Origin of the sequence: Halomonas sp. BC1, from assembly GCF_002078135.1 — a bacterium.
Classification (GTDB): Bacteria; Pseudomonadota; Gammaproteobacteria; order Pseudomonadales; family Halomonadaceae; genus Vreelandella; species Vreelandella stevensii.
Map to the genome: position 1 here is coordinate 7,249 of NZ_LFGS01000019.1, position 43,416 is coordinate 50,664.

General features: G+C 61.2%; 44 protein-coding genes and 1 pseudogene. 30 read left to right on the top strand and 15 right to left on the bottom strand.

Annotation, left to right across the window (positions count from 1 at the left end):
• Nucleotides 1-25 precede the first annotated feature (25 nt).
• The 4 genes from B7L72_RS14065 (at nt 26) to B7L72_RS14080 (ending at nt 2,789) form a co-directional block, all read left to right on the top strand.
• Nucleotides 26-1,369, top strand: a complete 1,344-nt coding sequence (locus B7L72_RS14065; protein WP_016915075.1) for a UDP-glucose dehydrogenase family protein — start codon at nt 26-28, stop codon at nt 1,367-1,369.
• A gap of 111 nt (nt 1,370-1,480) precedes the next feature.
• Nucleotides 1,481-1,834 (top strand): hypothetical protein, encoded by a 354-nt coding sequence (locus B7L72_RS14070; protein WP_016915074.1) that lies wholly within the window; start codon nt 1,481-1,483, stop codon nt 1,832-1,834.
• Nucleotides 1,835-1,840: 6 nt separating this feature from the next.
• On the top strand, nt 1,841-2,050 hold the full coding sequence (locus B7L72_RS14075; protein WP_016915073.1) for a hypothetical protein: 210 nt from the start codon (nt 1,841-1,843) through the stop codon (nt 2,048-2,050).
• Nucleotides 2,051-2,192: 142 nt separating this feature from the next.
• Nucleotides 2,193-2,789: a hypothetical protein gene (locus B7L72_RS14080; protein WP_016915072.1), complete on the top strand. Its 597-nt coding sequence runs from the start codon at nt 2,193-2,195 to the stop codon at nt 2,787-2,789.
• Between the two features lie 135 nt (nt 2,790-2,924).
• Here B7L72_RS14080 and slmA read toward each other — a convergent pair whose 3' ends face one another.
• From slmA to coaBC, 5 genes are all read right to left on the bottom strand, one after another.
• Complete coding sequence (gene slmA / locus B7L72_RS14085; RefSeq protein WP_016915071.1) at nt 2,925-3,533, bottom strand: nucleoid occlusion factor SlmA; 609 nt, start codon at nt 3,531-3,533, stop codon at nt 2,925-2,927.
• Nucleotides 3,534-3,554: 21 nt separating this feature from the next.
• Nucleotides 3,555-4,454, bottom strand: coding sequence for an acetylglutamate kinase (argB, locus tag B7L72_RS14090; protein WP_039175214.1), 900 nt, complete (start codon nt 4,452-4,454; stop codon nt 3,555-3,557).
• 82 nt (nt 4,455-4,536) lie between these two features.
• Entirely contained in the window at nt 4,537-5,925 is a 1,389-nt protein-coding gene (locus B7L72_RS14095; RefSeq protein ID WP_081195099.1) for a phosphomannomutase/phosphoglucomutase, read from the bottom strand.
• Between the two features lie 33 nt (nt 5,926-5,958).
• On the bottom strand, nt 5,959-6,414 hold the full coding sequence (gene dut / locus B7L72_RS14100) for a dUTP diphosphatase (protein ID WP_081136753.1): 456 nt from the start codon (nt 6,412-6,414) through the stop codon (nt 5,959-5,961).
• On the bottom strand, nt 6,411-7,733 hold the full coding sequence (coaBC, locus tag B7L72_RS14105; protein ID WP_081195101.1) for a bifunctional phosphopantothenoylcysteine decarboxylase/phosphopantothenate--cysteine ligase CoaBC: 1,323 nt from the start codon (nt 7,731-7,733) through the stop codon (nt 6,411-6,413). Before coaBC ends, dut begins: the two co-directional genes overlap by 4 nt.
• Before the next feature lie 159 nt (nt 7,734-7,892).
• Between coaBC and radC the strand changes: the two genes are divergently transcribed.
• The 6 genes from radC to B7L72_RS14135 all read left to right on the top strand — a co-directional run bounded on the left by radC (nt 7,893) and on the right by B7L72_RS14135 (nt 11,965).
• Nucleotides 7,893-8,567: a RadC family protein gene (gene radC / locus B7L72_RS14110; RefSeq protein WP_016915066.1), complete on the top strand. Its 675-nt coding sequence runs from the start codon at nt 7,893-7,895 to the stop codon at nt 8,565-8,567.
• A 280-nt stretch (nt 8,568-8,847) separates the two neighbouring features.
• The gene (gene rpmB / locus B7L72_RS14115; protein ID WP_016915065.1) at nt 8,848-9,084 is read left to right on the top strand and encodes a 50S ribosomal protein L28; all 237 of its coding nucleotides are present in this window, start codon (nt 8,848-8,850) and stop codon (nt 9,082-9,084) included.
• A 38-nt stretch (nt 9,085-9,122) separates the two neighbouring features.
• A complete protein-coding gene (rpmG, locus tag B7L72_RS14120) occupies nt 9,123-9,278 on the top strand; it encodes a 50S ribosomal protein L33 (protein ID WP_009098622.1) in 156 nt (51 codons plus the stop codon).
• 140 nt (nt 9,279-9,418) lie between these two features.
• Nucleotides 9,419-10,246 carry a bifunctional DNA-formamidopyrimidine glycosylase/DNA-(apurinic or apyrimidinic site) lyase gene (gene mutM, locus B7L72_RS14125; RefSeq protein ID WP_016915064.1) on the top strand — a complete coding sequence of 276 codons (828 nt, stop codon included), beginning with the start codon at nt 9,419-9,421 and terminating at the stop codon, nt 10,244-10,246.
• A 45-nt stretch (nt 10,247-10,291) separates the two neighbouring features.
• A complete protein-coding gene (locus B7L72_RS14130; protein ID WP_016915063.1) occupies nt 10,292-11,482 on the top strand; it encodes a class I SAM-dependent rRNA methyltransferase in 1,191 nt (396 codons plus the stop codon).
• A 48-nt stretch (nt 11,483-11,530) separates the two neighbouring features.
• Nucleotides 11,531-11,965 (top strand): acyl-CoA thioesterase, encoded by a 435-nt coding sequence (locus B7L72_RS14135; RefSeq protein WP_081195103.1) that lies wholly within the window; start codon nt 11,531-11,533, stop codon nt 11,963-11,965.
• A gap of 24 nt (nt 11,966-11,989) precedes the next feature.
• On the opposite strand, the gene B7L72_RS14140 is transcribed toward B7L72_RS14135, so the two are convergent.
• Nucleotides 11,990-12,541 (bottom strand): DUF4276 family protein, encoded by a 552-nt coding sequence (locus B7L72_RS14140; protein WP_016915061.1) that lies wholly within the window; start codon nt 12,539-12,541, stop codon nt 11,990-11,992.
• A complete protein-coding gene (locus tag B7L72_RS14145) occupies nt 12,541-13,731 on the bottom strand; it encodes an AAA family ATPase (protein ID WP_016915060.1) in 1,191 nt (396 codons plus the stop codon). Before B7L72_RS14145 ends, B7L72_RS14140 begins: the two co-directional genes overlap by 1 nt.
• A gap of 214 nt (nt 13,732-13,945) precedes the next feature.
• Here B7L72_RS14145 and B7L72_RS14150 point away from each other — a divergent pair.
• Nucleotides 13,946-14,380: pseudogene (locus B7L72_RS14150) on the top strand (alanine dehydrogenase); the annotation flags it as partial.
• Between the two features lie 6 nt (nt 14,381-14,386).
• Here B7L72_RS14150 and B7L72_RS14155 read toward each other — a convergent pair.
• Nucleotides 14,387-14,635 carry a SlyX family protein gene (locus tag B7L72_RS14155; protein WP_081195105.1) on the bottom strand — a complete coding sequence of 83 codons (249 nt, stop codon included), beginning with the start codon at nt 14,633-14,635 and terminating at the stop codon, nt 14,387-14,389.
• Between the two features lie 110 nt (nt 14,636-14,745).
• Between B7L72_RS14155 and B7L72_RS19035 the strand changes: the two genes are divergently transcribed.
• A complete protein-coding gene (locus B7L72_RS19035; protein ID WP_081195107.1) occupies nt 14,746-15,273 on the top strand; it encodes a cold-shock protein in 528 nt (175 codons plus the stop codon).
• A 56-nt stretch (nt 15,274-15,329) separates the two neighbouring features.
• Here the strand turns inward: B7L72_RS19035 and B7L72_RS14165 are convergent, their stop codons facing one another.
• From B7L72_RS14165 to map, 7 genes are all read right to left on the bottom strand, one after another.
• Nucleotides 15,330-15,719, bottom strand: coding sequence for a hypothetical protein (locus B7L72_RS14165; RefSeq protein WP_039175225.1), 390 nt, complete (start codon nt 15,717-15,719; stop codon nt 15,330-15,332).
• A complete protein-coding gene (dapE, locus tag B7L72_RS14170; protein WP_081136743.1) occupies nt 15,716-16,888 on the bottom strand; it encodes a succinyl-diaminopimelate desuccinylase in 1,173 nt (390 codons plus the stop codon). Before dapE ends, B7L72_RS14165 begins: the two co-directional genes overlap by 4 nt.
• Nucleotides 16,875-17,900 carry a 2,3,4,5-tetrahydropyridine-2,6-dicarboxylate N-succinyltransferase gene (gene dapD, locus B7L72_RS14175; RefSeq protein ID WP_081136741.1) on the bottom strand — a complete coding sequence of 342 codons (1,026 nt, stop codon included), beginning with the start codon at nt 17,898-17,900 and terminating at the stop codon, nt 16,875-16,877. Before dapD ends, dapE begins: the two co-directional genes overlap by 14 nt.
• Before the next feature lie 63 nt (nt 17,901-17,963).
• On the bottom strand, nt 17,964-18,311 hold the full coding sequence (locus B7L72_RS14180; protein ID WP_081195109.1) for a Spx/MgsR family RNA polymerase-binding regulatory protein: 348 nt from the start codon (nt 18,309-18,311) through the stop codon (nt 17,964-17,966).
• Between the two features lie 33 nt (nt 18,312-18,344).
• The gene (gene dapC, locus B7L72_RS14185; protein WP_081195111.1) at nt 18,345-19,541 is read right to left on the bottom strand and encodes a succinyldiaminopimelate transaminase; all 1,197 of its coding nucleotides are present in this window, start codon (nt 19,539-19,541) and stop codon (nt 18,345-18,347) included.
• A 96-nt stretch (nt 19,542-19,637) separates the two neighbouring features.
• Nucleotides 19,638-22,313 (bottom strand): [protein-PII] uridylyltransferase, encoded by a 2,676-nt coding sequence (locus B7L72_RS14190; RefSeq protein WP_081195113.1) that lies wholly within the window; start codon nt 22,311-22,313, stop codon nt 19,638-19,640.
• Nucleotides 22,313-23,104 carry a type I methionyl aminopeptidase gene (map, locus tag B7L72_RS14195; protein ID WP_081195115.1) on the bottom strand — a complete coding sequence of 264 codons (792 nt, stop codon included), beginning with the start codon at nt 23,102-23,104 and terminating at the stop codon, nt 22,313-22,315. Before map ends, B7L72_RS14190 begins: the two co-directional genes overlap by 1 nt.
• A 323-nt stretch (nt 23,105-23,427) precedes the next feature.
• Between map and rpsB the strand changes: the two genes are divergently transcribed.
• The 18 genes from rpsB to tilS all read left to right on the top strand — a co-directional run.
• Nucleotides 23,428-24,177, top strand: a complete 750-nt coding sequence (rpsB, locus tag B7L72_RS14200) for a 30S ribosomal protein S2 (RefSeq protein ID WP_081195117.1) — start codon at nt 23,428-23,430, stop codon at nt 24,175-24,177.
• Nucleotides 24,178-24,393: 216 nt separating this feature from the next.
• The gene (gene tsf, locus B7L72_RS14205) at nt 24,394-25,263 is read left to right on the top strand and encodes a translation elongation factor Ts (protein ID WP_081195119.1); all 870 of its coding nucleotides are present in this window, start codon (nt 24,394-24,396) and stop codon (nt 25,261-25,263) included.
• Nucleotides 25,264-25,385: 122 nt separating this feature from the next.
• Nucleotides 25,386-26,153, top strand: a complete 768-nt coding sequence (gene pyrH, locus B7L72_RS14210) for a UMP kinase (RefSeq protein ID WP_016915047.1) — start codon at nt 25,386-25,388, stop codon at nt 26,151-26,153.
• 4 nt (nt 26,154-26,157) lie between these two features.
• Nucleotides 26,158-26,715 carry a ribosome recycling factor gene (gene frr, locus B7L72_RS14215; RefSeq protein ID WP_081136731.1) on the top strand — a complete coding sequence of 186 codons (558 nt, stop codon included), beginning with the start codon at nt 26,158-26,160 and terminating at the stop codon, nt 26,713-26,715.
• A 105-nt stretch (nt 26,716-26,820) separates the two neighbouring features.
• Nucleotides 26,821-27,606: a polyprenyl diphosphate synthase gene (gene uppS, locus B7L72_RS14220; RefSeq protein ID WP_081195121.1), complete on the top strand. Its 786-nt coding sequence runs from the start codon at nt 26,821-26,823 to the stop codon at nt 27,604-27,606.
• The gene (locus B7L72_RS14225) at nt 27,599-28,420 is read left to right on the top strand and encodes a phosphatidate cytidylyltransferase (protein ID WP_081136727.1); all 822 of its coding nucleotides are present in this window, start codon (nt 27,599-27,601) and stop codon (nt 28,418-28,420) included. Before uppS ends, B7L72_RS14225 begins: the two co-directional genes overlap by 8 nt.
• On the top strand, nt 28,417-29,628 hold the full coding sequence (ispC, locus tag B7L72_RS14230; protein ID WP_081195123.1) for a 1-deoxy-D-xylulose-5-phosphate reductoisomerase: 1,212 nt from the start codon (nt 28,417-28,419) through the stop codon (nt 29,626-29,628). The genes B7L72_RS14225 and ispC overlap by 4 nt, the downstream gene beginning before the upstream one ends.
• 26 nt (nt 29,629-29,654) lie before the next feature.
• Entirely contained in the window at nt 29,655-31,013 is a 1,359-nt protein-coding gene (gene rseP / locus B7L72_RS14235; RefSeq protein ID WP_081195125.1) for an RIP metalloprotease RseP, read from the top strand.
• A 98-nt stretch (nt 31,014-31,111) separates the two neighbouring features.
• A complete protein-coding gene (gene bamA / locus B7L72_RS14240) occupies nt 31,112-33,463 on the top strand; it encodes an outer membrane protein assembly factor BamA (protein ID WP_446718571.1) in 2,352 nt (783 codons plus the stop codon).
• 19 nt (nt 33,464-33,482) lie between these two features.
• Nucleotides 33,483-33,983 carry an OmpH family outer membrane protein gene (locus B7L72_RS14245; RefSeq protein ID WP_039175240.1) on the top strand — a complete coding sequence of 167 codons (501 nt, stop codon included), beginning with the start codon at nt 33,483-33,485 and terminating at the stop codon, nt 33,981-33,983.
• Between the two features lie 55 nt (nt 33,984-34,038).
• On the top strand, nt 34,039-35,070 hold the full coding sequence (gene lpxD, locus B7L72_RS14250) for a UDP-3-O-(3-hydroxymyristoyl)glucosamine N-acyltransferase (protein ID WP_081195718.1): 1,032 nt from the start codon (nt 34,039-34,041) through the stop codon (nt 35,068-35,070).
• A 142-nt stretch (nt 35,071-35,212) separates the two neighbouring features.
• Nucleotides 35,213-35,656, top strand: coding sequence for a 3-hydroxyacyl-ACP dehydratase FabZ (gene fabZ, locus B7L72_RS14255; RefSeq protein ID WP_026001844.1), 444 nt, complete (start codon nt 35,213-35,215; stop codon nt 35,654-35,656).
• Nucleotides 35,653-36,420, top strand: a complete 768-nt coding sequence (gene lpxA, locus B7L72_RS14260; protein ID WP_081195129.1) for an acyl-ACP--UDP-N-acetylglucosamine O-acyltransferase — start codon at nt 35,653-35,655, stop codon at nt 36,418-36,420. The genes fabZ and lpxA overlap by 4 nt, the downstream gene beginning before the upstream one ends.
• A gap of 27 nt (nt 36,421-36,447) precedes the next feature.
• Nucleotides 36,448-37,623, top strand: a complete 1,176-nt coding sequence (lpxB, locus tag B7L72_RS14265; RefSeq protein ID WP_081195131.1) for a lipid-A-disaccharide synthase — start codon at nt 36,448-36,450, stop codon at nt 37,621-37,623.
• Nucleotides 37,613-38,230 (top strand): ribonuclease HII, encoded by a 618-nt coding sequence (rnhB, locus tag B7L72_RS14270; protein ID WP_081136717.1) that lies wholly within the window; start codon nt 37,613-37,615, stop codon nt 38,228-38,230. Before lpxB ends, rnhB begins: the two co-directional genes overlap by 11 nt.
• A 39-nt stretch (nt 38,231-38,269) precedes the next feature.
• Nucleotides 38,270-41,773, top strand: coding sequence for a DNA polymerase III subunit alpha (gene dnaE, locus B7L72_RS14275; protein WP_081195133.1), 3,504 nt, complete (start codon nt 38,270-38,272; stop codon nt 41,771-41,773).
• A gap of 95 nt (nt 41,774-41,868) precedes the next feature.
• Nucleotides 41,869-42,825, top strand: coding sequence for an acetyl-CoA carboxylase carboxyl transferase subunit alpha (gene accA / locus B7L72_RS14280; RefSeq protein WP_016915033.1), 957 nt, complete (start codon nt 41,869-41,871; stop codon nt 42,823-42,825).
• Nucleotides 42,806-43,416, top strand: a 611-nt coding sequence (gene tilS, locus B7L72_RS14285; RefSeq protein ID WP_081195719.1) for a tRNA lysidine(34) synthetase TilS, incomplete at its 3' end; no start/stop codon positions are given. The genes accA and tilS, both read left to right, overlap by 20 nt.

Below are 43,416 nucleotides of genomic sequence, written 5' to 3' on the forward strand. Positions count from 1 at the left end.
GTGATGTTACCGGGAAGGGTTGGGTATGAAGATTTCCGTATTTGGCAGCGGCTACGTAGGCTTGGTCACGGCGGCATGCCTGGCCGATGTGGGCCACCAGGTGCTGTGTGTGGATGTGGATGCCGAGAAGGTAACTCAGCTAATGCGTGGAACCGTACCCATTTACGAGCCGGGGTTGAGCGAGCTGGTGCAGCGCAACCATGAGGCGGGCAGGCTGCGCTTCACCACCGATGCTGAGGTGGCGGTGGCGTTTGGGGTGCTGCAGTTCGTTGCTGTCGGCACCCCGCCGGATGAAGATGGCAGCGCCGATTTGCAGTATGTGCTAGCCGTGGCCAGCACGATTGGCCGCTACATGCACGATGAAAAAGTGGTGGTCACGAAGTCGACCGTACCGGTAGGTACCGCAGGCCGTGTGCACGAAGCGGTTACTCAGGCACTGGCGCAGCGTGGTGCTAGCATACCGTTTGAGGTGTGCTCCAACCCGGAGTTTTTGAAAGAAGGCTCCGCCATTGAGGATTTCAACCACGCGGCGCGTATTGTGGTAGGCACCGACAGCCAGCGGGTGCGGGTGCTCATGCGCGAGTGCTACGCACCCTACATTCGCCTGCAGGAAAAATTGGTGTTCATGAGTATTCGCTCGGCAGAGCTGACCAAATACGCCGCCAATGCCATGCTGGCCACTAAGATTAGCTTTATGAACGAGATCTCCAACCTGGCCGAGCATTTGGGGGCAGATATTGAAGAGGTGCGTAAAGGCATTGGCTCCGACCCGCGCATTGGCTATCACTTTATTTACCCCGGCTGTGGGTACGGGGGCTCGTGCTTTCCCAAGGATGTGAAAGCCCTGGCCGCCACGGCTGAGCAGGTAGGCTATACCCCGGCACTTTTGAACGCGGTGGAAACGGTGAACCAGCGCCAAAAAGAGGGTATGTTCACCAAACTACAAAAGGCCTTTGATGGCGAGTTGGCAGGTAAAACTATTGCTCTGTGGGGGCTGGCGTTCAAACCTAACACCGATGATATGCGTGAAGCCCCCAGCCGAGCCTTGATGGAGGCGCTATGGCGCGTTGGGGCAAAGGTGCAGGCGTTCGACCCCAAAGCCATGGCGGAGTGCCAGCGGTTATACAGCCAGCAGGCAGCGCTCACGTTAGCCGCCAGCCGCGAAGAGGCGCTGCAAGGCGCCGATGCGCTGGTGATCTGCACCGAATGGAAGGAGTTCCGAGCGGTCGATTTTCACTGGCTGAAAAACATCCTGCGCTACCCCATTGTGGTGGATGGGCGTAACCTATATGCGCCAGAGTTGGTCAAGCAGGCAGGCTTGATCTACTACGCCGTAGGGCGGGGCGCTTCCTTGCAAGTAGCGCATTAGCCCCAAGATGGCGCGGGAATATACCCGCTCTACCAAGGGGTAATTCAGCCTTAGATCAGGCTGAGGGGGTGGTAGGGTAGTGCTTTAATTTTGAGCACCGCTGGGAGTCTTGTGAAACCGCATTCCGCCACCATTTCTGCGCTGTACGTGGTCAATGAACTGATCCCCAAATTAAATGCCGTTGAAAAGCGCGTTGCGCTGACTATGGGGGCCATTGCCACAAGCGAGGCCGTGCCTGCAGATATCGAGCGAATGACTCGGTTACAGGCGGAGTTCCAGCTTGAACTCACCATGATCCGCTTGAACCTGGCACATTTGCTAAAGCGCTATCAGACTGTGCTGGATGCAGCGATGCAGAACCCTGCCAATGACCAGCTATTGACCCTGGATGCTTACGAAGCCACGGCCATTGCCACCGCCAAGCAGTTATATGAGCGGGTGCAGCGGCTGCAGAAAGGGGAGTGATACGTGATGACGGCGGACGAGCACGAGCGAGTGATTCTGGCCCTGGAAGCACTGATACATGATACTCGCCAAACGCTGGCAAACGTTGAAAGGCACGGCCTGGAAGAAGCGCAGCCGAAAGATTACCAGGCATTGTTGGATATTCTGGATACCGCCGTCAAGCAGCAGCGGGCCCATACGCTGGCCATGCTGAAGGTAGAAGAAGGCCTCAATTAGCCACCGCGTTCTGGTGCTGCTCTTTCCTTGAAATAAACGCCTCCCCCCTAGACCAAATGTTAGCTTGCAAACCGCCTCCCCTGAACTATGGTCTGTTTTGATAAGCAGTTTGTTGCTTGGCTAACAAAACGAGAACAGGGCGATGGATACCCAAACGTTGGTGTTGGTGGTGGCGATTGGTGCGCTTTGGTTGAGCGTGACTTGCGGGTGTGTGGCGGGGTACATGATGCTGGTACGGCGGGCAAGCGCGGTACCGGTGACGGCAGGGGCGTTGGGTGGTGCGCCGCCACCTGTCGTGGCCCCAGAAGCACCGGCCTTATTGAATGCGGAAAATGCGGCTTGGGAAGTAAAAGTGCTGTTCGAGGAGCCGTCGCCTGCGCTGAACGACCGCTTGAGTGCAGTGCTGAGTTCGGCAGGTGCGGTGTATGAACAGCGCACCAAGACCTTTGCCGTGGCGGGGGATTCTTCTCGCACGCCGATTCTGATCGAAAACGCGCTAGGGTCGGGCCAGTTGCCGCCCTTGACGGAATCCCAAGCCAGTCATCCGCCGGTGAAGGGCGTTAGCCTCAGGATCGCCAAGACCCAGCGCATGCTGGCTCCCAGCAAGCTGCAGTTGGCCAAGCTGGTGTCGCTTTCCAAAAAGCTGGCCAAGCTGGGGGGCACGGCGCTGGATGCCGAGAAGCAACCAATTACGTCCGCTGGGTTCGAGGCGGTGATTCAAGGGCGGGCGAGGGTGTAACGCTTCGTACCGATGCCTGGCCCAGTGGGCTGACAACCACCACGACACACGCCCTACCAGTGGTAGCTGATGGCGACCACTGGTGGGGCGTGTGCGTTGTATGCGTAGGTTGTACGTTTAGAAGTGTGCCCGTAGTCAGGCGAGCTGTGGGCTGGGTTGCAGCAGTTGGCTGGAAAGTAGCGCCCACTGGTCTTCCCAGTACTCGGTGGGCAGCCGTTTGAAGTCGCTGCGCACGTACTGGGCGATGCGCCCTTCGGCTTGCGCGATCAGCAGGTTGGCAGCGGCGGAGGCGGCAATGCTGGGGCGCAGCCCTTCGCGCAGCTCGGCTTCGCGGAGGATTTGTTTCAGCTGGGTTTCCAGGCGTTCGAACAGCTGGTGAACGCGCAGGCGCAGGCGTGCCGTTTCGCCGGTGAGGGCGTCGCCGCCCAGTACCCGGGCCAGGCCGGGGTTCTTTTCGGCAAAGCCCAGCAGTAGTGAGAGTATTGTGCTGCAGCGGGTGGTGGCGTCGGGGATGTCTTCCAGTATCCGGGTGATGCGCGCGAAGATGCTCTCTTCGATGAAGTCGATCAAGCCTTCGAACATGCGCGCCTTGCTGGGGAAGTGGCGGTACAGCGCCGCTTCGGAAACCCCCACCTGGCGGGCCAGGGCGGCGGTGGTGATTCGCTTGCCGCTGTCCTCTTCCAGCATGATGGCCAGGGCCTGCAGTATTTGCTCGCGACGGCGAGGCTTGCGGTCGTCACTCATGACTCTTGCCCTCCGTCACAGTTAGCCTGCGTTGGTGATCAGGGTGCCTACCCCAGCGTTGGTGAAAATTTCCAGCAGCACGGCATGCGGCACCCGGCCATCGATGATGTGGGCGCTGTTGACGCCTCCCTTGACGGCGTCCAGGGCGCAGCGAATCTTCGGCAGCATGCCGCCGTAGATGGTGCCATCGGCAATCAGGGCATCTACCTGGGCCGTGGTCAGGCCGGTCATGACCTGGCCTTCGCTGTTCATCAGGCCCGCCACGTTGGTCAGCAGCATCAGCTTTTCGGCGTTCAGCGCTTCCGCCAGCTTACCGGCCACCAGGTCGGCGTTGATGTTGTAGCTGTTGCCTTGGGCGTCCACGCCGATAGGGGCGATGACCGGAATGAAATCGCGGGCTGCGAGCATCTCGATCAGGTCGGTGGAGATCGCTTCCACTTCCCCCACGTGGCCGATGTCGATGATCTCCGGGGCGGTCATTTCCGGGCTTTGATGCTCCACCTTCAACTGGCGGGCGCGAATCTGGGCGCCATCCTTGCCGGTCAGGCCAATTGCCTTGCCGCCGCTCTGGTTGATCAGGTTGACGATGCTCTTGTTGACCAGGCCGCCCAGCACCATTTCCACCACGTCCATGGTTTGAGAGTCGGTGACCCGCATGCCGTTGACGAAGCGCGATTCGATATTGAGCTTTTCCAGCAGGCTGCCAATTTGCGGGCCGCCGCCGTGCACCACCACGGGATTGATGCCGACTTCTTTCATCAGCACGATGTTACGAGCAAAGGAGTCGATCAGCGTATCTTCGGTCATGGCGTTGCCGCCGTACTTCACGACCACGGTCTTGCCGGAAAACTGCTGAATGTAGGGAAGGGCTTCGGATAGCACCTCCACAACGACCTTGGGGTCGCGGCTAGCTGAACTCATGAGATTGTCCCTTTGCTCTAGTAATATCTGCTTTTAATGTCTGCTTCATCGTAGCGCGGGTGGTGTGCGCTTCGCGGCATGATCATGTGATGGGGGTGTCTGGTATCGTCAACGTAGGTGAAACACCTTGCAGGGCGCGTGCGAAGCGCTCGCGTATCCGTTCCAGGGCCGCGCTGTCTTCCCCCTCGAAGCGCAGCACCAGCGCGGGCGTCGTGTTGGACGCTCGGCACAACCCCCAGCCATCGGGGTAGTCAACGCGAATACCATCCAGCGTGGTTTTGATACCTTCGCCGAAGTCGCCCTCTCTGGCAAGCGTCTCGACCATGGCAAATTTGTCGGCATCCGCCACGGTGATGTTGATTTCGGGCGTGCTCACTGCCTGGGGAAACTGGTCGAAGAACGCATCCGCATCGCCTGGGTAGCGGGCCAGTATTTCCAGTAGCCGGGCGGCGGCATACAGGCCGTCATCGAAACCGTACCAGCGTTCCTTGAAGAAGATGTGACCGCTCATCTCGCCCCCCAGCAAGGCGCCGGTTTCCTTCATGCGCGCCTTGATGAGCGAGTGGCCGGTGCGCCACATCTCCGGCTCGCCGCCTGCCTCGCTCACCACCCGTGCCAGGTGCCCGGTACACTTGATGTCGAACACCACTTTGGCACCTGGGTTGCGGGAGAGCATGTCGGTGGCGAACAGCATCATCAGGTGGTCGGGAAAGATCATTCGCCCGCGCGGCGTGACCACGCCCAGGCGGTCGCCGTCGCCGTCGAAGGCCAGGCCGATGTCTGCGCCTACCTGCTGCACCTTGCGCATCAGGTCCTGCAGGTTCTCCGGTTTGCCGGGGTCGGGGTGGTGGTTGGGGAAGCGGCCATCGATCTCGGCGAACAGCGCCGTGGTGGCCACCCCCAACCGTTCGACCAGCTGAGGGCCAAGCTCGCCCGCCACGCCGTTGCCGCAATCCACCACCGCACTGAGCGGCCTTGCGAGCTGCACATCCTCGAGAATACGAGCCAGATACGTGGCCCGCAGGTCGTGGGCGCGCACACGGCCATGGCCCTCGGTGAAGTCGCCTGACTGAATGCGCTCGTACAGGGCGGTAATCGCGTCGCTGGCCAGGGTTTCTCCGGCCAGCACGATCTTGAAGCCGTTGTAGTCGGGCGGGTTGTGGCTGCCGGTCAGCATCACCCCGGAGCAGCTCTCGGGCAGGGTGTGTGTGGCAAAGTAGAGCACTGGCGTAGGCACCATGCCAAGGTCGATCACATCGCGCCCGGCGGCCTGGAGCCCTTTGATGAGCGCCGCCTGCAGGCGTGGCCCCGAGACTCTGCCGTCCCGTGCGACGATCACGGTGTGTTCACCGCGGGAGGCGGCTTCCGAGCCCACTGCCCGGCCAATCAGCTCGGCGGTGGCTTCACTGAGAGTGTCATCCACGATGCCGCGAATATCGTAGGCGCGAAAAATCGAAGCGGGTACGGTCATGGTCAATCCCTGAAAGAGCGCGCTAGTGAGTGCTTACTGGCGGCCAGTGCTGCCAAAGCCGCCACTGCCACGGGTGGAATCGGTGAAGCTGTCGACGAGGGTCAGTTCGGCCTGCACCACCGGCACCAGCACGTATTGTGCCAAGCGCTCGAACGGCGTGACCGTGAAGCTGGCCTGCCCGCGGTTCCATACCGAGACCATCAATTCGCCCTGGTAGTCGGAGTCGATCAGCCCCACCAGGTTGCCCAGCACGATGCCGTGCTTATGCCCCAGCCCCGAACGCGGCAGGATCATGCCGGCAAGGTTGGGGTCTTCGATGTAGATGGCCAGGCCGGTACGCACCAGTTGGCATTCGCCTGGCGCCAGCGTCAGCGGTTCGTCCAGCAGGGCGCGCAGGTCCATGCCCGCCGAGCCAGCGGTGGCGTAAGAGGGCAGATAGTCGCGCAAGCGCTCGTCCAATACCTTGCACTGTAGGCGAGGGCGGTTCATGAGGAAGCTCCGTGAGAAGTATGAGGCAGCAGGGAGAGCGCCTGCTGCACGATCAGGGTGGCCAGCGCGGTCTTGGGTTGGGGCGGCGCGCTGTGCTGCTGCGTGCCGCCAGGCGTACGCCAGAGCAGCAGGGCGGCGTTGTCGTCGCTGCCAAAGCCCAGCCCTTGCTGGGCCACATCGTTGGCCACGATCATGTCCAGGTCCTTGCGGTCGAGCTTGTGGCGGGCGTAGCGCTCGACCTCCTGGGTTTCGGCGGCAAAGCCGACCACGAAAGGGCGTTGCCCGTTGGGCAAGGCCGCCACGTCGGCAATGATGTCCGGATTTTTCACCAGCGTCAGGGTCAGCGTGTCCTGATCGTCGGTTTTCTTGAGTTTGTGCTCGGCGGCGCTGGCGGCGCGGTAGTCGGCCACGGCGGCACAGCCAATGAACAGCGCGGCCTGGGGGGCCAGCTGTAGCGCGGCCTGGTGCATCTCCCGGGCGGTTTCCACGTTTTGGCGCTCGACCCCGGCTGGAGTGGGCAAGTTGACCGGGCCGCTGATCAGGGTCACGCGAGCCCCTTGCGCCACGGCGGCGGCGGCCAGGGCGAAGCCCATCTTGCCCGAGCTGTGGTTGGACAGGTAGCGCACCGGGTCCAGGGCTTCACGGGTGGGGCCCGCGGTGATCACCACGTGAGGGCGCGTTGCGCCCTGAGCGGGCGGCGCAACCTTGGCTGCTTTGGCGAAGTGCTGTTGAAGGGCTGCGAAGATCTCTTCGGGTTCGCTCATTCGCCCTGGGCCAACGTCGCCACAGGCCTGCTCGCCAGCGGCAGGGCCAATCAGTTGCCAGCCGTCGGTGGCCAGCTGTGCTTGGTTACGCTGTGTGGCAGGATGGCGCCACATGGCCTGGTTCATGGCGGGGGCCATCAGCCGTGGCGCTTCTGAAGCAAGGCACAGGGTGGTCAGCAGGTCGTCGGCCATGCCGTGCGCCAGGCGTGCCATCACATCGGCCGTGGCCGGGGCCACCAGCAGGGCATCGGCCCAGCGGGCCAGTTCGATGTGCCCCATCCCGGCTTCTGCCTCGGGGTCCAGCAGCGAGGTGCGCACGGGCTCGCCAGAGAGAGCCTGCAGCGTCAGGGGGGTGATGAAGGCTTGAGCACCCTCGGTCATCACCACGCGCACCTCACAGCCTGCCTGCTTCAGCAGTCTCACGATCAGCGCGCTCTTATACGCGGCAATTCCGGCGCTGACGCCCAGCAGCACGCGCTTACCTGCGAGCAGGGCGGTCGGCGATGGTTCTGATAGTGGTCGTGGGGACTCGGACGCTTGCGAGAGTGATGCCATGGTCGGCGATTCCGTATGACGGTCGTAAGGAGGCTTACCATACCATTTGGCGGTTTATTTTGGCATGCTCGGTGGACGTGTTATAACGCCAGGTATAGTGAGGAATGGTGAAGGCGAGGGCGTGAGCCACACGCCTGGGGCATAGGCTGGGGGGCATGGATGGGTATCAATCATTGGCCAGAAGGTGAGCGACCCCGTGAAAAACTGCTGACCATGGGGGCGCAGTCGTTATCGGATGCCGAACTGCTGGCGATCTTTCTGCGGGTGGGGGTTCAGGGGCGTTCGGCAGTGGACCTGGCGCGTGACCTGCTGGCGAGCTTTGGCGGGTTGCGACAGCTGCTGGAGGCAGACAGAGAGCAGTTTTGCACCGCTCGTGGGTTGGGCGATGCCAAGTTTGCCCAGCTGCAGGCCACCCTGGAGCTGTCACGACGGCATTTGGCCAGTCAACTGGCGCGCGGCAATGCGTTGACTTCACCTGCTCTTGTGCGCCACTACCTGAGTTCGCAGCTGCGCCACCTGGGGCATGAGGAGTTTGCGGTACTTTTTTTGGATACTCAGCACCGAATCATTCGCTATGAATCCCTGTTTCGCGGTACCCTAGACAGCGCATCCGTTTACCCCCGCGAAGTTGCCAAGCGTGCGTTGGAACTCCACGCTGGCGCTGTCATCCTGGCCCACAATCACCCTTCGGGTGTGGCTGAGCCCAGCGACGCTGATCGACGTATCACCGAACGCTTGAAAGATGCCCTTGCTCTCTTTGACGTGCGAGTGCTGGATCATTTTGTGGTGGGAGACGGAGACGTGGTGTCCTTTGCCGAGCGCGGCTGGCTCTAGCGGGCAGGTCATGCGCACGCACTCCGGCAGTATCGAAAAGGCAGGCTGGTCCGCTCGATGCTGCGGCTGTCGTGACGAAAATTGTCCAAAAACGTGCTTTTTTGGCCTTTTTGGGCGGTTTCGCTTGCCGGTGGTCGGGTGCTCTGGTATAAAGTGCCACCTTTGAACTTGGGTTGAATAACGGATTTGGGTACAGCTAGGCGGTTAACTGCGTCGACTCCCTCCCTGCTCCGGTTTGCCCGACAGTTTTGAACAACTCGCCAAGCGGTTGGAGGCTCTCATGTCCAAAGTATGTCAGGTTACCGGCAAGCGTCCGGTAACTGGTAATAACGTTTCTCACTCCCAGCGCAAGACTCGTCGTCGTTTCTTGCCGAACCTGCACACCCATCGCTTCTGGGTGGAGTCTGAAAACCGCTTCGTCAAGCTGCGCGTTTCCTCTAAAGGCATGCGCATCATCGACAAGAAAGGTATCGACTCGGTTCTGGCCGACATCCGCAAACGCGGCGACGCTATCTAAGCCAGTTTCTGGCTCAGCATTTTTGGGAGAGTTAAACCATGCGCGATAAGATCAAGCTGGTGTCTAGTGCCGGTACTGGCCACTTCTACACCACTGACAAGAACAAGCGGAACACCCCGGATAAGTTCGAATTCAAGAAATACGACCCGGTCGTCCGTAAGCACGTCATCTACAAGGAAGCCAAGATCAAGTAACCTCGGTTACGATGATCGGCTTTCACCGCAGGCGAGCGCCTGTTGAAAAACCCGGCCCCAAGCCGGGTTTTTGCATGTCTAACGTTCGCGTTTCGCGTGTTAGCATCGCTGTCACTGTGCTGTCATCATAGGCTTTCATCATGCCCGAATTGCCTGAAGTGGAAACCACGCGGCGTGGTATCGCGCCTTACCTGGAAGGGCAGGAGATTACCGAAGTGCTGGTACGCCAGCCGCGCCTGCGCGTTCCCGTGCCGGATGATCTGGCCGAGCGGCTGGTCGGGGCTCGCGTGGGTGAGCTTGCCCGGCGCGCCAAATACCTGCAGATCCCGCTGGCCACGCCTACCGGCCACGCCACGCTGCTGTGGCACCTGGGCATGTCGGGTAGCCTGCGGATTGCCCGGCTGGGTGATCTGCCCAAAAAGCATGACCATGTGGATATCGTCACCGCCAGCGGTCATGTATTGCGCTATCACGACCCGCGCCGCTTTGGCTTCGTCGATTGGCAGCACGCCGATGCACAGTGCGATACGCGGCTGGCACACCTGGGCCCGGAACCCCTCGGCGATGCCTTCACGGGCCGGTGGCTCCACGCACTGTCGCGCGGCAAGCGCGTCGCCGTGAAGCCTTTTCTGATGGATAACCGCGTGGTCGTGGGGGCGGGCAACATCTATGCCGCCGAGGCGCTGTTCATGGCGGGCATCGACCCGCGCCGGGCCGCCGGACGCATTTCACTGGCGCGCTACGAAGCGCTGGCCCAGGCGGTCAAGGAAGTATTGGCGGCGGCCATTACCCAAGGTGGCACCACGCTGCGCGATTTCGTCAGCGGCCAGGGGGAGCCGGGCTACTTTGCCCAGCAATTGAATGTCTACGGTCGCCATGGCCAGCCTTGCCTGCGCTGTGGCAGCGAACTCAAGCGCATTACCCTGGGGCAGCGGGCCAGCGTATTCTGCCCCGGTTGCCAGCGCTGAGCGCCGCCCTGGGCGGCTAACTGTTTTGTTTATCTGGAGAATGTTGTGACTCAACGCCTGCGCCTGAATAAAAATGCCGATCGCCGCTTGAAGGCTGGCCATCTGTGGATCTACTCCAACGAAGTCGATATCAAGGAAACGCCGCTGAAGACCTTCGAGGCGGGCGAGCCTGCCTTGATAGAGGCCTCCAACGGCAAGACCCTGGGCGTGGCCTACGTGAACCCGCACTCGTTGATCTGTGCGCGGATCATGTCCCGCGACCCGGAAATGCGCCTGGATCGCTCGCTGTTCGTGCACCGTTTCAATCAGGCGCTGGCGCTGCGCCAGCGCCTGTTCGATCAGCCCTTCTATCGTCTGATTCATGGCGAGGGCGACCTGCTGCCAGGACTGATCATCGACCGCTTTGGCGATGTGCTGGTCGTGCAGCTCAATACCGCCGGCATGCAGGCGCTGGCCGACGAGATCGTCGATGCGCTGGAAAAGGTCATCAAGCCTGAGGTCATCGTATTCCGTAACGACACCGGGGGCCGCCGCCAGGAAGGCTTGGAAGCCCACGTGGAAGTGGTCAAGGGCACCCTGCCCGACGAAGTGCTGCTGGTGGAAAATGGCGTGACCTTTGCGGTGCCGGTACTCAACGGCCAGAAGACCGGCTGGTTCTTCGACCACCGCGTCAACCGGGCCTGGTTGAACAGTCAGGTCGCCGGAAAGCGCGTGCTGGACGTCTTCAGCTATGTGGGTGGCTGGGGCGTTCAGGCTGCCGCCAGCGGTGCCTCCGAAGTGCTGTGTGTGGATGCCTCCGGCGTTGCCCTGGAGCAAGTGGCGCGCAATGCCGAGCTGAACGGCGTGCAGGAGCAGGTGGCCGTGGGTGAAGGCGACGCCTTCGAAGCGCTGGCCGCATTGAAAGCCGATGGCGAGCAGTTCGACGTGGTGATTCTCGACCCGCCTGCGTTCATCAAGAAGCGCAAGGATATCCCCAACGGTGAGCGCGCCTATGCACGACTCAACCGCGAGGCAATGCGCCTGCTGGGTCGCGATGGCCTGCTGCTGTCGGCGTCCTGCTCCATGCATCTGGCCCACGAGCGGCTGGTGGATGTGGTGCGCGGTGCCGTGCGCCATCAGGACCGCCATGGCCAGGTGATTTTCCAGGGCCATCAAGGGCCGGATCACCCCGTGCACCCGGCGATTCCCGAAACTGCTTATTTGAAAGCGCTGGGCGTGCGGGTCTTCCGCGACTGAGCATCGTCCGCTGTCGAGCGCCGTCGTCATAGGAAAGGAGGTGGCCACATGGAGTGGGCATTGCCAGAGCCGTTCGTACTCACGCTGCAGGTCGCGCCGGAAGCCATCGACGCTTACCGGCACGTCAATAACAGCGAGTACCTGCGCTGGGTAGAGCAGATAAGCTGGGCCCACTCCGAGGCGTTGGGTCTGTCGCTGGAGCGCTATCTGACGCTGGACCGGGCGATGGTAGTCCACCGCCACGAGCTGGACTACCTCGCCCCTGCTTTTCAGGACGACACGCTCTGCCTGGCCACCTGGATCGTCGACTGCGACGGCCGCTTCAGCCTGACGCGCCGCTTTCAACTGATACGGCCAGCAGACGGCAAGACGCTGCTGAAGGCGCGCACGCGATTTGCCTGTGTCGCGCTTTCCAGCGGTCGCCCCAAACGTTTGCCGGAGGAGTACCAGCGCATTTATGGCGCTGCGGTGGTGACGGAATAAACAGCCGTGTTTTGATAGTGTTGACTATCGAATGCCGCATGCCTTTTTAATACCTGCCAATAGCTGGTTGTAACTTTGTGAGTGATTCCCCTCCAGTGCTATCGCTAAGCCTAACGCACGAGAGCCGGATAGCTTTTGGTACTTTGGAGCAATGCGCTTCAACTCTTGGGCTGCGTTATTCAGACGGTCAGGGGTGCGGTATTTGGCTTTCGTTTGCTGCTTTGCCAAGCTGGCAGGCCCAAGGGCTTGTGCAACCGCCTTGAGGTCTCCAAGATAAAAGCTTTCAAGCTCATGGCAGGCAATGCGAACGATGGCATCAGGGTGGCCTGCCTCGCTGCATAGCGTCATTAGACGCTGCTTGATTTGCAGGCAGTCACCTGAGTCCTGATCACGCATGACCAGGAAGCATGACTCTGGGTTTTGCCATGCTCGTAAACGTATCGGCAGGCGTTTTTCTAAATCCTGCTTCCCTTCAAAAACAATATAGCGAGTTTCGATGCCTGGTAAGAGGCGAGGTATTATCCCTTGCAACATTGCCTTGGCTGAGGGCTCTTCCAAAAAGAAAACTAGTTCCATTATTCTGGTCCTGCCCCTTCAAAAAAACCTTCTTTCCAAAGATAACCCATCTGATCCCCTTCCTCGATAAAGGCAACAAGCTGTCGACTGTCCTTGGCTCGACATATGTTTGTATAGCCTTTCTCTTTCACGAGCCAGTAGACTTCCTCCACCTGTACGGCATTAAGGAAATCAGGAGAGTGACTCGATACAAAAACTTGTCCTCCTCTCTCAGCGTAAGCACGAAATTCTTCTGCCAATTCCCACAGTAAGGTAGGATAAAGCTGGTTTTCCGGTTCTTCGATACAAAGCAAGGGGTGTGGCTCAGGATCGTAGAGTAGTACTAGATAAGCAAACATTTTAATGGTGCCGTCAGATACATACCGGTCGATAAATGGATCGATGAATGAGTCGTCTTGAAAGTTTAGAATCAGCCGTCCATCTTGCGTCTGGATGGGTTCTATTTTATTAATGCCTGGAACCCGATGTTTCATCGCTTCGACCATTTGGTCAAAAATGCCAGGGTGATTTTCATAAATATTTCTTGCTACTAACTGCAAGTTATCACCTGATATAGAGAGGTGCTCGAATTCTCCAATGGCTTCTTTGCTACCACGAGCCAAATTGATATGAAAATCTGAAACATGCCAGTTTTCTATTAGTTGACGAAATGCATTGGCTGCTTTAAATCGTTCGAATTGTCCTAAGCCTTTAATCGCCAATGCATCTTTGCCAACATTTTGCTGCTCCCTTTGAAGTTCTTCATCTTGCTTGTCGAAATCTTCTTCATTCGTGATGGCGTAGCCCACGCCGCCTGAAAAATCCAGGAAGTGATAAGGTGAACCATAGCGACCACGTTTGTAACGAAGCACTTCACGTCTCACTGTCACCTGTCGATTTTCCATTCCTATTTCGATCAAGTATGAGATCAATCGTTCGACGCCAGCAATATCCATACGAAACTTTATTTCCAGCTCAATGGATTCATTACTGTCTACACCACGGCTAAGTACTTCTTTAAACCCGCCACGGACCTGCAGTGCTTGCTTAACATTGAAGGTTAAGCAATCCTTGAGGAAACCAAAAACATCAAATAGGGTTGATTTTCCTGAGCCGTTAGCACCGACGACAACACAGAAGCGTGGCAAGCCTTCCATCCTTGCGTGGCGAAAACTCTTGAAATTTTTAATTCGAATCGTTTCGATATGCATTGTTCGTCTCCGTCAACACCCAGTCCATTTGGCTCGCCGGGATGACCGGTATCGAGTGAGACTGTGGCTATCATCCTAACATCAGGAAAAACACTGTGCAGCACGGCTGGATAGCACTACAACAGCCACTCGCGCTGAAGAGGCGAATCCTGATAAGCAATGCCAACAGCCAGTACCTTCAGACCGCTCAATCAGCACCCTCGTGAATAAGGCGGGGTTAGGGGCAGAGGTGACGATTCTCGATACCTCGGTGGCCCGGCTGGAAGCGTTGGATGCGCGCTACCAGGGGCGTATCAAAACCGTCTACTCCACCGCCGATGCGCTGGACCATGCGGCACGCACTGCCGACATGATCGTGGGCGCGGTGCTGATCCCCGGCGCGGCAGCTCCCAAATTGATCACCCGTACCATGCTGGCCGAAATGAAACCCGGCAGTGTGCTGGTGGACGTGGCCATCGACCAGGGCGGCTGTTTCGAAACCAGCAAGCCCACGACCCACGCCGAGCCCACCTATCTCGTGGATGGCATCGTGCACTACTGTGTGGCCAACATACCCGGCGCCGTGGCACGCACGTCTACCCTGGGGCTTACCAACGCGACGCTGCCGTTCGTGCTGGCGCTTGCCGACAAGGGGTGGCGCCAGGCGGTGGGTCCATTAGTAGTGGGGCGGGATGTCGTCTTCGGGGCGAAAGCCGCCCTGTGAGTCGCTGGCTTGCAGCGCCTGATGCTGTTCGCGGAGCCGTTCACGCATCAGGGCGCTCAGCTGTTCCAGCTTTTCGAGGCGGCGCTCCTGCTGGGCGACGGCCTGATCCAGGGTGTCCAGCCAATGTTCCTGATAAGCCAGCCGACTTTCCAACGATTCAATACGTTGAGTGAGCTCGGCAGGCGTTGAGTCGTTTGTCATGATAACATCGTCACCGTATGTAGTATGCTCGGTACTGTTAGGAAAGGGCCTGGTAGGCCGAGTATTGTCTTGCTTCTGTTACCCATACAACAAGAGAGCTTTTATCATCCATGAACCCAAAAGTTGTTTTTCGCTGTTTCTTTATCAGTATCTTACTGGCCGCCCCCACGCCGCTTCTTCTGGCGGGGATTGTTCATTTAACCAATGCACCGCTGGCTGAGCAGTGGTTGGCCGAGGCTGCTTTCAGTGTGTATGCCGCTGTGGCACTTGGCTGTTTTGCAGTGTTGTTCGTCGGTACGCTGGCGGCTGCGGCTCTGGCACCACCCATGGTGGTAAAGGCCGATGTGGCCAGGGTCAAACCTGCCCCGCGTCAGCCCCAGGCAGCACCCGTGGTGGACGATGAGGAAGAGGATATCATCGACCCCAACGATGGACGTGAAGAGGGCGAGGTCAAGTGGTTCAACACCAACAAGGGCTACGGCTTCATCACCCGGGACAATGGCGAAGATGTCTTCGTGCATTTTCGGGCGATACGCGGTCGTGGCCCACGCATGCTGGCCGAAGGTCAGATCGTGCGTTACCACGTGATCAAGAACGACCGTGGCCTTCAGGCCGATGATGTCAGCATTATCGATTGACGCTCCGGCGCGGTTGCTGACAGGAAAACCCCCGCCTTGTGCGGGGGTTTTTACGTTTAGCGACCGGAGTCTGGCCATTCGATGGCTTTTTCCTGGCCGCCGGGCAGCACTTGCCAGAAGCGGTCCGGGTCATCGCCAGGGTGCCAGCCGCCCAGCGAACAGCGGACTTCCACGTTGAGCGCTTCGGCCGCGTGCTGCGCGCACTCCTGGTCGGTGTGCCAGGGGGTGTGGGCGCTGTCGAACCACAGGCTGGCAAAGCCGTCGGCGGCGTTGTCCACCAGCAGCACCGGGACGCTTTCCCCCTGATGCTGGCCACGGGTTTTCCACTTGCCCTTGCCCGCCGGGCCCAGCGGTGGGGCGTCGAGGGTTTCGCTGAGCCAGGCGTTGAGATCGTCCAGCGACACGCGGGCCAGGTACACTTCGATATCCGGAAACCGCTCCATCATACGCATACCTCGTCAGTAGTGAGCAGCGCCTGTAGGGTGGCTTCGTAGATGCGGCTGAGCGCATCGAGGTCGCTGGCCAGCACGCGCTCGTTCACCTTGTGAATGGTGTCGTTAAGCGGGCCCAGCTCCACCACCTGTGCCCCCAGGGTGGCAATGAAGCGGCCATCGGAGGTGCCGCCGCTGGTCGACAGCTGCGGGCGCTCACCGGTGACGGCTTCCACGCCGCGAATGGCCGCATCGACCAGTTCACCTTCGGCGGTCAGGAAGGGCTCGCCGTTCAGGGTCCAGTCCACATGGTACTCGAGGCCATGGCGATCCAGAATCGCTTCGGTGCGGGCTTTCAGTGTTTCGTGGGTCACTTCCGTGGAGTAGCGGAAGTTGAACACCACTTCGATGTCGCCAGGGATCACGTTGGTCGCCCCGGTACCCGCGCGCACGTTGGAAATCTGGAAGCTGGTGGCGGGAAAGAAGTCGTTGCCCGCATCCCAATGCTCGCGTGCCAGGGCATCGAGCGCAGGCAGCGCCTGGTGAATGGGGTTGCGTGCCAGGTGGGGGTAGGCCACGTGCCCCTGCACCCCTTTGACATGCAGTACGCCGCCCAGCGAGCCGCGTCGGCCGTTCTTGATCACATCCCCCAGCCGCGCCGTGGAAGAGGGCTCGCCGACGATGCAGTAGTCCAGCCGTTCGTTGCGCTCGCGCAGGTGCTCCACCACGGCCCGGGTGCCGTCCACGGCGGGGCCTTCCTCATCGGAGGTGATCAGGAAGGCGATACGGCCGTCGTGGTCGGGGTAACGGGCCACGAAGCGCTCCACGGCGGTCAGCATGGCGGCCAGGCTGCCTTTCATGTCGGCTGCACCGCGCCCGCAGAGCATGCCCTGCTCGTCGATACATGGCTCGAAGGGCGGAAACTCCCAGCTGGTATGCGGCCCACTGGGGACCACGTCGGTATGCCCAGCGAAGGCCAGTACCGGGCCATGATGGCCGCGCACGGCCCAGAAGTTTTTCACATCGCCGAATGGCAGCTGCTCGACATGGAAACCGAGCGCCGTGAGGCGCTCGATCATCAGCTCCTGGCAGCCCTCGTCGTCCGGGGTCACCGACGCACGACCCAGCAGGTCAAAGGCCAGGGTGAGCGTCGGTGACAGGGCGGCAGACTCAGTTGTGGGCATGCAGCGCCTCGTTCAGCGCAATGGCACTCTTGTTGGTGAGGCACTCGATGCGGCCATTTTGCGAGTTGCGGCGCAGCAGCAGGTCGTCCTGGCCAGCCAGCTCACGGGCGGCCACGGTGTTGACTTCCTGACCCTGGTCGTCGAGGACGGTCACCTTGGCGCCAGCGGTGATGTACAGGCCTGCTTCCACGGTGCAGCGGTCGCCCAGCGGAATGCCGATACCGGCGTTGGCGCCGATCAGGCAGCCTTCACCCACCTTGATGATGATGTTGCCACCACCGGAGAGGGTGCCCATGGTGGAGCAGCCGCCGCCCAGGTCGGAGCCTTTGCCGACCATGACACCCGCTGAAATGCGGCCTTCGATCATGCCCGGGCCTTCGGTGCCCGCGTTGAAGTTGACGAAGCCTTCGTGCATGACCGTGGTGCCTTCGCCCAGATAGGCGCCCAGGCGTACGCGGGCGGTGTCGCCAATGCGGATGCCGGTGGGCACGACGTAGTCGGTCATCTTGGGGAACTTGTCGACGCAGTCGACGGACAGCGCGCGGCCTGCCAGGCGTGCCTTGAGGCGGCGAGCCGGCAGCTCTTCGATGTCGATGGCGCCTTCGTTGGTCCAGGCGATGTTGCGCAGCAGGCCGAACATGCCGGTCAGGTCCAGGCCGTGAGGCTTCACCAGACGGTGGGACAGCAGGTGCAGCTTGAGGTAGACCTCCGGCACGGTTTGCGGCGCCTGGTCGGTGTCCAGGAACATCGCTACCAGTGGGCGCTGGCTAGTGGCGAAAGACTCGGCCAGCGCTGCCTGCTCGGAATGACCCGCGGCTTCCAGTGCTTTGGCCAGGCGGGTGCAGTCTTCCGGCAGGAAGCTGACAGGGCTGTTCTCGGCAGCGGCGCCCAGCGCTTCCCTGGCGGCGGCCACCAGGCGCTCGTCGGGGTTCAGCAGCGGGGCCGGGTAGTAGATTTCCAGCCAGTCACCCTGGGTGTTTTGGGTACCAATTCCAAGCGCAAAGCTCAGCATAACGGGGCTTCCTTCAAGGTTGTGTGTCTAATGTGTGTCTAATGTGTGTCTAAGAGGGGGCGTTCAGCCGCTCAGTTTGTCGTAATCGCCGTCGCGGTAGCCGACCAGGATGGTGCTGTTGTCGACTTCGAGTAGCGGACGCTTGAGCAGCGTGGGTTGTTCCAGCAGTAGCCGACGGGCCGACGTGGCGTCCAGCTGATCCTTTTCCTCCTGGGGCAGGTTGCGCCAGGTGGTGCTGCGTTTATTGATGGCTTCCAGCAGCGGCACCCGTTCGAGAATATGCTCCAGCAGACTGGCCGACAGGCCATCCTTGCGCAGGTCATGGGTCTTGAAGGGAATACCGCTCGCCTCCAGCGCCTTGCGGGCTTTGCGGCAGGTGTCGCAGGTGTTGATGATATATAGCGTCAGCATGGAAAAGCCTCCTTGTCGTGGGGTGTCGCGGCGTTAGCTGTGCTCGATCAGCTGGCGCAGTCGCTTGGCTGCTTCCAGGGTCGGTTCGAGCTCTGCCACCAAGGCTAAGCGTAGGCGACCTGCGCCTGGATTATGCCCCTCCTTGCCTGGGCGGCCCATCAGGCTGCCAGGCAGCACGCTGACATGCTGTTCGCTGAACAGCCGCTGGGTAAAGGCGATATCGTCGCCCCCCGGCACGGCGGGCCACAGGTAGAAGCTGGCTTCGGGCGTCGGGAACGACATGACCGGCGCAAGAACCTCGGTGACGGCGCTGAATTTCTCGCGGTAGGCGTCACGGTTGGCGCGCACGTGGGTTTCGTCCTGCCAGGCAGCGATGGAGGCGTGCTGCAGGGGCAGTGACATCGCGCAGCCGTGGTAGGTGCGGTAGCGCTTGAACGGGGTGAGGAGGTCGGCGTCGCCCGCCACGAACCCCGAGCGCAGCCCTGGTAGGTTGGAGCGTTTGGAGAGCGAATGAAACACCACGCAGCGGCGGTAGTCATCGCGGCCCAGCTCGGCGCAAGCCTGCAGCAGCCCGGGCGGCGGAGTGGCTTCGTCCAGGTAGAGCTCGGAGTAGCACTCGTCGGAGGCGATGATGAAGTCGTGCTCGTCGGCCAGGGCAATGAGCTGCTTGAACTCGGCCAGCGGGGTCACCGCGCCGGTGGGATTGCCCGGAGAGCAGAGGAAGACGATCTGCACGTCGCGCCAGGTGTCGGCGCTGACGGCTGCGAAATTGGGGCGAAAGCCGTTGTCGGCGGTGCAGTCCAGGTAAAGTGGTTCGCCGCCTGCCAGCAGCGTGGCGCCTTCGTAGATCTGATAAAACGGGTTGGGTACCGCTACCCTGGCGGGGCGGGTGCGGTCCAGCGCCGCCTGCACAAAGGCGAAGATGGCTTCACGGGTGCCGTTCACCGGCAACACCTGATGTTCGGCGTTCAGCCCCGCCAGGCCAAAGCGCTGGGTGGCCCAGGCGGCAATGGTCTCGCGCAGGGCGGGCAGGCCGTTGGTGGCTGGGTAGCGCGCCATCTCCAACTGGTGGGCAATGAGTGCGTCCAGTGCGCCCTGGTAAGGAGCATGCTGGGGCTCGCCAATGGTCAGCGGAATATGCGCAAGCCCCGCCGGAGGCGTGAGCGTCGCCTTGAGGGCGGCCAGCTTTTCAAACGGATAGGGGTGCAGGGCATTCAGGTCTGAGTTCATGGCGAGTCCGTACCGTTTATCGAACCGCCGATTATAGGCAACCCCTGGGGCAGGCTCAAACCCAACGACCAGGGGCTGCTCGGCCAGGCACTTGAGCTAGACGCTCAACACGTCGATCAGCCGCTCACGAAGCTGCTGTTGACGGGCGGGGTCGGTGAGCGGCTCACCGGCCTTGGTGGTGATGAAAAAGACGTCCTCGACGCGCTCGCCAAGGGTGGCGATCTTGGCCGCCGACAGGGCGATATCCTGCTCCATGAAGATGCGCCCCACCCGGGCCAGCAGGCCGGGGCGGTCAGGGGCGGTCAGCTCCAGCAGCGTGCGCTCATTGGCCGGGTCTTGTTCGATGACGACCTCCGTGGGCACCTTGAAGTGCTTCAGCTGGCGCGGGGTGTGCCGGGTGACGATCTCGGGGTAGTCGTCCGGGTCGTCCAGCTCTTCCACCAGGTGGCTGCGCATCTCTTCGATGCGCTGCGGGTCACGGATCGGCTGGCTATGGCTATCCAGCACGATGAAGGTATTCAGCGTCCAGTCGTTATGAGACGTGGCGATCCGCGCATCGTGGATGGACAGCCCCAACTGCTCCATGGCGGCGGCCGTGGCGGCAAACAGATCATCCACGGAGCGGGTGTGGATGAATACCTTGGTGCCGCCTTCGGCCATGTCGGCGGTGGGGGCACTGATCAGCACCAGCGGCAGGGGGGAGGGCTGATGGGCCAGAATGCCCTGGGTCTGCCAAACGATCTCGCTGGGGGCGTACTGCAGGAAGTAGTCTTCCCCCAGGGACTCCCATAGCTGATCGATTTGCTCGCTGTCCACCCCAACGGTCTGCAGCAGTGAGCGGGCCTCGGTGCGTGTTTCTCTCACCCAGTCGTCTCTGTCCGGCGGGTTTTTCAGCCCTCGGCGCAGGGCGCGCTTGGTCTCTGCATGCAGCTGGCGCAGCAGCGAGGCCCGCCAGCCGTTCCACAGTGTGGGGTTGGTGGCATTGATGTCGGCCACGGTGAGCACGTAGAGGTAGTCCAGGCGGGTTTCGTCGCGCACGATCAGCGCAAAGTCGCGGATTACATCCGGGTCGCTGATGTCGCGCTTTTGGGCGGTCATCGACATCAGCAGGTGATGCTCGACCAGCCAACTGACCAGGTTCGTATCGTGCTGCGAGACGTGATGACGACGGCAGAACTGCTCGACGTCACGGGCGCCGATTTCCGAGTGGTCTCCGCCGCGCCCTTTGCCGATGTCGTGGAACAGCCCAGCGATCCACAGCAGGTCCAGCTTGGGCAGCTGATGGATCAGGTTGGCGGCCACCGGGAAGTCGTCTTTTGCCTCGGGCTTGCGGAAGCCGTGCAGGAATTTCAGCAGGCGCAGGGTGTGGGCGTCCACGGTGTAGATATGGAACAGATCGTGCTGCATCAGCCCCACTGCTCGGCCGAACTCCGGCAGGTACTTGCCCAGAATGCCGTAACGGTTCATGCGCCGGAGCTGACGAGGCACGTTGCCCGGCGCCCGCATGAGCGCCATGAAGAGCCGCTGGTGGCGCGGGTCTTCCCGGTAGTGGTCATCAATCTGATGGCGATGGTCACGGATCAGACGAATGGTGTCGGCGCGCACGCCTTCGATTTCCGGGTGCTTGGCCATCAGCAGAAACAGCTCCAGCATGGCCGCCGGGCGTTCACGAAACAGGTTGCGCGAGCGGGCCTGAATGTAGCCCCCTTTGATCTCGAAACGGTCGTTGAGCTTGACGGTTTCCAGCGACTCTGTGCCGCGCAGGATCACTTCATCGAAGTGCTGCAGGAGCATGTCGTTGAGGCCTGCCAGCGCCGTCACATGGCGGTAGTAGCGCTTCATGAACTGTTCGACGGCCAGCCGCTCGGGTGTGTCCTTGAAGCCGAACATCTCGGCGATGGTGCGCTGGTGGTCGAACAGCAGGCGGTCTTCGGCGCGCCCGGTGAGCATGTGCAGAGCGTAGCGAACCTGCCACAGGAACGACTGCCCCTGGCTGAGGATGCGCAGCTCGGCGTCGTTCATGAACCCGTTGGCGACGATGTCGGTATACTGCTCGGTGCCGAAGTGCCGCTTGGCGACCCAGCCGATCATCTGAATGTCTCGCAGGCCACCGGGCGAGCTTTTCAGGTTGGGCTCCAGGTGGTACTCGGAGTTGTTGTAGCGGTAGTGGCGGGAAATCTGCTCTTGCCACTTGGCCTCGAAAAAGCGGTCGGCGGGCCATACGTGGGGCGCGCTCAGGCGCTCACGCATCTGTTCACGCAGGCGCTCGGGACCTGCGATCAAGCGCGACTCCAGCAGGTTGGTGATGACCGTCACATCGGCTTCGGATTCCCGCTCGCAGTCGTTGAGCGAGCGCACGCTATGGCCGATCTCCAGGCCAATGTCCCACAGGAAGGTTACGAAGGCGCTCAGCGGCTCCCGGTAGGGGGTGTCGTCATCGTGTTCGAGCAGCAGCAGCAGGTCGATGTCCGAGTGGGGGTGCAGTTCCCCGCGCCCGTAGCCGCCCACCGCCACCAGCGCAATGCCGTCGTCGGGCCAGGCGTGGCGCTGCCAGGCAATTGCCAGCAGCTGGTCGAGATACCACGCGCGGCCGCGTACCAGATCACGTATGTCCGCACCCGCGCGAAACTGTTCGTCAAGGCGCGCCTGAATCTCCTTGAGCGCCGCCTTGAACGGGGCGATGGGTGAGCGCGCCCCGGACAGTTCGGTGCGAAACAGGTCCAGGTCGAAAAGCGACGTGTCCGGCTCGAACCGGTAGTGGTGTAGTAGCATCAGGCGTTCAAAAAGCCGAGGTCTTCGTTGCTGCGTGCGGTGAGCACTTCCACGCCGGTCTCGGTGACCAGTAGCGTGTGCTCCCACTGCGCCGACAGGCTGCGGTCCTTGGTCACCGCGGTCCAGCCGTCGCGCAACACTTTGGTCTTGTAGCCGCCCACGTTGATCATCGGCTCGATGGTGAAGCACATGCCCACATCGAGGCGAATGTCGGCATCCGGGGCGTAGCCATCGTAGTGCAGGAACTGAGGGTCTTCGTGGAACTCAGCGCCGATGCCGTGACCGCAGAAGTCGCGCACCACCGAGTAGCCGTTGGCTTCGGCGTGCTGCTGGATCACGCGGGCCAGCTCGGAAAGACGCACGCCGGGCTTGACCAGGGCGATGCTCTTGTACAGGCACTCCTGGGTGATACGGCACAGCCGCTCGCCCTGGATGGTCTCGCCGATCACGAACATCACGCTGGAGTCGCCGTGGTAACCGTCGGGGGTGCGCACGGTAATGTCCAGGTTCATGATATCGCCGTTTTTCAGCTTCTTGGCGTCATCCGGGATGCCGTGACACACCACGTGGTTGATCGAGGTGCAGGTGGCCTTGGGGAAACCGTGATAGTTCAGCGGCGCCGGGGTCGAGCCCAGTTCGTTGACGATGTACTCGTGGCACAGGCGGTCGATCTCGCCGGTGCTGATGCCTGCCTGGATGTGCGGCGTGATCATTTCGATGACGCTGGCGGCCTGGCGTCCGGCTTCGCGCATTTTCTCGATTTCAGAAGGCGTCTTGATGGGAACGTTCATGAATTCTCGATGTGGCTTCAGAGTAGGGGATGAGCGGTCATTTCGGCAGCTATAACGCAGCGGCGACTTCATCTTGGCAATGATCTATGGTATAAAGCCGCGCGCTTTCCTGCAATCGCCATCCGCAGCTTCTTTTGCTGGCGCAGGCGACAGGCAAGAGCAACAAGAGCGCAACCCGGCATGGCTGGGTTGCAAGATAGCAAGCCTTGAAAACACACATGCACCGGCACATGGTCCCGGGTGCCTTTAGCAACGCCTGGCGGTGCTACTGGTCGGATCCATGGGGTGCGTGGAGGCCTAACCCGAGTTTCAGGAGTTTTACCATGTCTCACGTCAATATGCGTGACCTGCTGAAGGCAGGCGCTCACTTCGGTCACCAGACCAAGTACTGGAATCCGAAGATGGGCAAATACATCTTCGGCGCGCGCAACAAGATTCACATCATCAACCTTGAGCACACTCTGCCGGCGCTGAACGAAGCGATCGACGTGATCGAGAAGATGGCGTCTTCCAACAACAAGATCCTGTTTGTTGGTACCAAGCGCAGCGCGAGCAAGATTATCAAGGAAGAAGCCAACCGTGTTGGCCAGCCGTTCGTCAACCATCGCTGGTTGGGCGGCATGCTGACCAACTTCAAGACCATTCGTCAGTCCATCAAGCGTCTGCGTGACTTGGAAGTCATGCGCGAAGACGGCACGTTCGAAAAGCTGACCAAGAAAGAAGTCTTGATGGCCACGCGTGAGCAAGAGAAGCTTGAGCGTTCTATCGGTGGTATCAAGAACATGGGCGGCCTGCCGGACGCACTGTTCGTGATCGACGTTGACCACGAGCGCATCGCGATCAACGAAGCCAACAAGCTGGGTATCCCGGTCATTGGCGTGGTAGATACCAACTCTAACCCGGATGGCGTTGATTACGTGATCCCGGGTAACGATGACTCCATCCGCGCGATCCAGATCTACGTGAAGGCGATTGCCGACGCGTGCGCCCGTGCGAAAGAAGGCCGTCCCGAAGAGTTTGTCGAAGTGACGGAAGAAGCCGCTTCTGCCGACGCTGACGCTGCTGCCGAGTAACGCTGGCAGTGGGTGCGGCGGGCAGTTGAGCCGCATCGTCAAGAGGGGGCCTTATGCCCCCTTTTTCCCGCTTTGGGTGCTCCCAGGCGGGCCGATCACGCCGAGCACCAGGTGCCGGCAAGCGCTCTGCACCATGATACGCAACGGTCATCTGTCGTGCGTATACTCTGTAGCGCGTTTAACTCTCAGTTAGAACCATTTCCGAGGTGAAAACTCATGGCAGCTATCAGCGCCTCTCAGGTTAAGGAACTGCGCGAACGTACCGGTCTTGGCATGATGGAGTGCAAAAAAGCACTCACCGAAGCCGGCGGCGACATTGACGTGGCGATCGAAAACCTGCGTAAAAGCTCTGGCCTAAAAGCCGCTAAGAAAGCGGGTCGTACCGCTGCAGAAGGCGCCGTGGTAACGCGTGTCGCTGAAGACGGCAGCTACGGCGTCATGGTCGAAATCAACTCTGAAACCGATTTTGTTGCCCGCGACGATAACTTCATTGCCTTCGCCGATAAGGTTGCGGATGCCTTTTTCGCTGCCAAGAGCGAAGACGTGGCGGCCGTGATGGCGGGTGATCTGGAGTCTGTGCGTGAGCAGCTGGTTCAGAAAATCGGCGAGAACATCGGCGTGCGTCGTGCCGTCGTCGTCAACGCTGTAGACGCTGGTCTGGTTGGCGAGTACGTTCACGGTGGCCGCATTGGCGTACTGACCGTGCTGAAAGGCGGTAATGCCGAGGTTGCCAAGGACGTTGCCATGCACGTAGCTGCCATCAACCCGGCAGTGGCCCACCCGGCCGACATGCCCCAGGAAGAGCTGGACAAGGAAAAAGCCATCATCCTGGCGCAGCCGGACATGGCGGGCAAGCCCGAGCAGATCGCCGAGAAGATGGTCGAAGGCCGCCTGAAGAAGTATCTGGCCGAGAACAGCTTGACCGAGCAGCCGTTCGTCAAAGACCCGAACCAGTCCGTTGCCGAGTTCGTCAAGGCAGCTGGCGGTGAAGTGGTCAGCTTCATTCGCTTTGAAGTGGGCGAAGGCATCGAGAAAGAAGAAGTCGACTTTGCCAAAGAAGTTATGGAACAGGCTGGCCGTCGCTAAGGTCAGAGGTTTCTGTAAGATGATGGCGTGCGCGCGAGCGCACGCCTTCGTGTATCCGGCCCCTGTGTAATACAGGTGCTGTCTCGCCCACCTGTGTCCAGGTCTGCCTCAGGAGAGATGCCATGTCACGTGAGATTCAAGAGTCTGCCCCCGCTGCCACGAAAATCGACAAGTCGAAGTCGAAATACAAGCGTATTTTGCTGAAGCTGTCGGGCGAAGCGCTAATGGGAGAGCATGATTTTGGTATCGACCCCAAAGTGCTGGACCGAATGGCACTGGAAATCGGCCAGCTGGTCGGGATCGGTGTGCAGGTGGGTATCGTGATTGGAGGGGGTAACTTGTTCCGTGGCGCTGCGTTGAACGAAGCGGGCATGGACCGAGTGACGGGTGACCACATGGGAATGCTGGCCACCGTGATGAATGCGCTAGCCATGCGCGATGCGCTGGAGCGCTCCAATATTCGTTCACGGGTGATGTCGGCGATTCCCATGAGCGGGGTGGTGGAGCATTATGACCGCCGCACCGCCATTCGCTATCTGACCTCCGGCGACGTGGTGCTGTTCTCTGCAGGCACCGGTAACCCTTTCTTCACCACGGACTCGGCCGCCTGCTTGCGCGGTATCGAAGTGGACGTGGACGTCGTCATCAAAGCCACCAAGGTGGACGGCGTGTACAATAAGGACCCGGTGAAGTACCCCGACGCCGTAAAATACGACCAGCTCTCCTACGACGATGCGCTGGAGCAGAAGCTGGGCGTCATGGATTTGACCGCTATCTGCCTGGTACGTGACCATGATATGCCGGTGCGGGTATTCGATATGAACAAGCCTGGTGCCCTGCTGAATCTGGTAGTAGGGGGCAAGGAAGGCACGCTGATAGACAGAGGGTAACAACGTGATCAACGACATCAAGAAAGATGCAGAATCTCGCATGAAGAAGAGCGTCGAGGCGCTGCACGTCAACTTTAACAAGATTCGCACCGGGCGTGCGCATCCCAGCATCCTGGATGCCGTGACCGTCGAGTACTACGGTGGCCAGGTGCCGCTGAATCAGGTGGCTTCGGTCAGCGTCGAAGACGCGCGCACCCTGACCGTTGCCCCCTGGGAGCAGGGCATGGTGCCGAAGATCGAAAAAGCGATCATGACCTCTGACCTGGGGCTCAACCCCTCCAGTGCCGGTAACGTGATTCGCGTGCCCATGCCGATGCTCACCGAAGAAACGCGCAAGGGCTACATCAAGCAGGCGCGTGGCGAGGCCGAGACGGCCCGTGTGGCGGTGCGTAACGTGCGTCGTGACGCCAACGGTGACTTCAAGTCGCTGTTGAAAGAGAAAGAGATCACTGAAGATGATCAGCGCCAGGGCGAAGACGAGATCCAGAAGCTGACCGACAAGTACATCGCCGAGATCGACAAGGCGTTGGCAGCAAAAGAGCAGGATCTCATGCAGGTATAACGATGTCGTCGACATCGCAGACTGCGTTCACTTCACCACGGGCAGCCTGGCTGCCCGTGGGCCATCGCTTGGCTTTAATATGATTGATCTTTGGTGCGAGACCCCATGACCTCCCCCCAGCTTCCCTCACTGCAGCCGGGCGGCACGGAGCCTTCTCGATCCGAGGAGGGGCTGCCGTCCCATGTTGCGATCATCATGGATGGTAACAATCGCTGGGCTCGGGCGCGTGGGCTGTCAGGTGCGCGAGGCCACCGAGCAGGCGTCGAGGCCGTGCGTGCGGTCATCGAGCGCGCCGCCGAGCGGGGCGTCGACACCCTCAGCCTGTTTGCGTTTTCCAGTGAGAACTGGAAGCGCCCTGCGGCCGAGGTCAACGCGCTGATGGAGCTTTTTCTGATGGCCTTGAAGCGTGAGGTCAAGAAGCTTCACGAGCGCAATATACGGCTCTCCATCATTGGCGATCAGCGTGGCTTTTCCCACGCCATCCAGAAACACATTCAGCGTGCTCAGGCACTGACTGCCGACAATACGGGCATGCACCTGGTGATTGCCGCCAACTACGGCGGCCAGTGGGATATCACTCGCGCCGCACGCCAGTTGGCCGAACAGGTGGCCGCAGGCGAGCTGAGTCCCGAGGCCATTGACGAGGCGCGAATGGACGCCGCCATGGGAGTGGCGCAGGTGCCGCCGGTGGATCTGTGCATCCGTACCAGTGGCGAGCAGCGCTTGTCCAATTTCATGCTGTGGCAACTGGCTTACGCAGAGCTGCATTTCTCTCCCTTGCTGTGGCCCGATTTCAACGGCGCGGCTTTCGACGAGGCGGTGGACGATTTCTGTATGAGACGCCGTCGCTTTGGCATGACCGACGAACAAATAGAGGCGCAAGGTGCTTAAACAGCGAATCATCACCGCTGCCTGGCTGGCACCCCTGGTGCTGGCCGGGTTGTTTGGATTACAGGGCGGCGCGTTTGCGCTGTTTACCGCCGTTGTGGTGCTTCTGGGTGCCTGGGAGTGGACCAACCTCGCAGGCGTGACGCAACCGAGCCAGCGGCTTGGTGGCGTCGTCGGGATGGCGGTGCTCATGGCGCTGCTGTGGTTTAGCGGGGCGGCCTATTCGGTGTGGCCGCTATGGCTGGCTGCTGCCGGTTGGCTGCTGAACCTGTACTGGGTGACTCAATACCCGGCGGCGGGCCAGCAGTGGCAGAGCACCACTCGGCGGCTGTTGATGGGCGTCTGGGTGCTGCTGCCTTGCTGGGTGGGGTTCAACGTCCTGCGTGATAGCGGCGCTGTGTGGCTGCTGTTCGTGCTGCTGCTGGTGTGGAGTGCCGACATCGGGGCGTACTTTGCCGGTCGCCGCTGGGGTAAGCGCAAGCTGGCCCCGCGGGTCAGCCCCGGCAAGTCCTGGGAAGGCGTGCTGGGCGGTCTTGCCGCCACGTGCCTGCTGGCGTTGCTATTCGCGCTGTGGCAGCCCTTGGGGGTTGCTGGAGGCATCGCACTGCTGTTGATCACGGCTGTTGTCACGCTGATCTCGGTGCTGGGCGACCTGCTGGAAAGCATGCTCAAGCGTTATCGTGATATCAAGGACTCCAGCCAGCTGCTGCCCGGCCATGGGGGCGTGCTGGACCGTATCGATAGTCTGACGGCCGCCATTCCGACCTTCGCCTTGTGCTATCTGCTGGTACTGCAGGCTCAGGTGAGCACGCTATGAGCACCGCGCCCGTTCAGCAAGTGACGGTGCTCGGGGCCACGGGCTCGATTGGCACCAGTACCCTGGATGTGATCGCCCGTCACCCTGACCGCTATCGCGTTTATGCGCTGACGGCCCATACCTCAAAAGAAGCCTTGCTGGCGCAGTGTCAGGTACACCGCCCTCGGTTTGCGGTGCTGAATGACGCGAACGACGCCGAGTGGCTGCAGCAGGCGCTTGGACAAATGGGCATCGAAACCCGAGTGCTCTCTGGTCCTGAGTCGCTATGCGACGTGGCTAGCGCAGCAGAGGTCGATACCGTCATGGCCGCCATCGTGGGGGCCGCTGGCCTTCTACCAGCGCTGGCGGCGGCAGAGGCAGGCAAGCGCGTGCTGCTGGCCAATAAAGAGGCGCTGGTCATGAGTGGCGCGCTGTTCATGGAGGCGGTCGAGCGCTCTGGTGCCATCCTGCTGCCGATCGATTCTGAACACAATGCCATCTATCAGTGTCTACCCAGCGAGCATCGTGGTGGGCTGGCCAGGCATGGCGTGCGTCAACTGCTGTTGACCGCGTCGGGCGGTCCGTTCCGGGGCTGGGCGGCGGCCGACATCGCCAGGGTCACCCCCGAGCAGGCCTGTGCTCACCCCAACTGGTCCATGGGGCGCAAGATCTCTGTGGATAGCGCCACGCTAATGAACAAAGGCCTGGAGCTGATCGAGGCCTGCTGGCTGTTCGACGCCGCGCCTGAGCAGGTACAGGTGGTCGTACACCCGCAAAGCGTCATTCATTCGATGGCAGCCTACGACGATGGCTCGGTCATTGCGCAGCTGGGCAACCCCGATATGCGCACCCCGATTGCTTACGGCCTGGCGTGGCCGGAGCGCATCGATGCTGGCGTCGAAGCGCTGGATCTGTTCCAGGTGGCACGGCTGGATTTCGAGGCGCCCGACGAGGCACTGTTTCCCTGTTTGCGGCTGGCGCGAGAAGCGATTCAAAAGGGTGGCGCGGCGCCGGCCATTCTCAATGCGGCCAATGAAGTCGCGGTGGATGCTTTCCTGGCCGAAACCATCGGCTTCAGCGAGATTGCCGAGGTGGTGGCAGCGGTCATGGCACGGCCTTATCAGGGCGATGCCGCGTCTCTCGAGCAAGTATTGAATGCGGATCGCTGGGCGCGTGAGCAGGCGGAAATCATCGTGCGCCAGCGAATGGCTGAGCACTCTCCACTTTAACGGCGGGTCATGTAAAGGAGCGCGGCGTGGGCCTGATACAGAATATTCTAGCGGTTATCGTGGTATTGGGCCTGCTGGTCACGTTTCACGAGTTTGGCCACTTTTGGGTGGCGCGCCGGTGCGGTGTGAAGGTGCTGAGGTTCTCGGTCGGTTTCGGCAAGCCGCTGTGGTCGACGGTGGACCGCCACGGGACCGAATTTGCGGTGGCCGCTATTCCTTTGGGTGGCTACGTGAAAATGCTCGACGAGCGCGAAGCGCCGGTCCCTGAAGAGCAGCTGGACCAGGCGTTCAATCGCAAGACCGTCTGGCAGCGTATCGCCATCGTGGCAGCGGGCCCCATCGCCAATTTCCTGCTGGCCATCGTGGCCTATTGGGCACTGTTCGTGGCCGGTACCACCACGGTGGCGCCGATTGTCGGGCCAGTCACGCCCAACTCGCCAGCGGCCGAGGCCGGCTTGCCTCAGGGCAGTGAAATCACCGCCATCCAGGGCGATGCCATGCGCTCCTGGGAAGAGATCAATTTGAAGCTGGTATCGATGATCGGCTTCAATGGCGAGCTGGAGATCGAAGCGCGTCCGGAAGGCAGCAGTGCCTCGCGGGTATATCAACTGCCGATCAGCCGCTACATGGTCCGCCAGGACCCTCCGCAACCGCTGGAAACGCTGGGCTTCGTGCCGTGGCGGCCTGATGTCCCTGCCGTGCTTGGGCAGGTGCTGGAGGGGCAGGCAGCGGCCGAGGCTGGCCTCCAGCCGGGAGATCGTATTACGTCGTTGAACGGTGAGCCGGTCCGCGACTGGATGCAGTTCGTTGAAGTCATTCGTGACAGTGCAGGCCAGACCCTCAGCGTGGGTTACCAGCGCAACGGCGAAGCCGGTACGCTGACCATGACGCCGGGGCGCAATACGCTGGAGACTGGCGTTGAGGTTGGATACATTGGAGCAGGTGCCGAGCCGGTCAACTGGCCTGACGAACTGCTGCGCGATATTCGCTATGGGCCCATCGAGGCGCTGGGCCAGGCGCTGTCACGCACCGGTGATATGGTGCTGCTCACCGTCGATGCCATTCGCAAAATGCTGGTGGGGCTGATTTCGCCCTCCAACCTGTCGGGGCCCATTACCATCGCGCAAATCTCTGGGGATTCAGCGCGTGCAGGTACCGAAGCTTTCGTTAGCTTTCTGGCCTATCTGTCGATCAGCCTGGGTGTGCTAAATTTGCTGCCTATCCCCGTGCTCGACGGTGGTCATTTGCTTTACTATTTCGTCGAGGTGCTGCGCGGGCGACCAGTATCTGAGCAGACACAGGCAATAGGCCTCCGCATTGGGCTGGCCATGGTAGGCACCCTAATGCTGATGGCGCTCTATTTCGACTTGATGCGCCTGTGGTAATAACGCGTGTAGCGCGCGGATGGCTTGTCATCTGCCTGCACAAATGTATATGGTGCCTGTCTTAACGACAGGCAGACCAACGCGAGCGAACTGACTGCATGAAAATCAAGACCCTTGGAATGGCGGCACTCTTGCTGGTAGGCGCCAGCGGCGCCCAGGCACAATCCTTTGATGTTTCGGACATTCGTGTGGAAGGACTACAGCGGGTATCCGCCGCCTCGGTCTTTAATGCGTTTCCTGTCAGTGCCAACGACCGCGTCAGTGAGCAGCAGCTGGCCGCTGCCGCGCGTGACCTGTTTGCCACTGGCCTGTTCGAAGACGTCTCGCTAGCCCGGGAAGGCGATGTTCTGGTCATTCAGGTCGTCGAAAGGCCCACCATTGCGCGTCTGAACATTACCGGCAATCGGCAGATTTCCGATGACGACCTGCGTAATGGTCTGCGTCAGTCTGGCCTGTCTGAAGGGCAAGTGCTGCAGCTCTCCACGCTCGACGATATCGAGCGTGAGCTGGAAGGGGTTTATCAGTCGCAGGGCCGCTACAGCGCCAGCATCAATGTCGGCGTGGATGAAATCGACGAAGGCCGGGTTCAGGTCAACATCGACATCAACGAAGGTGAAGTGGCCAGGATTCGCCAGATCAATATCGTGGGCAACCGTGATTTCGATGACGATACGCTGCGTGGTGTCTTCGAACTGAACGACCGTCCCGGACGTTTCTTTGGCTGGTTCTCGCGGGACGAGTACTCCCGGGAAGCGCTCTCTGGGGACATCGAGCGTCTGCGCTCTTTTTATCTGGATCGCGGCTATGTCAACTTCGACGTGACCTCCACGCAAGTCTCGATTGGGCCTGAAAAGTCCGAGATCTTCGTGACGTTGAACATCGACGAGGGTACTCAGTACCGGGTTGGTAACATTCGTTTCGCGGGCGACCTGCAAATCAGCGAAAGCGAAGCGCGCAACCTGCTGCAGATCAACAGTGGCGAGATTTTCTCCCGTGGCGACGTAAACGCATCCACGGAAGCGTTGCGTCAGCGCCTGGGGGCCGAAGGCTTCGCGTTTGCCGAAGTGCGCGGTATCCCTGAAATGGCCGACGACGGTGAGACCGTCGACCTGGTGATCGCGGTTGATCCGGGCCAGCGGACATACGTGCGTCGTATCGAATTCCTTGGCAACACCACGACTCAGGACGAGGTGTTGCGCCGTGAAATGATTCAGCTGGAGGGGGCGCCTGCCTCCACGGAGTCCATTACCCAGTCGCGTCAGCGCCTGGAGCGGCTTGGCTTCTTCAGCCAGGTGGAAGTCGACACTCAGCCCGTACCGGGGCAGCCCGACCTGCTGGATGTCACCTACAACGTGGAAGAGCAGCCTTCCGGCTCCATCTCGGCCAGTGTCGGTTTCTCGCAAAGTGCCGGGGTGATCTACGGCGTTGGCCTGGCCCAGAACAACTTCCTGGGCACCGGTAACCGAGTCAACGTCGGCGCGCAGCGCAGCGACACCTTCACCAGCGTGAACTTTGCCTTTACCGACCCCTACTGGACCCTGGACGGCATCTCCCGAGGTTATAACGTTTTCTATCGCGAGACGGACTACGCCGACTCCGATATCTCTACGTTCTCCACCGACGCCTACGGCGCGGGCATCAACTTCGGTTACCCTGTCAGTGAGCTGTCGCGGCTCAACTTCGGGGCGAGCATCGAAGACATCACCGTCAAGACCTACTTCGACACGGCCTCTGAAATTCGCCGTTACGTGGAAGACGAAGGCGACAATGCCCAGAGCTTGAAGCTGACCGCCAGCTGGACCCGTAACAACCTGAACCGCGGTATCATGCCGACGGCGGGCAACTATCAGCGTCTCTCGCTGGAAACCGGGGTGCCGGGCAGCGATGCGGAATACTACAAGGTTCAGGCCCGCGCCCAACAGCTCTTCCCGATCAACGACGATCAGACCTGGGCATTCAAGTTCAGCGGTAACCTGGGCTATGCCGATACCCTGGCCAGCAACGATCCTTACCCCTTCTATGAGAACTTCTATGCAGGGGGCCTGGGCTCGGTGCGTGGTTTCACGTCCAACACCCTGGGGCAGCGCACTACGCCCGCCCGCGAGGGTGGCCGTGATCGTACCCTTGGGGGGAACGTGCTGGTGCAAGGCAGTGCCGAAGTCCTCTTCCCGATGCCGTTCGTCGAGAACCAGCGCTCGGTACAGCCTACGCTGTTCCTGGATGCGGGGAATACCTTCCTGAGCTCCTGCTACGACGTGCTGGAAGAGGATGCTGGCCGCCAGCAGTGCAGTTCTGGCGTTGATCTGGGCGATTTACGCTACAGTGTGGGTATTGGTCTCTCCTGGCTGACGCCCGTGGGTCCCTTGACCTTCAGCATTGCAGAGCCGTTAAACGATGAGAGTGGCGATGACACGCAGTTCTTCCAGTTCTCGCTTGGCCAAACGTTCTAACTCAAGGAGTGTCATGATAATGCGTAAACTGACCGCCGCTGTGTGCCTTTTCGGAGCCATGACGCTACCTGCCTACGCGGCTGAAGTGGCCGTGCTGGATTGGCGCGCAGCGCTGATGAACACCCAGTCGGCACAATCATCGCTGAGCCAGCTCGAAAGCCAGATTGGTGGCCAGCAGCGTGAAGCGCAGTCGCTGGGTAACGAGCTGCAACAGCTGCAAACTCGCCTGCAGCAGCAGGGCGAGACCATGTCGCAATCCGAGCGCGATGCGCTGATTGCCGAGCTGCAGCAGAAGGGCAGCCGTTTCGAACAGCTTCGTCGTGAAGTGATGCAGGCGCAGCAAACCTCCGAACAGCAGTTCCTGGAAAGCGCCGAGTCCAAGCTCGAGCGGGCCGTGGAGCAGGTGCTGGAGCGTCATAACATCGACGTGTTGGTAGAGCCTCAGGGAGTGCTGCACTCCTCGACGGACCTTCCCAATGTGACCAACGAGGTCACGCAGATTTTTGATTCGCTGAACTAATTCATGACCGTGGGTGCGGCGCTCGTTGGCCGCACCGCTGCTTTCCTGGGCTCCCATGATGCACGCTTCTCAACACCTCACCCTGGCTGATATCGCTCGTCATCTGGACGTTGCTTTTGAGGGCGACGCCGACCAGCCAATCCGTGGCCTGGCCACCCTCAAGGAAGCCGCGCCCGATCAGGTAGCGTTTCTTGCCAATCGCGCGTATCTCAAGGATCTGGCCACGACGCGTGCTGCCGCCGTTCTGCTGCACCCGGAGCACGGCAAGAATTGCCCGGTGCCACGGTTGGAAATGAGCAACCCCTACCTTGGCTACGCCAAGCTATCGCAGCTGTTTGACCCTTTGGCGGCCCGCGATGTGCCGGGCATTCATCCCCGCGCTGTGGTGGCGGAAGGCGTCACACTGGGTGAGGGCGTCTCGATTCAGGCCAATGCGGTGATCGAATCGGGGGCTGTGCTGGGGGATCGGGTGATCGTTGGGGCAGGCAGCGTGGTGGGGGCCGACAGCCGTCTGGGTGACGATACTCGGCTGCACGCCAACGTGACGGTGTGTCATGGCGTCATCATCGGTAAGCGGGTCATTCTGCAAAGCGGCTGTGTAATCGGTGGCGATGGCTTCGGGTTTGCCCACGATGGCGCAGGCTGGCACAAGATCGCCCAGTTGGGCGGCGTCATCCTTGGCGATGATGTCGAGGTCGGCAGCTGTTCGAGTATCGACCGCGGCGCATTGGGCGATACGGTCATTGGTAATGATGTCAAGATCGACAGCCAGGTGCAGATTGCCCATAACGTCACGATTGGCGACCACAGCGCCCTGGCGGGCTGTGTGGGCATTGCGGGTTCTACCAAAGTGGGCAAGCACTGCATGCTGGGCGGCGGCGTTGGCTTGTCGGGCCACTTGACCTTGTGCGATGGGGTGCAGGTGACGGGTATGAGTCTGGTGACCAATTCGATTCATGAGCCAGGTGTCTACTCCTCCGGCACGGGCGCCATGAGCAACACTCAATGGCGCAAGAACGCGGTGCGCTTCAAGCAGCTGGATGATATTGCCAAACGATTGGCGCGATTGGAAAAAAGCCAGCGTTGATCGTGAAGCAAACAAGGATTTTGAGGATGCGTGGCTTGAGGCTCGATAGCAGCGCGTTATAATCCTCTGCCTTTTGGCCAGCAGGAGTGCTGGTGCCTGCCTGACGCTGTTCAGGCGCTATGTCTATTTAGAGGTCGTTACGATGGTTATGGATATCAACGAAATTCGCGAGTACTTGCCCCACCGCTATCCCTTCCTGCTGGTGGATCGAGTCACGGAACTGACCGTGGGCGAAGCCATCGTGGCGTACAAGAACGTAAGCATCAATGAGCCATTCTTCAATGGTCACTTTCCGCATCACCCCATCATGCCGGGCGTGCTGGTCGTCGAAGCACTGGCGCAAGTGTGTGGCATTCTGGGCTTCAAGACGGTCAACAAGCTTCCGGCAGATGGCTATGTCTACTATCTGGTCGGCAGCGATAACGTACGTTTCAAGCGCCCGGTCATGCCGGGTGACAAGCTGACGCTGGAAGCCAACGTCATACGTGGCAAGCGCGGCATCTGGAAATTTGCCTGCCGTGCCACGGTGGACGGCGAGCTGGCGTGTGAAGCAGAAATCATTTGTGCCGAGAGGAAGGTGGCTTGATACATCCTACTGCACTGGTCGACCCCACGGCACGACTGGCCGATGACGTTGAGGTTGGCCCTTTTAGTGTGATCGGGCCCGATGTCACCATCGGTGCCGGTTCCGTCATTGGCCCCCATGTGGTGATCAAGGGGCCCACCGTGCTGGGTGAACGCACGCGTATTTTCCAGTTTGCCTCGGTGGGGGAAGATTGCCAGGACAAGAAGTACGCCGGCGAGCCGACGCGGCTGGTCATGGGCGATGATAACGTGATCCGTGAAGGGGTGACGCTGCACCGTGGTACGGTGCAGGATCGCAGCGAAACCACCATCGGGTCGCGTAACCTGTTCATGGCATACGTGCACGTTGGCCATGACTGCGTGATTGGCAACGACTGCATCCTGGCCAACCAGGTCACCCTGGCAGGGCACGTGACGCTGGGCAACCATGCCATTCTGGGCGGGCTCTCGGCGGTGCATCAGTTCTGCCACTTTGGGGACCATGCCATGGCGGGTGGTGGCTCGATCATCACCAAGGATACCCCGGCGTTCGTCATGATCAACGGTAACCCTGCCGAAGCGCGTGGCCTGAACCTGGTCGGCCTCAAGCGCCGAGGCTTCAGCCGCGAGGCGATTGCTGCCCTGACTACCGCCTACAAACTGGTCTACCGTCAGGGGCTCACCGTCGAGCAGGCCATCAGCGATATGCGCAGCCGCTTCGACCTGCCGGAAGTCGCGCAGTTTGCCGACTCCATCGAGCGCTCCACGCGCGGTATCGTGCGCTAATACACCTCAACTGGCTGTCTTGTCTCCATGACACTGCAACGTGTATACCTTGTGGCAGGCGAACTCTCTGGCGATATTCTGGGCGCGGGGCTCATGCGTGAGTTGCGTGCCCGCTATCCTGACGTGGAGTTTCGCGGGATGGGGGGGCCCCGCATGGAAGCGCAGGGCCTGCAAAGCCGCTTTCCACTGGAAACGCTATCGGTGATGGGGCTGGTCGAGGTGCTCAAGCACCTTCCCGAGCTGATCCGCGTACGCCGTACCCTGCGGGAAGACGCGCTGGCCTGGCAGCCGGACATCATGATTGGCATCGATGCGCCTGATTTCAACACGGGGCTGGAGAAACAGCTGCGTGAAGCGGGGGTGACCACGGCCCATTACGTCAGCCCTTCGGTATGGGCCTGGCGCCAGGGGCGGGTCAAGAAAATCGCCAAGGCGGTGGATGGCATGCTGACGCTGCTACCCTTCGAGGCTGACTTCTACCGCCAGCATCGCGTGCCGGTGGCGTTCGTGGGCCACCCCCTGGCGGACGAGCTGCCCTTGGTCAACGACCGTCAGGCGGCCCGTGAAGTGTTGGGGTTAAAGCTCGACGGGCCGGTATTGGCGCTGCTGCCGGGCTCCCGTGGCAATGAAGTCCGCTTCATGGGGGCGACCTTCCTGGCGGCGGTCACGCTGCTCTGCCAGCGCCACCCTGATCTGCAGGTCGTGATCCCTGCGGCGACTGCCCAGCGGCATCGGGAGCTTACCGAGCTGCTGTCCGGCTACCCTGCGCTGCACCCATCGGTAACGCTGCTGAACGGCCAGGCAAGAGAAGCCATGGTGGCCAGCGATGCCGTACTGCTCACCTCTGGTACGGCCGCTCTCGAAGCGATGCTGTGCCACCGGGCCATGGTGGTGGCCTACAAGATGGCGCCCGCAACCCATTGGCTTGCCCAGCGGCTGGTCAAGACGGCCTGGATTTCGTTGCCCAACTTGATCGCCCAGGAGAGTGTGGTTCCCGAGCTGATTCAGCACGCCGCTTCGCCGGAGGCCATTGCCCAGCAGGTGGGCGAGCTGCTGGAGGAGGCTTCCACCCGTCAGGCGCTGGAAGAGCGCTTTGCCGCCATGCACGCCGCGCTACAGCGCAATGCCAGCCAGCGTGCTGCCCAGGCCGTGGCGGCGCTGGCGGCGGGGCAGCCGCTGGAGGCCGTCACGGATGGCCATTGATTCCAGTGATTATCCCCCGCTGGTAGTGGCCTATACCGGCCCCTACCTGGCCGGTGTGGATGAAGTGGGGCGTGGCCCGCTGATCGGCAGCGTGGTGGCGGCGGCGGTGATACTCGACCCCCAGGCGCCCATCGAAGGGTTGACCGATTCGAAGAAGCTGACGGCCCGCAAGCGGGAGCAGCTGGACGTGCAGATACGGGAGCGAGCATTGGCCTTTGCGTTGGCCGAGGCCAGCGCCGCCGAAATCGACACGCTCAACATCTATCATGCCACGCACCTGGCCATGCGGCGCGCCATCGATGCCCTGATGCCCGCTGCCGAATACCTGCTGGTGGATGGCAACCGGCTGCCGGGGCACGCCTTGCCGGGCCAGGCCGTCGTCAAAGGCGATGCGCGCCACCCTGCGATTGCCGCCGCCTCGATTCTGGCCAAGGTGGCCAGGGACGCTCAGATGGCCGCGCTGGATTTACGCTATCCTGAGTATGGTTTTGCGCGCCACAAGGGCTATCCGACCAAAGAGCACCTGGCGGCTCTGGAAGCCCATGGCCCGCTAGCCGAACACCGCAAAAGCTTTGCGCCGGTACAGCGTCAGTTAGCGCTGCTGTAGCGCTGCCTTTTTTCATTTGCGCTTTATGCTGAGAGTCTCATGACGGTTCCGTTCGTTCATCTTCGTTTGCACAGTGAATACTCCCTGGTCGATGGTCTGGTCAAGCTCAAGCCGCTGGTCAGTACCACCGCTGAACGGGGGATGCCCGCGCTGGCGCTGACGGACGAGACCAACCTGTTTGGCCTGGTGAAGTTCTACAAGGCGGCGCAAGGGGCGGGGCTCAAGCCTATCATCGGCAGCGACCTGTGGCTGGCCAATCCTCACGATGAAGCGCACCCGTACCGCATTACGCTGCTGGCCATGAACCAGGACGGCTATCGCAACCTCACCGAGCTGATCTCCAGGGGGTGGACCCACGGGCAGCGCCAGGGGCGGGCGATTCTCGACAAGCAGTGGGTACTGGCTCAGAGCGACGGACTGATTGCGCTGTCCGGCGGCCGCGATGGCGACATTGGCCGTCATTTGCTGTCGGAACACGAGCGTGAAGCGCGCCAACTGCTGGAGGAGTGGCAGCAGGCCTTTCCCGACCGTTTCTACCTGGAGCTGGTGCGCACAGGGCGGCCGCTGGAGGAAGCCTGCGTGCACGCCAGCGTCAAGCTGGCCATCGAGACCAACACGCCGGTGGTGGCCACCAACGACGTACGCTTTCTGGCCCGCGACGATTACTGGGCCCATGAAACCCGTGTTGCCATCGGGGAAGGCAAGGCGCTGGACGACCCGCGCCGCGAGCGCCGCTATACCGAAGAGCAGTACCTGAAAAGCCCGGAAGAGATGGCGGCCCTGTTTGCCGATATTCCGGAAGCGCTGGAAAACAGCGTGATGATTGCCGAGCGCTGCAGCGTGGATGTGCGCCTGGGCGAGATATTCCTGCCGGAATTCGGCATCCCTGAGGGCATGACCCAGGATGAGTTCTTCCGCAAGGTCTCCCATGACGGCCTGACCGAGCGGCTCGACTTTCTGTTTCCCGCCGAGGAGTACCCCCGCGACGGCGACGCCTTCCGTGAGATCGAGCAGCGCTACCGTGACCGCCTGGAGTTCGAGCTCAACGTCATCATCCAGATGGGGTTTCCAGGCTACTTCCTGATCGTCATGGACTTCATCCAGTGGGCCAAGGATAACGGCGTGCCCGTTGGCCCTGGGCGGGGTTCCGGCGCGGGCTCGCTGGTGGCCTACGCTCAGAAGATCACCGACCTGGACCCGATTGGCTACGACCTGCTGTTCGAGCGCTTCCTCAACCCCGAGCGTGTCTCGATGCCCGACTTCGACGTCGACTTCTGCATGGAGAAGCGCGACCGGGTCATCGACTATGTTGCCGACCGCTATGGTCGCAACGCGGTCTCCCAGATCGTCACTTTTGGCACCATGGCCGCCAAGGCCGTGGTGCGTGACGTGGCCCGTGCCCAGGGCAAGCCCTACTCGCTGGGTGACAAGCTCTCCAAGCTGATCCCGTTCGAAGTGGGCATGACGCTAGCCAAGGCCATCGAGCAGGAGCCCGCCCTCAAGGAGTTCATCGACAACGACGAAGAGGCGGAAGAGATCTGGGAAATGGCCCTGAAGCTGGAGGGCACCACCCGGGGCACCGGCAAGCACGCGGGGGGCGTGGTCATCGCACCCACCAAGCTGACCGATTTTTCGCCGCTGCTGTGTGACGAGGATGGCGCCGGGCTGGTGGTGCAGTTCGACAAGAACGACATCGAAGACGCCGGGCTGGTGAAGTTCGACTTCCTGGGGCTGCGAACCCTCACCATCATCGACTGGGCGCTGGAGATGGTGGACAAGGTACGCGATGCCGCAGGCCAGGGCCCGCTCAATATCGATGCCATCCCGCTGGACGACGGCAAGACCTTCGAGATGCTCAAGCGGGCAGAGACCACGGCGGTGTTCCAGCTCGAATCCCGCGGCATGAAGGAGCTGATCAAGCGGCTGCTGCCCGACTCCCTGGACGACATGATCGCGCTGGTAGCCCTGTTCCGTCCGGGCCCGCTGCAGTCGGGCATGGTGGATGACTTCATCAACCGTAAGCATGGCCGGGCGGAAGTCTCTTATCCACACCCGGATTACCAGCATGAGCTGTTGAAACCGGTGCTGACGCCGACCTACGGCATCATCCTGTACCAGGAACAGGTCATGCAGATTGCCCAGGTGATGGCTGGCTACACCCTGGGCCAGGCGGACATGCTGCGCCGGGCCATGGGTAAGAAAAAGCCCGAAGAGATGGCCAAGCAGCGCTCCGGTTTCATGGAAGGCTGTGCCGCCAACGGCATCGACAAGGACCTGGCGGGCAACATCTTCGACCTGGTGGAGAAATTCGCCGGTTATGGCTTCAACAAGTCGCACTCGGCGGCCTACGCGCTGGTTTCTTACCAAACCGCATGGCTGAAGGCCCACTACCCAGGCCCGTTCATGGCGGCGGTCATGTCCACCGAGATGGACAACCTGGACAAGGTGGTACCGCTGATCGAAGAGTGCCGCCATCTGAAGCTCACCGTGACACCCCCGGATGTCAACGTGGGTGGCTACAAGTTCACCGTGGATACGGAAGGCCGCGTAGTGTACGGCCTAGGAGCCATCCGGGGCGTGGGCGAAGGCCCGATTGGTGCCATCGTCGAGGCGCGCAATGCCGATGGCCCCTTCAAGGACCTGTTCGATTTCTGCCGCCGTATCGACCCCAAGCGCATGAACAAGCGCACCCTCGAAGCGCTGATTCGCTCCGGGGCGCTGGACACCCTGGGGCCCAACCGTGCCGTGCTGGCTGCCGCCATGGAAGACGCCCTCAAGGCCGCCGCCCAGAACCATGCCAACCAGAATCTGGGCATGCTGGACATGTTCGGTGACGCGTTTGCTGCCGAAGAAGAGGCCGGCGATGTGTACGCCGAGTACCGTCATGCCCGGGAGTGGACCGACCGCGAGCGTCTCTCGGGTGAAAAAGACACCCTGGGGCTTTACCTTACCGGCCACCCCATCGATGAGTACGAGCGCGAGCTCAAGCGCTTCGTCTCTACGCGCATCAGCGACCTCAAGCCGTCCCGCGAGCCCCAGCGGGTGGCAGGGCTGGTGGTGGCCATGCGCACCATGAAGTCCAAGCGTGGCGACACCATGGCCTTCATCACGCTGGACGACCGCACCGGGCGTATCGAAGCGTCGCTGTTCGGTGAGCTGTTCGACCAGTTGCGCGGTCAGATCGAGTCGGATCAGGTCATCATCGTCGAGGGGGAAGTCTCCAGCGATGACTTCTCGGGCGGGCTGCGCCTGCGCGGCAAGGACGTCACTCCGATGGTCACCGCCCGGGTGCGCTATGGCCAGGCCGTGGAGCTGGCGCTGGATGCCGGGCAGATCAATGGCCGCCTGGTGGATAGCCTGCGTGACAGCCTCTCGCCTTACCGGGATAGCGAAGGCCTGCCGGTGAGGCTGCAGTACCGCCATCCCGAGGCCGTAGGGTGGCTGGAGCTGGCCGATGAGTGGAAAGTGGCCCCCAGCGACGACCTGCTATTGGCCCTGCGTGACGTTCAGGGCCAGGTGGGCGTCCAGCTGCGCTATCGCTGAGCCCTTGCGTGGCGGGGTCAGGGTGCGATAATGGCCCCAACCGAGATGCGTTTTGATAATGCCTTTTTATGACAGGCAGCTTACAGGCAGAGCCGATGAATCCAAATTATCTTGATTTTGAACAGCCCGTCGCCGAGCTCCAGGCAAAGATCGAAGAGCTGCGTCTGGTCAGCTCCGACAGCCAAGTGAACCTCTCTGACGAGATTGCCCGGCTGGAAGAGAAAAGCCGCAAGCTGACAGAGTCGATCTTCAAGGACTTGACCCCCTGGCAGGTTTCCCAGCTATCGCGGCACCCACAGCGCCCCTATACGCTGGATTACCTGGAGTACATCTTTACCGACTTCGACGAGCTGCACGGTGATCGCAACTTCGCCGACGACGCGGCGCTGGTCGGTGGCGTTGCTCGTCTGAACGATGCGCCGGTCATGGTCATTGGCCATCAGAAGGGCCGCGACGTCAAAGAGAAAGTGCGCCGCAACTTCGGCATGCCGCGCCCGGAAGGCTACCGCAAGGCGTGCCGTTTGATGGAGATGGCCGAGCGCTTCAAGATGCCCATTCTCACCTTCATCGACACTCCCGGCGCCTACCCCGGCATCGATGCCGAAGAGCGTGGCCAGTCCGAAGCCATCGCCTATAACCTGGCCGTCATGTCGCGGTTGAAAACGCCGATCATCTCCACGGTGGTCGGGGAGGGTGGCTCCGGTGGTGCCCTGGCGATAGGCGTGTGTGACGAGCTGCACATGCTGCAGTACTCCACCTACTCGGTCATCTCTCCGGAAGGCTGCGCCTCCATTTTGTGGAAGAGTGCCGAGAAAGCCTCCGACGCGGCTCAGGCCATGGGCATCACGGCCGAGCGCCTCAAGGAGCTGGGGTTCGTGGACTCGCTGATCAAGGAGCCGCTGGGCGGCGCCCACCGTCATCCCGTGACCACCGCAGAGCGGGTCAAGGAAGCGCTGAGCGCAAGCCTCGAAAGGCTCCAGGCGCTGGACCATGAGGCGCTGCTGGAGCGCCGCTACGCACGCCTGATGAGCTATGGCGCCCCTGCCGCCTGACGCACTGCTCGCGCTGCTCGACGACGCCCTGGCGGAGACCCCGCCGGGGCGTTGCGTTTGGGTAGCGCTCTCGGGCGGGCTGGACTCCTCGCTGCTGCTGACTCTGGCCGCAAGGGCCTGCCAGCGGCGTGGACGCAGCCTGCGTGCGCTGCACGTTCACCATGGTTTGCAGCCTGCCGCCGCCGACTTCGAAGCCCACTGTGCAGCGCTTTGCCAGCGGCTCGGCGTCCCGCTCAGCGTGGCGCGGGTCAGCGTCGAACCGCAGGGGGAGGGTATCGAAGGCGCTGCCCGGCGTGCGCGCTATCAGGCTTTTCTCGAGCACCTCGCCCCCGGCGACACGCTGTGGCTGGGCCAGCATCAGGATGATCAGGCAGAGACCTGGCTGTTGGCAGCGCTGCGCGGAAGCGGTATTCGTGGGTTGGCTGGCATGCCTTGGCGCCGCGAGTGGCAGGGCCGTGTGCTGCTGCGCCCGTGGCTGAGCGTTCGGCGAGACCAACTGCGCGAGGCTGCTCGGCAGGAGGGGCTGGCGTGGTGCGAGGACCCCACCAATCAGGATACCTGCTACGATCGCAACTACCTGCGCCACGCCGT

What these genes read in the sequence shown, in the direction of transcription:
- coaBC (WP_081195101.1), bottom strand. Translation starts at nt 7,733, where the DNA reads ATGGCATCACTCTCGCAAGCGTCCGAGTCCCCACGACCACTATCAGAA.
- bamA (WP_446718571.1), top strand. Translation starts at nt 31,112, where the DNA reads ATGAAAATCAAGACCCTTGGAATGGCGGCACTCTTGCTGGTAGGCGCC.
- lpxB (WP_081195131.1), top strand. Translation starts at nt 36,448, where the DNA reads ATGACACTGCAACGTGTATACCTTGTGGCAGGCGAACTCTCTGGCGAT.
- pyrH (WP_016915047.1), top strand. Translation starts at nt 25,386, where the DNA reads ATGTCACGTGAGATTCAAGAGTCTGCCCCCGCTGCCACGAAAATCGAC.
- map (WP_081195115.1), bottom strand. Translation starts at nt 23,104, where the DNA reads ATGAACGTTCCCATCAAGACGCCTTCTGAAATCGAGAAAATGCGCGAA.
- B7L72_RS14145 (WP_016915060.1), bottom strand. Translation starts at nt 13,731, where the DNA reads ATGCATATCGAAACGATTCGAATTAAAAATTTCAAGAGTTTTCGCCAC.
- rpsB (WP_081195117.1), top strand. Translation starts at nt 23,428, where the DNA reads ATGTCTCACGTCAATATGCGTGACCTGCTGAAGGCAGGCGCTCACTTC.
- tsf (WP_081195119.1), top strand. Translation starts at nt 24,394, where the DNA reads ATGGCAGCTATCAGCGCCTCTCAGGTTAAGGAACTGCGCGAACGTACC.
- rpmB (WP_016915065.1), top strand. Translation starts at nt 8,848, where the DNA reads ATGTCCAAAGTATGTCAGGTTACCGGCAAGCGTCCGGTAACTGGTAAT.
- dapE (WP_081136743.1), bottom strand. Translation starts at nt 16,888, where the DNA reads ATGCCCACAACTGAGTCTGCCGCCCTGTCACCGACGCTCACCCTGGCC.
- dut (WP_081136753.1), bottom strand. Translation starts at nt 6,414, where the DNA reads ATGAACCGCCCTCGCCTACAGTGCAAGGTATTGGACGAGCGCTTGCGC.
- fabZ (WP_026001844.1), top strand. Translation starts at nt 35,213, where the DNA reads ATGGTTATGGATATCAACGAAATTCGCGAGTACTTGCCCCACCGCTAT.
- radC (WP_016915066.1), top strand. Translation starts at nt 7,893, where the DNA reads ATGGGTATCAATCATTGGCCAGAAGGTGAGCGACCCCGTGAAAAACTG.
- uppS (WP_081195121.1), top strand. Translation starts at nt 26,821, where the DNA reads ATGACCTCCCCCCAGCTTCCCTCACTGCAGCCGGGCGGCACGGAGCCT.
- B7L72_RS14075 (WP_016915073.1), top strand. Translation starts at nt 1,841, where the DNA reads ATGACGGCGGACGAGCACGAGCGAGTGATTCTGGCCCTGGAAGCACTG.
- B7L72_RS14065 (WP_016915075.1), top strand. Translation starts at nt 26, where the DNA reads ATGAAGATTTCCGTATTTGGCAGCGGCTACGTAGGCTTGGTCACGGCG.
- B7L72_RS14165 (WP_039175225.1), bottom strand. Translation starts at nt 15,719, where the DNA reads ATGATGGAGCGGTTTCCGGATATCGAAGTGTACCTGGCCCGCGTGTCG.
- dnaE (WP_081195133.1), top strand. Translation starts at nt 38,270, where the DNA reads ATGACGGTTCCGTTCGTTCATCTTCGTTTGCACAGTGAATACTCCCTG.
- B7L72_RS14080 (WP_016915072.1), top strand. Translation starts at nt 2,193, where the DNA reads ATGGATACCCAAACGTTGGTGTTGGTGGTGGCGATTGGTGCGCTTTGG.
- argB (WP_039175214.1), bottom strand. Translation starts at nt 4,454, where the DNA reads ATGAGTTCAGCTAGCCGCGACCCCAAGGTCGTTGTGGAGGTGCTATCC.
- B7L72_RS14245 (WP_039175240.1), top strand. Translation starts at nt 33,483, where the DNA reads ATGCGTAAACTGACCGCCGCTGTGTGCCTTTTCGGAGCCATGACGCTA.
- ispC (WP_081195123.1), top strand. Translation starts at nt 28,417, where the DNA reads ATGAGCACCGCGCCCGTTCAGCAAGTGACGGTGCTCGGGGCCACGGGC.
- accA (WP_016915033.1), top strand. Translation starts at nt 41,869, where the DNA reads ATGAATCCAAATTATCTTGATTTTGAACAGCCCGTCGCCGAGCTCCAG.
- B7L72_RS14155 (WP_081195105.1), bottom strand. Translation starts at nt 14,635, where the DNA reads ATGACAAACGACTCAACGCCTGCCGAGCTCACTCAACGTATTGAATCG.
- mutM (WP_016915064.1), top strand. Translation starts at nt 9,419, where the DNA reads ATGCCCGAATTGCCTGAAGTGGAAACCACGCGGCGTGGTATCGCGCCT.
- B7L72_RS14095 (WP_081195099.1), bottom strand. Translation starts at nt 5,925, where the DNA reads ATGACCGTACCCGCTTCGATTTTTCGCGCCTACGATATTCGCGGCATC.
- B7L72_RS14135 (WP_081195103.1), top strand. Translation starts at nt 11,531, where the DNA reads ATGGAGTGGGCATTGCCAGAGCCGTTCGTACTCACGCTGCAGGTCGCG.
- dapC (WP_081195111.1), bottom strand. Translation starts at nt 19,541, where the DNA reads ATGAACTCAGACCTGAATGCCCTGCACCCCTATCCGTTTGAAAAGCTG.
- lpxD (WP_081195718.1), top strand. Translation starts at nt 34,039, where the DNA reads ATGATGCACGCTTCTCAACACCTCACCCTGGCTGATATCGCTCGTCAT.
- B7L72_RS14140 (WP_016915061.1), bottom strand. Translation starts at nt 12,541, where the DNA reads ATGGAACTAGTTTTCTTTTTGGAAGAGCCCTCAGCCAAGGCAATGTTG.
- B7L72_RS14180 (WP_081195109.1), bottom strand. Translation starts at nt 18,311, where the DNA reads ATGCTGACGCTATATATCATCAACACCTGCGACACCTGCCGCAAAGCC.
- dapD (WP_081136741.1), bottom strand. Translation starts at nt 17,900, where the DNA reads ATGCTGAGCTTTGCGCTTGGAATTGGTACCCAAAACACCCAGGGTGAC.
- B7L72_RS14190 (WP_081195113.1), bottom strand. Translation starts at nt 22,313, where the DNA reads ATGCTACTACACCACTACCGGTTCGAGCCGGACACGTCGCTTTTCGAC.
- rnhB (WP_081136717.1), top strand. Translation starts at nt 37,613, where the DNA reads ATGGCCATTGATTCCAGTGATTATCCCCCGCTGGTAGTGGCCTATACC.
- slmA (WP_016915071.1), bottom strand. Translation starts at nt 3,533, where the DNA reads ATGAGTGACGACCGCAAGCCTCGCCGTCGCGAGCAAATACTGCAGGCC.
- B7L72_RS19035 (WP_081195107.1), top strand. Translation starts at nt 14,746, where the DNA reads ATGAACCCAAAAGTTGTTTTTCGCTGTTTCTTTATCAGTATCTTACTG.
- rpmG (WP_009098622.1), top strand. Translation starts at nt 9,123, where the DNA reads ATGCGCGATAAGATCAAGCTGGTGTCTAGTGCCGGTACTGGCCACTTC.